50 protein-coding genes and 1 riboswitch are annotated in these 46,405 nt (G+C 50.0%); of the genes, 34 read left to right on the top strand and 16 right to left on the bottom strand.

Translation table 11 applies throughout. The features are described from left to right. Nucleotides 1-287 precede the first annotated feature (287 nt). Nucleotides 288-1,406 (top strand): glycoside hydrolase family 5 protein, encoded by a 1,119-nt coding sequence (locus tag F566_RS0107075; protein ID WP_020406291.1) that lies wholly within the window; start codon nt 288-290, stop codon nt 1,404-1,406. 3 nt (nt 1,407-1,409) lie between these two features. On the opposite strand, the gene F566_RS34800 is transcribed toward F566_RS0107075, so the two are convergent. Together F566_RS34800 and F566_RS35300 are read right to left on the bottom strand one after the other, a co-directional pair. Further along, nucleotides 1,410-1,943, bottom strand: a complete 534-nt coding sequence (locus F566_RS34800; RefSeq protein ID WP_051085281.1) for a substrate-binding periplasmic protein — start codon at nt 1,941-1,943, stop codon at nt 1,410-1,412. Further along, the gene (locus tag F566_RS35300; RefSeq protein ID WP_051085279.1) at nt 1,937-2,299 is read right to left on the bottom strand and encodes a hypothetical protein; all 363 of its coding nucleotides are present in this window, start codon (nt 2,297-2,299) and stop codon (nt 1,937-1,939) included. The genes F566_RS34800 and F566_RS35300 overlap by 7 nt, the downstream gene beginning before the upstream one ends. A gap of 599 nt (nt 2,300-2,898) precedes the next feature. Here F566_RS35300 and F566_RS0107065 point away from each other — a divergent pair. From F566_RS0107065 to F566_RS32180, 4 genes are all read left to right on the top strand, one after another. Continuing rightward, entirely contained in the window at nt 2,899-4,011 is a 1,113-nt protein-coding gene (locus F566_RS0107065) for a hypothetical protein (protein ID WP_020406289.1), read from the top strand. Further along, nucleotides 4,008-4,772 carry a PI-PLC domain-containing protein gene (locus F566_RS0107060; protein WP_020406288.1) on the top strand — a complete coding sequence of 255 codons (765 nt, stop codon included), beginning with the start codon at nt 4,008-4,010 and terminating at the stop codon, nt 4,770-4,772. Before F566_RS0107065 ends, F566_RS0107060 begins: the two co-directional genes overlap by 4 nt. 228 nt (nt 4,773-5,000) lie before the next feature. Beyond that, complete coding sequence (locus F566_RS0107055) at nt 5,001-5,729, top strand: S1 family peptidase (RefSeq protein ID WP_020406287.1); 729 nt, start codon at nt 5,001-5,003, stop codon at nt 5,727-5,729. A 72-nt stretch (nt 5,730-5,801) separates the two neighbouring features. Beyond that, a complete protein-coding gene (locus F566_RS32180; RefSeq protein ID WP_157496697.1) occupies nt 5,802-6,242 on the top strand; it encodes a hypothetical protein in 441 nt (146 codons plus the stop codon). Nucleotides 6,243-6,312: 70 nt separating this feature from the next. Here F566_RS32180 and F566_RS0107045 read toward each other — a convergent pair whose 3' ends face one another. From F566_RS0107045 to F566_RS36825, 4 genes are all read right to left on the bottom strand, one after another. Further along, complete coding sequence (locus tag F566_RS0107045; protein WP_020406285.1) at nt 6,313-6,654, bottom strand: DUF6488 family protein; 342 nt, start codon at nt 6,652-6,654, stop codon at nt 6,313-6,315. A gap of 100 nt (nt 6,655-6,754) precedes the next feature. Beyond that, complete coding sequence (locus tag F566_RS0107040; RefSeq protein WP_020406284.1) at nt 6,755-7,348, bottom strand: hypothetical protein; 594 nt, start codon at nt 7,346-7,348, stop codon at nt 6,755-6,757. 10 nt (nt 7,349-7,358) lie between these two features. Then, nucleotides 7,359-8,114 (bottom strand): HupE/UreJ family protein, encoded by a 756-nt coding sequence (locus F566_RS0107035; protein ID WP_020406283.1) that lies wholly within the window; start codon nt 8,112-8,114, stop codon nt 7,359-7,361. Nucleotides 8,115-8,198: 84 nt separating this feature from the next. After that, nucleotides 8,199-8,585, bottom strand: a complete 387-nt coding sequence (locus F566_RS36825; protein WP_157496696.1) for a hypothetical protein — start codon at nt 8,583-8,585, stop codon at nt 8,199-8,201. Nucleotides 8,586-8,926: 341 nt separating this feature from the next. On the opposite strand from F566_RS36825, the gene F566_RS0107025 reads away from it, so the two are divergent. The 23 genes from F566_RS0107025 (at nt 8,927) to F566_RS0106910 (ending at nt 32,610) form a co-directional block, all read left to right on the top strand. Beyond that, nucleotides 8,927-9,244 (top strand): hypothetical protein, encoded by a 318-nt coding sequence (locus F566_RS0107025; protein ID WP_020406282.1) that lies wholly within the window; start codon nt 8,927-8,929, stop codon nt 9,242-9,244. Between the two features lie 143 nt (nt 9,245-9,387). Further along, a riboswitch (cobalamin riboswitch) is annotated at nt 9,388-9,596 on the top strand. A gap of 35 nt (nt 9,597-9,631) precedes the next feature. Beyond that, on the top strand, nt 9,632-9,817 hold the full coding sequence (locus F566_RS0107015; RefSeq protein WP_020406280.1) for a CbtB domain-containing protein: 186 nt from the start codon (nt 9,632-9,634) through the stop codon (nt 9,815-9,817). Nucleotides 9,818-9,987: 170 nt separating this feature from the next. Further along, nucleotides 9,988-10,863 (top strand): CbtA family protein, encoded by an 876-nt coding sequence (locus F566_RS0107010; RefSeq protein ID WP_020406279.1) that lies wholly within the window; start codon nt 9,988-9,990, stop codon nt 10,861-10,863. Continuing rightward, the gene (locus tag F566_RS0107005) at nt 10,844-12,622 is read left to right on the top strand and encodes an AAA family ATPase (RefSeq protein WP_020406278.1); all 1,779 of its coding nucleotides are present in this window, start codon (nt 10,844-10,846) and stop codon (nt 12,620-12,622) included. Before F566_RS0107010 ends, F566_RS0107005 begins: the two co-directional genes overlap by 20 nt. A gap of 51 nt (nt 12,623-12,673) precedes the next feature. Further along, nucleotides 12,674-13,267 (top strand): cob(I)yrinic acid a,c-diamide adenosyltransferase, encoded by a 594-nt coding sequence (gene cobO / locus F566_RS0107000; RefSeq protein ID WP_020406277.1) that lies wholly within the window; start codon nt 12,674-12,676, stop codon nt 13,265-13,267. After that, on the top strand, nt 13,267-14,748 hold the full coding sequence (locus tag F566_RS0106995) for a cobyrinic acid a,c-diamide synthase CobB (protein WP_020406276.1): 1,482 nt from the start codon (nt 13,267-13,269) through the stop codon (nt 14,746-14,748). The genes cobO and F566_RS0106995 overlap by 1 nt, the downstream gene beginning before the upstream one ends. Further along, nucleotides 14,738-15,388 carry an urease accessory protein UreH domain-containing protein gene (locus tag F566_RS0106990; protein WP_020406275.1) on the top strand — a complete coding sequence of 217 codons (651 nt, stop codon included), beginning with the start codon at nt 14,738-14,740 and terminating at the stop codon, nt 15,386-15,388. Before F566_RS0106995 ends, F566_RS0106990 begins: the two co-directional genes overlap by 11 nt. Before the next feature lie 25 nt (nt 15,389-15,413). Continuing rightward, a complete protein-coding gene (locus F566_RS0106985) occupies nt 15,414-16,571 on the top strand; it encodes a cobalt-precorrin-5B (C(1))-methyltransferase (protein WP_020406274.1) in 1,158 nt (385 codons plus the stop codon). Further along, nucleotides 16,568-17,368, top strand: a complete 801-nt coding sequence (locus tag F566_RS0106980) for a precorrin-6A/cobalt-precorrin-6A reductase (RefSeq protein ID WP_020406273.1) — start codon at nt 16,568-16,570, stop codon at nt 17,366-17,368. Before F566_RS0106985 ends, F566_RS0106980 begins: the two co-directional genes overlap by 4 nt. A 10-nt stretch (nt 17,369-17,378) precedes the next feature. Further along, entirely contained in the window at nt 17,379-18,380 is a 1,002-nt protein-coding gene (locus tag F566_RS0106975; RefSeq protein WP_020406272.1) for a sirohydrochlorin chelatase, read from the top strand. Between the two features lie 46 nt (nt 18,381-18,426). Then, nucleotides 18,427-19,068: a precorrin-8X methylmutase gene (locus tag F566_RS0106970; protein WP_020406271.1), complete on the top strand. Its 642-nt coding sequence runs from the start codon at nt 18,427-18,429 to the stop codon at nt 19,066-19,068. Next, the gene (gene cbiE, locus F566_RS0106965) at nt 19,065-20,450 is read left to right on the top strand and encodes a precorrin-6y C5,15-methyltransferase (decarboxylating) subunit CbiE (RefSeq protein WP_020406270.1); all 1,386 of its coding nucleotides are present in this window, start codon (nt 19,065-19,067) and stop codon (nt 20,448-20,450) included. Before F566_RS0106970 ends, cbiE begins: the two co-directional genes overlap by 4 nt. A 2-nt stretch (nt 20,451-20,452) precedes the next feature. Then, entirely contained in the window at nt 20,453-21,205 is a 753-nt protein-coding gene (gene cobI / locus F566_RS0106960) for a precorrin-2 C(20)-methyltransferase (protein WP_020406269.1), read from the top strand. Next, on the top strand, nt 21,202-22,038 hold the full coding sequence (locus F566_RS0106955) for a cobalt-precorrin 5A hydrolase (protein WP_020406268.1): 837 nt from the start codon (nt 21,202-21,204) through the stop codon (nt 22,036-22,038). Before cobI ends, F566_RS0106955 begins: the two co-directional genes overlap by 4 nt. Further along, a complete protein-coding gene (gene cobJ, locus F566_RS0106950) occupies nt 22,031-22,834 on the top strand; it encodes a precorrin-3B C(17)-methyltransferase (RefSeq protein WP_020406267.1) in 804 nt (267 codons plus the stop codon). Before F566_RS0106955 ends, cobJ begins: the two co-directional genes overlap by 8 nt. Further along, a complete protein-coding gene (gene cobM / locus F566_RS0106945; RefSeq protein ID WP_020406266.1) occupies nt 22,831-23,619 on the top strand; it encodes a precorrin-4 C(11)-methyltransferase in 789 nt (262 codons plus the stop codon). Before cobJ ends, cobM begins: the two co-directional genes overlap by 4 nt. A gap of 74 nt (nt 23,620-23,693) precedes the next feature. Then, on the top strand, nt 23,694-24,812 hold the full coding sequence (gene cobW / locus F566_RS0106940; RefSeq protein ID WP_020406265.1) for a cobalamin biosynthesis protein CobW: 1,119 nt from the start codon (nt 23,694-23,696) through the stop codon (nt 24,810-24,812). Beyond that, the gene (cobN, locus tag F566_RS0106935) at nt 24,812-28,735 is read left to right on the top strand and encodes a cobaltochelatase subunit CobN (protein WP_020406264.1); all 3,924 of its coding nucleotides are present in this window, start codon (nt 24,812-24,814) and stop codon (nt 28,733-28,735) included. Before cobW ends, cobN begins: the two co-directional genes overlap by 1 nt. Beyond that, nucleotides 28,732-29,670, top strand: coding sequence for an adenosylcobinamide-phosphate synthase CbiB (cbiB, locus tag F566_RS0106930; protein ID WP_020406263.1), 939 nt, complete (start codon nt 28,732-28,734; stop codon nt 29,668-29,670). Before cobN ends, cbiB begins: the two co-directional genes overlap by 4 nt. Next, the gene (locus F566_RS32175) at nt 29,667-30,842 is read left to right on the top strand and encodes an aminotransferase class I/II-fold pyridoxal phosphate-dependent enzyme (RefSeq protein ID WP_020406262.1); all 1,176 of its coding nucleotides are present in this window, start codon (nt 29,667-29,669) and stop codon (nt 30,840-30,842) included. The genes cbiB and F566_RS32175 overlap by 4 nt, the downstream gene beginning before the upstream one ends. Before the next feature lies 1 nt (nt 30,843). After that, nucleotides 30,844-31,602: a 5,6-dimethylbenzimidazole synthase gene (gene bluB, locus F566_RS0106920; protein WP_020406261.1), complete on the top strand. Its 759-nt coding sequence runs from the start codon at nt 30,844-30,846 to the stop codon at nt 31,600-31,602. 264 nt (nt 31,603-31,866) lie between these two features. After that, a complete protein-coding gene (locus F566_RS0106915) occupies nt 31,867-32,190 on the top strand; it encodes a DUF5992 family protein (RefSeq protein ID WP_020406260.1) in 324 nt (107 codons plus the stop codon). A 183-nt stretch (nt 32,191-32,373) separates the two neighbouring features. Further along, nucleotides 32,374-32,610, top strand: a complete 237-nt coding sequence (locus tag F566_RS0106910; RefSeq protein WP_026179823.1) for a hypothetical protein — start codon at nt 32,374-32,376, stop codon at nt 32,608-32,610. Here F566_RS0106910 and F566_RS0106905 read toward each other — a convergent pair. Continuing rightward, nucleotides 32,600-33,052 carry a hypothetical protein gene (locus F566_RS0106905; RefSeq protein WP_020406258.1) on the bottom strand — a complete coding sequence of 151 codons (453 nt, stop codon included), beginning with the start codon at nt 33,050-33,052 and terminating at the stop codon, nt 32,600-32,602. The two genes, F566_RS0106910 and F566_RS0106905, sit on opposite strands and share 11 nt — an antisense overlap. A 211-nt stretch (nt 33,053-33,263) precedes the next feature. Between F566_RS0106905 and F566_RS34795 the strand changes: the two genes are divergently transcribed. Beyond that, on the top strand, nt 33,264-34,007 hold the full coding sequence (locus F566_RS34795; protein ID WP_020406257.1) for a substrate-binding periplasmic protein: 744 nt from the start codon (nt 33,264-33,266) through the stop codon (nt 34,005-34,007). A 132-nt stretch (nt 34,008-34,139) separates the two neighbouring features. Here the strand turns inward: F566_RS34795 and F566_RS0106895 are convergent, their stop codons facing one another. The 3 genes from F566_RS0106895 to F566_RS0106885 all read right to left on the bottom strand — a co-directional run bounded on the left by F566_RS0106895 (nt 34,140) and on the right by F566_RS0106885 (nt 36,740). Continuing rightward, complete coding sequence (locus F566_RS0106895; protein ID WP_020406256.1) at nt 34,140-34,955, bottom strand: substrate-binding periplasmic protein; 816 nt, start codon at nt 34,953-34,955, stop codon at nt 34,140-34,142. Nucleotides 34,956-35,208: 253 nt separating this feature from the next. After that, on the bottom strand, nt 35,209-36,006 hold the full coding sequence (locus tag F566_RS0106890; protein WP_245555173.1) for a substrate-binding periplasmic protein: 798 nt from the start codon (nt 36,004-36,006) through the stop codon (nt 35,209-35,211). 176 nt (nt 36,007-36,182) lie between these two features. Then, on the bottom strand, nt 36,183-36,740 hold the full coding sequence (locus F566_RS0106885; RefSeq protein ID WP_020406254.1) for a response regulator: 558 nt from the start codon (nt 36,738-36,740) through the stop codon (nt 36,183-36,185). A 183-nt stretch (nt 36,741-36,923) separates the two neighbouring features. Between F566_RS0106885 and F566_RS0106880 the strand changes: the two genes are divergently transcribed. Beyond that, nucleotides 36,924-37,697 carry a substrate-binding periplasmic protein gene (locus tag F566_RS0106880; protein ID WP_020406253.1) on the top strand — a complete coding sequence of 258 codons (774 nt, stop codon included), beginning with the start codon at nt 36,924-36,926 and terminating at the stop codon, nt 37,695-37,697. Nucleotides 37,698-37,755: 58 nt separating this feature from the next. Here F566_RS0106880 and F566_RS37635 read toward each other — a convergent pair whose 3' ends face one another. From F566_RS37635 to F566_RS0106870, 3 genes are all read right to left on the bottom strand, one after another. Beyond that, nucleotides 37,756-38,493, bottom strand: coding sequence for a PPC domain-containing protein (locus tag F566_RS37635; protein ID WP_245555171.1), 738 nt, complete (start codon nt 38,491-38,493; stop codon nt 37,756-37,758). Then, the gene (locus tag F566_RS37630) at nt 38,388-39,239 is read right to left on the bottom strand and encodes a serine protease (protein WP_051085277.1); all 852 of its coding nucleotides are present in this window, start codon (nt 39,237-39,239) and stop codon (nt 38,388-38,390) included. Before F566_RS37630 ends, F566_RS37635 begins: the two co-directional genes overlap by 106 nt. Nucleotides 39,240-39,593: 354 nt before the next feature. Next, a complete protein-coding gene (locus tag F566_RS0106870; protein ID WP_020406251.1) occupies nt 39,594-40,358 on the bottom strand; it encodes an SDR family NAD(P)-dependent oxidoreductase in 765 nt (254 codons plus the stop codon). Between the two features lie 187 nt (nt 40,359-40,545). On the opposite strand from F566_RS0106870, the gene F566_RS0106865 reads away from it, so the two are divergent. Next, nucleotides 40,546-40,887, top strand: coding sequence for a winged helix-turn-helix transcriptional regulator (locus F566_RS0106865; RefSeq protein WP_020406250.1), 342 nt, complete (start codon nt 40,546-40,548; stop codon nt 40,885-40,887). A 1-nt stretch (nt 40,888) separates the two neighbouring features. On the opposite strand, the gene F566_RS0106860 is transcribed toward F566_RS0106865, so the two are convergent. Further along, complete coding sequence (locus F566_RS0106860) at nt 40,889-41,746, bottom strand: substrate-binding periplasmic protein (protein WP_020406249.1); 858 nt, start codon at nt 41,744-41,746, stop codon at nt 40,889-40,891. Between the two features lie 257 nt (nt 41,747-42,003). Between F566_RS0106860 and F566_RS0106855 the strand changes: the two genes are divergently transcribed. Further along, nucleotides 42,004-43,401 (top strand): hypothetical protein, encoded by a 1,398-nt coding sequence (locus F566_RS0106855; protein WP_020406248.1) that lies wholly within the window; start codon nt 42,004-42,006, stop codon nt 43,399-43,401. Nucleotides 43,402-43,460: 59 nt separating this feature from the next. Here F566_RS0106855 and F566_RS0106850 read toward each other — a convergent pair whose 3' ends face one another. Next, a complete protein-coding gene (locus F566_RS0106850) occupies nt 43,461-44,207 on the bottom strand; it encodes a flavodoxin family protein (protein WP_020406247.1) in 747 nt (248 codons plus the stop codon). A gap of 469 nt (nt 44,208-44,676) precedes the next feature. Here F566_RS0106850 and F566_RS0106840 point away from each other — a divergent pair, with 469 nt between their 5' ends. After that, nucleotides 44,677-45,207 carry a hypothetical protein gene (locus F566_RS0106840; protein WP_020406245.1) on the top strand — a complete coding sequence of 177 codons (531 nt, stop codon included), beginning with the start codon at nt 44,677-44,679 and terminating at the stop codon, nt 45,205-45,207. Nucleotides 45,208-45,589: 382 nt separating this feature from the next. On the opposite strand, the gene F566_RS37620 is transcribed toward F566_RS0106840, so the two are convergent. Next, nucleotides 45,590-45,805, bottom strand: a complete 216-nt coding sequence (locus F566_RS37620) for a phage integrase N-terminal SAM-like domain-containing protein (protein ID WP_051085276.1) — start codon at nt 45,803-45,805, stop codon at nt 45,590-45,592. Between the two features lie 267 nt (nt 45,806-46,072). On the opposite strand from F566_RS37620, the gene F566_RS0106830 reads away from it, so the two are divergent. Continuing rightward, a partial coding sequence (locus tag F566_RS0106830; RefSeq protein WP_020406243.1) for an IS110 family transposase occupies nt 46,073-46,405 on the top strand: 333 nt, incomplete at its 3' end.

The raw sequence follows: 46,405 nt of genomic DNA, 5'->3' as shown, positions 1-46,405 counted from the left end.
CAGTATGGGTGCTTGGCGCACCTGACTGCGACGATGACGACATCGCCAAGCATTTAACCCTTCAAATCGCACCCAGAAAAGGAAAGGTGTATTGGGAGCATCCAGAAGACATGAACAAGCGACTGATTGAACTGGATGATAACCACTGCTGAGGCATTTACGCAGAAAGTTGCGGTTTCGCCATCACAAACCAACCTCAAACCGTAATTTCCCGTAGAAAAATCACCTGCAAAAAAAGTTGGCGGTTATCGCAGCTACCCGGTCACTACCCCATTCAGGCGCAACAGATGGTGTTCTGGAATAGTCCTCAGCATGGGGCGAACAGTTTCAACCGTTTGCCCCCCTCCCAGAAGTACTTTGACGATCTTGCCGGCTATGGCGCAACCTGGGTCAGGCTGTCATACGATAAATGGCCAACTCAAAACCGGGATTTCCTATTGGGTGATGCTGACCATTATCAGGCCCTGACAGGAGATGACCTGAAAGTCCTGAAAGCCACTCTGGACCGTGCCCATAAAGCCAACCTGAAGGTGGTCATAACACCCCTGTCACTGCCTTATATGCGTTGGGCTCAAAACAATAACGGAGTGTTCGACGACCGTATCTGGTCTGACAAAAAATACTGGACAGATGCCAACCGCTTTTGGCGGGACCTGGCTTCGGCATTACGAGGGCATCCTGCCATTGCGGCTTTTAATCTGGTCAACGAACCAGCACCGGAAAAGAAGGGCGGCCTTGAGGAGCATGCGTTACCAGATCAGATGAAACACTGGTATCAGAAGCATCAGGGTGGTTCAAGGGATCTCAGACAGTTTTACCAGACACTGATAAAAACGATCCGGGGGGTGAATCCTGATGTCCCGCTTATGCTGGACGCAGGATGGTATGCCGCTGCAGACAGCTTCTCATACTGGCCCGTAGGTATTGAGGATGAAAACCTGTTGTATGCCTTTCACATGTACGAACCGTACGATTATACCAGTGGACCCAATATGAAGCGGGAAAAGCCGCTCTCTTATCCCGGTAAGTTGCCTTTTGCCTCAGAGTCTTCAGTATGGACAACTTGGGACGGCGAGCGAGTCAAGAAATATCTATCCGGCCCCTCGGAATGGGCCAGCAATGTCGGCGTACCACAGAACAGATTGGTACTGGGAGAGTTTGGTTGTGGCAGATTGCTGCCGGGCTGTGATCAATATCTGAAAGATGTACTCAGTGCCGCAGAATCATTGAATCTGCACTGGGCATTTTATGCCTTCCGGGAAGATAGCTGGGACAAAATGGACTATGAACTCGGTGCCACCGACAAGGTTCATTGGAAGTATTGGGATGCGATGGAGAAAGGAGAACCGGACCCGGTCGAAAGAAAATCAAGCCCCTTATTTGAGATCATCAGAGAAAAACTATGATGATCAATCCTGGGCCTTTTCAACTTTGGGAAGGCTCAGGTCTTCTTCATATTTGCTCATGATGCTGTCGTAAGTACCGTTTTCCCGAATGGTGCGCAAACCCTCATTGAAGTCATCCCGCACCTGCTCTGAAAGAAAGGCAAACCGGTATTCGGAGGGCGAAAATATATTGTGATAGACCACAGGTTGCCGGAGATCGCTGCGGCTGACGATATACTCATCGTTTAGAATACTGGCCCGGTCATAGAGCCATCTGCGAAAATACTGAAAGATCCTCTTCTCCAGAATAATCACATCCGTTCGGTTTCTGAACAGTTGTTTGATCTGCAAGGACTGGTCAGCTACTTCGTTATAGTCATTATTATATTGAACGGTGCGGGCGAAATCCTCGCCCAGGATAAAGGTCGCACGCTGAAATGCCACGATACTCAGTTGTGAAAGATCCTCCATACGCTTGATCTTCAGGCCTCTGTCTTTGAGGCTTACGGCATGATTGTGAAAGGTGATCACCACATCGCTGTAGTAACCATCTACCATGCTTTTTTGACGTTGATGACGCCATCCAGACTACCATCTTCAAAATTTATGAATGTCCGGGCAAGAGGCAGGTAGGAAGGCAAAATGGAGTAACCTTTGACGGCAAAGCTTTCCCGCAGAATCTCAAGTTCCAGGCCACTGTTTTCCTCCGTGATCACGTAGGGGGGAATGGAAAAACTGATTCCGATGATCAGTTTTTTGGCTTGATCCGTTTCTTGCTGGTCAAACGTTTTTTCCTCATGAAGGTTTCTTTCCGGGTTAGAAGTCGTTTCTTCAGGGGTTACCCTGTCTTCTGCCCAGCTAAAAGAAACGGCTGAGAGTAATACTGTGATCAGAACTGTCTTGATGTGATTCATGTTGTTTCTTATGCGGTAAATCGACTCAACCGGACTAAAGTGTGATGGCTCAACCATAGACTGACCTGTGACCAGGCATTCACGTCCCCCTTTATGCAATATAGCTTGAAATCCGGATTTCGGGAGATGAACTCAAGAAACATCATTTTGAAAACGTTTATTTGTTGCTTAAGAGCCGACACAAATTAATCTTTCAATATTCGTTAAAAAGGTGGTCCAGTCAGGTTGCGAAGCGGGCTGATTTGATCTAAACCTGTAGATACGACTTATGGTAAGAAGTCCGTCATTGCAGTTCATGCCACGGAAAGGAATAAGGAAGAGGACTGTCATGCGCCACTCTGGAAGGAATCAGTTGCACTCTTATCACTATCATGCCAGAGAACGGCTCTGGTGCACCTATTTTTCGTTCTGCCAGTTATCTCCAACTGCTCCGGCCTCTGAATTCCCCATCCTTGGTTACGAAAGTTGTGATCCTCAGTCTGACCGTTTGACTATCCTGTTGAATCATTATCCGTGACAGGACTGTATCCCGCATTTTATTGACGTTCAAAACTCTTCAACAACATACGCATCATTAACCGTTGTCAGGAAGCACGCAAATGAGAAATGTCGCCATTGGATTTTCCCAGACTTATGGGAAAGGTATCTATCCCAGTATTGCTACGAACAAGAGTGAGTTTGTCATCGATGTACACCAATCGCAGGTCACGGAAACGCTGTGGTATCAGGTTGGCGAGCTGATAGGAGGGTATACGGATTTTGGAGAAAGCAGAGAGTACGATACTGGTCGTTATCCCAGCGTGGCGTTGGATAATAATGGCCTGGTGGTGGAGGTTCATGAGTCTGATGGACTTTCAAATAATATGTGGTACCACGTTGGCCAGCTGGATCAGGCAAATAAAACCATCAATTGGGGAGGCAGTAAGAAGTACGACACCGGAAAGTTTCCGAGGGTGGCGATGAATTCAGCCGGAACCGTGGTAGAGGTACATGAATCTGACGGCATCTCCAGCAACATGTGGTATCACGTCGGCAGGGTCAATGCCGGCAACAAGACTATTGAGTGGGGTAGCAGCCACAACTACGACACTGGGCAAACACCCTCGGTGGCGATCAACAGTCACGGTGTCGTAGTCGAGGTCCATCAATCCGAAGGGCTTTCTACAGATCTTTGGTATCACGTTGGCAGAGTTAATGCGGACAGTAAGACGATCGAGTGGGGAGAGAGTCAAAAGTATGACTCCGGCTCTCATCCCTCTATTGTACTGACAGACGATTATTGGGTCATAGAAGTTCACCAGTCACAGACATTCAATACTCTGTGGAAACGCATCGGACGCGTCAATCTGGGCAATAACACGATTGAATGGCGTGGCGGTAGTGAAAAATATGGCGATCAGGGAAGTATTCCTTCAATCGCTTATAACGGTACCCAGTTAGTGGAAACCCATACGGATGGATCAGATCTGATGACATCGGCTTCCCTGTTCATCGACCGTAGCGACTGGATGAAAAACAGCCTCCAGGTCATTGGTCAGAAAACCCTGAAGAACGTTATTTTGCCCGCGGCGCATGATGCCTCCATGTACGAGGTCAACAACTGTACGTCACTCGGACCCTTTGGTGCCAACAGTTGCAATACACAGACCCAGACGTCCTCCTACCTTGGGCAGTTAACAGCGGCATACGCTACTTTGACGTGCGGCCGGTGATCTACAAAGAAACGTTGTCCACCGGCCACTTTAATACCGATCCTCTTCTGGGGTGTAACGGGCCGGATCTGGCGACGGCATTGGCTGACGTAAAAATATTCATGACCCGATCCTCTGAGCTGGCGATTCTCAAGTTCTCCCATTACATGAATCGGGACAAGGATGGTGCTGGTTTCACGGAAGAGGAAATGGACCGCCTGTGTACAGAGGTGATCTCAGCCCTGGATGAATACCTCTATACCGGACCGCTTCCTCTGGCAGAAACGCCGCTCAGTACTATGACTGCCCAAGGGGGAAGGGTGATTGCTGTCTTTGACAATCTCAGTAGCGCACTGCACCAGAAATATGCCGGCAAAGGAATCTACAGCTATCTGGATTATCCGACGTCAGATACCGCAGACCTCACTGTGTTCGATCACTATTCCGATACTTCAGACTTGAATGCCATGGTCAGTGACCAATTGCAGAAACTTGCTAATCCGGAAAGTCATGGAGGAGACCTGTTTCTTCTGTCCTGGACACTGACTCAGAATACCGAGCAGGCCGTTGCCTGCGGCGCGGGTATCGGTGTTCCCATTCTGCGCATGGCGGCCTCCGCCAACGGTGTCCTATGGGAATACATGCAACAAAAATTTCGAGCGGGTGCCATTGGCAGCGACTCCCTCCCGAATCTTCTCTACCACGATGCCGCGCAGGGTTTCGCTACAGATGTGGCCCTCTGGCTCAACAACGGTGGTAGTTTCAATGGGATTAACAGGTAACGGCATGAGTGATTATCAAGGGGGAATCCGATAATTAATTGAAGCTCTTCCGCACCAACTGATACAGTTTGAACCACGTCAGGCTGTGTCAGTTGGCTTTTTTATGAATTTGCCCATCAGAAATTGCCAAACACAGTCCGGGCAACCGCAATTCTGCCAGCCATACGCATTCAGATTCTTTTCATGGAAGCCTGGATATCTCTATGAAAATGCCCACAGGAAGATTCTATGATTGATAATATTCTGCTGACCGCCACCTGTGTATACACCTACAACCAGGACACACTAATTTCGAATGCGAGTGGCTTCTTTTTTGAAAGGCATAAAAGGCTATATCTTGTCACCAGTCGTCATGTCTTAATTGATGAAGAGAGTCATCATCATCCTGACAGGATATCGATCGAGCTGCATACAGAAGCCGATAATCTGGTCCAGTGTATCGGATTCTCAATACTGCTTTATAAAGAAGGAAAGGCTATATGGGTGCAGGGAGAAGATGGCGGTGGCGATGTTGATGTGGCGGTGATTGAAATTGACCGCAACTCACTTCCGGAATCCGCCGTATACAAGGCCTTCACGGAAGAACATCTGCAGTATAGTCAGGACCAGGTACCGGTTGGCAGCCCTCTGGCAGTGGTCGGATTTCCGCTTGGGTTTCATGATACTTTGCACCACTTTCCGGTGGTGCGCCATGCAATAGTGGCTTCTTCCTACGGCTTAAGGTTTCAGGGGAAGGGATACTTTCTCACCGATGGGCGTATGCACCGGGGATCAAGTGGTGCACCAGTCGCTATGCGGGTAAATGATCTGAAAGGCAAGGCTGCCGATATTCCATGGCTATTACTGGGCATACATTCCGGCAGAATGGACATGCAAACAAGAGATGTTGAGCAGGATGAATTTCTGGGCCTGAACTGTACCTGGTATGCAGATATATTGTTGACTTTGACGGAATGAATACTCAATGCCAGTCATTTAAAAGATCAAATGCTGGAAAATCGATCGTAAGAACATCATAAGAAAGGTCACTTGACGAAGCTTCACAAAGATATGTCTCTGGAGCAGTTTGAACAGAGCTATTTTTATGCCAATGAACTAAAAGACTTCGCCAAAACGCTCGGTTTGAAAGTCGGCTTTCTGAGAAAGAATGAAGTTGAACAGCATATCAAGGCTGTGTTGTCTGGAGACAATGTCGGAGATTTACCCAGGAGTGCTCCAAACCGAGCCCAGAAGGGAAGCAGAGATATGTTGCGGCCAGATGCGCTGGTCGTCAATTATGTCAGCGATAAAGAGACCAAATCTTTTTTGAAAGAGGAGATTGCCAAAATTGATCCGGATGCCAAAGCTAAATCCGGGCAGTGGTACTGGCTTAACGACTGGCGTAAGGAGCAGTTGAGAAACGATTGCAATATTACCTATCAGGATCTGGTCAATCGTTTGTATGAACTCATGACTATAAACAGGCCATAGAGGCGTCCTGAAATACAGCGGGACATCACCGGATGCCCGCTGTTTAAGGCTATGCTTTAATGCCGAAACCCTAAATTTCGCCCGTGTGGTTTGCGGCCAGAACATTGCCGAGTTCATCAATGATCACGTATAGAGATCTGGCGGCCGGATCGCTTGCTGCCGGGTTGTTATATTGCACCACCCAAAGTTTCCCGGCTTCAACCTCTTTCAAGCTGACAGCGCCATTGCCCGCTTCATTCCAGGAAGCTTCGACCTGCTGATTGTCCACCAGGTATTGTTTTACAGCATCTGCCTGTTCCGAGGCTTGAGCTTCTGTAATAGGTGCTGCAGCACCGTGATCAGAATGGGCGCTGACAGGGCTCGCCAGAGTCAGAGCAAAAAGGGTTGCTATGATAAAACGCGCAATCATCATAATAAGAAATCCTTGTTTAGTATTTGGGTCGATAAGGAAAGGTTGTTGCTGGCCTTAGACCGGTCGCTGACAACGCGATTTTTACTGTCATGGAAGAAAGTCACGGAAGGTAAAGGGCTTCATAGAAACCGCTCGTCGTTACCTGGACCTTGACCGTTTTTGAGCCACCGTTGTGCCAGTACCAGCCATGGGTGCCGTCAAAAGGGGCCTCAAATGATCCACTGGCATCAGTCTGGTGACGTCCCAGCCAATAACTGGTAAATTCTTCACCAGCGTTGATTTCTTCACCGTGCATGTCGAAGTTGACGGGACCTTCTGCCATCCAGGTAAAGACAAATCGTTCACCGGTCAACATACGAGCTTTAATTTCCGCTCCTTGTCCAGGCTCCAGTGTGACTGACAATGTGTCCGTCCGATGGGCGTTCTTGCCTTTCCAGACAGGACTCAGGCCTGCGGCAAGATTAAGCTTGGGCGGCGGGGCTGTAGCCACTTCTTTCACCGGTGCTGCTGCCGCTGAATTCAGCATCATTAACCCCAGTTTTTCTCCCAGGCCTGTCGGATCAATACCGTACTCGGCAGGAAGCACGGTGGTGATCAGCAATGCGGTTCCGAGGATCAACGCCAGGCCGGTGGCTTTCAGTAAGCTCTTGCTGGAAGGTAGTCCCTCCCGGTCCATATTCGATATATCCTGCATTAGACTCTCCTCAGGAAATAGTTAAGTAGCCAGTGATCTGGTAGCCCATCAGCATAAACCCTGCAGTCATCAGTAACACGTTGGCCGCGTACGCCTGTCGGACAAATGACGCTGACCGGCGCCAATAATTCATGGCGATTAAAATGGCGCCGAGGGCAACCAGTTGACCCACTTCCACTCCGACATTGAATGCCAGAATATTCGCGATCAGCCCCTCTTCGGATAGGGTAAAATCCTGAAGCTTGGTCGCCAGACCAAGGCCATGGAAAAATCCGAAAATAAGTACGGCTGCTTTGGCATTTGGCTGAACCCCGAACCATCGACGGAACGCCCCCAGGTTATCCAGTGCCTTATAGACCACGGATAAACCGATAATGGCGTCCACGATATAGGGATTAACATGGGCTCCGCTGAGCACACCATAAAGCAGGGTGACGCTGTGCCCTACGGCAAACAGGGTGACGTAGATGCCTATGTCCTTCATCCGGTAGAGGAAGAAAATTACCCCCACCAGAAACAACAGGTGGTCGTACCCTGTCACCATGTGTTTGGCGCCCAGATAGATAAATGGCATCAGTTGAACGCCTGCGGCCTGCTCGATGAACAGCGCGTCGCCCTCGGCAACGCCGTGAGCCGTGGCCAGTGTTGACCAGCCAAGCAACAGCAGACTCAGGGCAAAAGTCAATCCTGATGCGGCGATAATGAGAAGCAGGCGCACATCCTCGGCGCCGGTTCTCTTTCGCAAAGAAGTTGCGATCAATAACATCCGGTGATTCTCCGAATACAAAAAATGAATACATACAAACAGGTGCCAGAACTCCGGCACTGCTTTTGCGTATTTTGTTTAAGATCAGGAAATACGAGAGAACTTCGGCGGTCGATAGAGGGTGTAGGGGAGTGGTGTTAATGGGGATAGAGTTGGTGACACTGCAACCTGTCCCGGTACCAGGCTGGGCAGGGGGGGATTGAGTGACAGTGAAGACTGGTTTTCCATTGATTCCAGTAGATGCAGCAACAAATGGTCCTGGTCTGTTATTGTCGTTGGACCGCCGTGAAAATGATCAAGTACTGGGGAGTGAGAATGGTCGTGGAACTGAACGAAAGTGTCGAGATCCAGATTCGGCGAGTTGCTGTGTAAATATTGCTCGGCTGCCAGAACGCCACGGGAACATATCATCACCAGAAGCGAGATGATAAGGAGTACCAAAATATACCGTGACCTTAGTGATATTTGCATGACATGCCAGGGTCCTCAGGACCACCCAAAGAGGGATTTCTCATAACCAATGATGGCTGGATGTTAGCTAACGAACGGCGCAAACTCAACTGATGATCTCTACTTTGAAACGATGGCGAAATGGTGGTTAATTGTCATTAAATGGTGGTTAGCTATCATTAATAGTTGCAAGGTAACGTCGGAAAAACGCAATGTGGTCAGTGCTGCCTTGATGTTGAGTGGATGGAGCTTGTTGGATAACCTGCATGGCTCTGGTCTATGGTGCTGGCAAGCAAAGTGGAAGACTTAAAAAACTGTAATTAGAAAGGAGCGAAAATAATCGCCCAGGTCAGAGAAGAAAAATGAATGCAGGTGACGTAAATGAGCTGATTCTGAATTTATTCAGACAAATTCTGCAGGCGGAGTCTAGCATTATTCAAAGAATTGAAGGCTTCAATGGTGATGTGAATCTGGGGGAGAAAGGCTGTCTTCTGGTGTTTACTTTGCCTGGTCTCTATCAGTTTTTAGAGTCGGAAGTGTGTACCCCATACCTGGCGTTTCGCCAAAGAATATTCCAAGGAACCCTTAACGCTGACCTTCAGAGGATTGGAGGACAGGTTGTCATTATTTCTTCTACAGGAAAGGTGGACACCAATCAATACGGCTTCAGAAATCTATAGAATCAGCAAGATGCCTTATCCGGTGAGGTCATTCAGAGAGCATTCGATCGCTCTTGAATTATCCTGGCCTCCTTTGCAGCTCCTAGTACCTTTTGCCAGCTTCGCCGCTTTTTGCTTGATAATACATTCCATTGCCTTTAGCATTATTCGCTCACGAACAGGTGCCCTGATGTCATGGGATAATCGGGAAGTATGGTAAGCCATCTGGCGGATTCCATCGCTGCCCCCGCATCGGTAAAAAAGAGTAGTTTACGAATGCCACTGGCTCTCAGGACTGAGATGGCCGGGAAGGTGTAAACGAAGGCTGTAACCCTCTTTGAGCCCGAAGACCGGCCTGTATTGTTCATCTCTACTTAGCAGGTACGGTGGGTGCCAGAGGTAATCAGTATGTCGACACAATCAGTCTCCAGGGCGCAGTCCGTCTCCCGGCCTGTATCCTCCACATTTCTACAAACTTCCAGTGCTTTGATCTTTGGTGCAGTGATTCTGTATGCCGTTGGCTTTCTGCCAATGGATGCGGCCCATAACGCTGCCCATGATACCCGTCACTCATTGGCATTTCCCTGCCACTGATACTCCAGATTACAGCTTGATTACTTCAGGCCAGGTGCCTGTGGGGCGTCATTCTGCCTAAAGCCGGTATTGCCACCGTAACTGAAGTGTTATGCGGCAACAGGTCTTATCGTCCTGTGCCAGGGCAATGTCGGAGGAACACGATAAAGAGCATTGGGAAACAGACAACAATGATATTTCGGAGAATTATTTTAAACGCCCTTTTTGTGGGTTTGCTGGCGGGATTGTTTCTGTCAGCGGCCCAGATGGTGGGAGTTGCCCCCATTATTTTCGCTGCGGAGGAATATGAATTACCAGAGGGCGCACCTGTGGCAGATTCATCGCAATTGGCAGCCCACTCTCAGGAAGCAACTGGCGATTCAGTTCATTCCAGTCAAAGTCACCAGGTGTCAACTGAGAATCATCATGGTGCTGAAAGCCACTCTCATGAGAACGATCATCACTCCAGCTCCCATGGGCACAGCCATGGCGAAGATGCCTGGGCTCCGGAAGATGGCGCTGAGCGGACCTCTTATACACTGGTCTCCAATATCATGGCCAGCATCGGATTCGCCGCGGTATTACTGGCCCTGATGGCACAGTTCCAAAGCTTGGGAATCACCAGGATCAACCCAGTGAAAGGACTGTATTGGGGAGTGGCCGGATTCCTGGCTTTTTTCGCTGCCCCCGGTATCGGTTTACCGCCGGAGATCCCTGGCATTGAAGCTGCGCCTCTGTCATTTCGTCAGGAATGGTGGATATTGACCGTTATAGCGACAGGCGTCGGATTGGCGGTTCTCGCATTTACCCCCATCAAATGGAAAGCACTGGGACTGGTTGCGATTGTAGTGCCGTTTATCATCGGTGCACCACATAACGATGGACCGGAGTTTTCTCATCCTGATGCCGGGGCCGTGGAGGCGCTGAGTGGTCTGCATCACGACTTCATTATCGCCAGTAGCTTGGCCAATCTGCTTTTCTGGGTAGCATTGGGATTGTTGAGTGCCTGGGTTCTGAATCGCCGGGTATTGAAAGACTCCAATAACAATGTCGCCGCAAGTGCCTGATTACCCGTTTTCGGCAGTGGCCGGACAAGCGCCCTTTAAACGAGCACTGATCCTGGCCGCCGTTAATCCCAGAATTGGTGGTGTTCTTATCAGCGGTCCACGGGGGTGTGCCAAATCGACCCTGGCCCGGGGGCTGGCAGATGTTTTGCCTGATCAGCCGGCATTCGTCACGCTGCCTCTCGGGGCAACCGAAGAAATGGTCACCGGTACCATGAATCTGCAGCAAGTGCTCCACGAACGGGAAGTTATGTTCAACCCCGGTATACTGGCCAAGGCCCATAAGGGGGTTCTGTATGTGGATGAGGTTAATCTGCTGGCGGACCCGTTGGTCGATCTTTTATTGGATGTTGCGGCCAGTGGGGTCAATCGGGTCGAACGGGACGGCATCAGTCATTCCCATGCATCCGATTTTTTGCTGGTGGGTACGATGAATCCGGATGAAGGAGAGTTGCGCCCACAACTCAGTGACCGTTTCGGTTTGATGGTTGAACTGGACAGTCAATACAACCTTGAAGAGCGAATCGAAATCGTCCGTAGACGTGAAGCCTTCGACCAGAATCCCGCCGATTTCTGCGAGTCATATCATCGTGAGCAGAAGACCCTCAGGGAAAATATCCTTCGCGCCAGAGAACACCTGGGAAAAGTTCATTGTAGCGATGAACTGAGAGTCGAGATAGCCCGCCGTTGTGAGGCTGCCTGTGTCGATGGTCTGCGGGCGGATATCGTGTGGTATCGGGCAGCCGTGGCGAATGCCGCCTGGCGCCAGAATGATTTTGTATCCCTTGAGGACATCGATGCGGTTGAGTCGCTAGTACTGGCGCATCGCAGAAGAAGCCGGCAACCTCCCAGGCCACCTGAAAACCCGCGTCCACCATTCTCCAGACCGCCTACCTCAATTAACCAGAATGAGTCCATTGCTGCAGAACCGAATACAGCGGATTCCGACACTGAGCAGGTAGAAGCTGAGGCTGGACAGTGGGGAGCGATGCCGCCCCAGTCTCAGGAGATGGATAATGAAAAAGCGGGCGATTTTCTCAGCACATCTGCACCGACATCAAGCCAGTCGACTGGATATAACAGGTCTCATTTATCGATCAAGTCACCCAATGCGCGACGGCTCGCCGGTACCAGAGCCGGAACGGGCAATGCCAAAAGACAGAAAAAGAGTCTTCCCGACTGGTTTCGGACCCTGCTGACAAACGGAGCGAACTGGCCGCCGGAAAAAATCAGCTTCAAAAAGGGCCGGAGTGGGTGTCCGGTATTGCACCTTGTGTTACTGGATGCTTCGGCGTCCACTTTGAGAAACAGTCACTTTGGTAAAGCCAAGGGAATTGTTTCCCGCATCGCTGAACAGGCATATCTGGAACGACACCAGTTGCAGATTATCGGGTTTGGTAATGAGCAGGTACAGAACCTGCTCGCCAGACAAATGAGATCACCGAAGGATATACGTCATCTGATGAACAGTCTGGAGGCCGGTGGAGGAACGCCGGTGCGGGACGTATTACTGAAAGCCCATGCTTATCTGAAGAAACTTTCTAAGCAGGAACCCGATATTCAATTATTCACTTATCTACTGACCGATGGTCTTACCCGACAAACGATTACAGATATTGCTTTGCCTGGGGAATGCACGGTGATTGATATTGAACAGTCAAGGGTGAAACGGGGAAGAGCGGCAGCCCTTGCCGAGCAACTTGGTGCCGTTTATCTGACTTTGACCGGCATCAATAACGCAGCAGGTACTGGACCGGCCTGATAGACAATCATTCATTTTATCGCGGGATCAAACAGAGGAGTCTCAGGATTAATGACCGAAGACAAGCATCGACAGAAAATGGCGGCCAAAAAAGCCGTGATGGATGCCAAGATTGCCCAGGCGTCAGAAGAGCGCGGCATCCTGATTCTTCTGAAAGGAAATGGCAAGGGTAAGAGCAGTTCTGCCTTTGGCACTATGCTCAGGTCAGTCGGCCACGGCAAGCGCTGTGCGGTGATCCAATTTATCAAAGGGCGAACTGAAACCGGTGAACATCTGTTCTTTAAGGACCACCCGCAAGTCGACTGGCACGTCATGGGGCACGGATTTACCTGGGAAACCCAGGATCGGGAACAGGATATCGCAGCCGCCCAAAAGGCCTGGGAGCTTGCCAAAAAGCTACTCGCCGACGAAAGCTACGACATGCTGGTCTTCGATGAAATGAGTTACATGTTCAAATATGGCTACCTGGATGTAGAGCCGGTGGTGGAGGCGCTTAAACAAAGGCCGCCCATGCAGAATGTTATCATTACCGGCCGCACTATGGCGCGGCCGCTACTGGACATCGGAGACACTATCAGTGTCGTGCAGGAGGAGCGTCACGCCTTCCGGCTCGGTGTCAAAGCCCAGGCAGGAATCGAATTCTAATGTCGGTTGCAATCCCGGATCAGGTTGAGACATCAGTTTGTTGTCCAGCATACTTTCTGGCGGCTCCAGCCTCTGGCCAGGGTAAAACGACGGTCACTGCCGCGCTTGCCCGTTATCTGCGCAATCAGGGGATCAGGGTGAGAGTCTTCAAGACCGGCCCGGATTATCTGGACCCCCAAATACTGGAGCAGGCATCAGGTCACCCGGTAGAACAACTTGATCTTTGGATGGCCGGTGAGGACTACTGTCGTCAGGCCTTACACCAGGCAGCACAAGACGCGGACCTGATTCTTGTCGAAGGTGCTATGGGGATTTTTGATGGAGAACCTTCCAGTGCCGATTTAGCGGCTTGTTTCGGCATTCCGGTCATACTGGTGATGGATGTAAAGGGGATGGCCCAGACAGCGGCTGCTATTGCAGCGGGTTTGGCCGGGTTTCGCCAGGACATTAACCTGGTCGGGGTGATCGCCAATCACTGCGGATCAGAGCGCCATGCTCAATTGATTCGGGATAACTTACCGGAATCGCTTCCTCTTATTGCCACAATGCCAAGAAATCCGGAGCTGGCGTTACCGGAAAGACACCTCGGGTTGGTACAGGCCAGTGAAGTCAGGCAAGAGCTGGAGGAACGATTTGAAGCCGGAGCCAAGGCGCTGGCTGCCGGGGGGATTGAGGCTTCAGAGTTGTTTGCGCTTAAAACCTCATTGGATACAGGCCTAATTAAAAAAATAGGGCTCGATGAGAAAAATGGGTCAAGTGAGAACAGTCGACCAGGTAAGACAAACGAAACAAAGGGTGTGCTTTTTCAAGCACCGGTTGCAGCAAGGGAAGGAGGTTTAGGTAGACCGCTACAGGGCCTGCGTGTGGGGATTGCCAAAGATGAGGCGTTCAGTTTTATCTATGCTGCAAATCTGCGCCTGCTCAATGAGCTTGGCGCCCAATTTGAATTCTTTTCCCCACTGCATGACAGCGAGCCAGGATCGGTTGATGCAATCTGGTTGCCCGGGGGTTATCCGGAACTTTATGCCGAAGTGCTTTCTGCCAATGAGCCTATGAAAGAGGCGATCAGGCAACACTTCATTCAGCAGCGTCCTATTCTGGCGGAATGTGGTGGCTTCCTGTATTGCCTGGAAACTCTGACGGACCTGGATGAAAACACCTTTAACATGCTGGGACTGATTCCCGGTAAAGGCATGATGCGTGGAAAAAGAGGGTGCCAGGGAATGCAGACCGCTGTGCTCCCGGAAGGTGAAGTCCAGGCCCATGCTCATCACCGTTCACGTAGTTTTGATACCCCGGAGCCTATCGGGTATGGTCGCCGGCAGCGTCATTCTGCCCCTGGAGAGCCCATCTTTCGATTACAGGGCCTTACGGCGACCTATCTCCACCTTTTCTTTCCATCCAACCCTGAGGCGGTGGCCGCCCTGTTTTACCGAAAAGCGACCATTTCAGGGGATCAGGAGATAAGTTGTGTTGTCTAGTTCTATCGCACTGATCGGTGCAGGATTTTCTTTGGGATTTGTCCATGCACTGGACCCGGATCATGTTATGGCCGTTTCTGCACTCAGCAGTGAAAAAACCGGTATTCGCCGCACGCTGCTGTATTGCGCCAGCTGGGCTCTTGGGCATGGCGGTGTGTTATTGGCCTGCGGTCTGCTGTTGTTCGGACTGGGGTTTCGTTTACCTGAGGCGTTACAGATTTCAGCGGAAGCAAGTGTGGGAATTCTGCTCATCGCTATCGGGATAATGTGTTTCTGGCGCTATCGCTCGCGGTCGGGTGAAGGCTCTGAATTGGAAAAAAACCGATTACTAAAAACACGCGGGCAGACCGGGAAGCCAAGGGCGCCATTAATGGTGGGTATGCTGCATGGTCTTGCGGGCAGTGCCTCGGCATTGGCATTGGTACCCGTGATTACACAGGGCCAGTTAGTGATTGCCGTGGCTTATATCCTGGTCTTTTCCCTTGGCGTTCTGCTGTCCATGTTGTGCTTCGGTCTTGGGCTTGGGACGGTCCAGCTTAAACTCCAGCGTTTCAGCGAGCGCTGGTTTCGCTGGAACCAATATCTGATTGCTTCTGTCTCCGTGGTGCTTGGCAGCTATTGGCTGAGTCAGGTTGTTTGATTGATGTTGCAGTCAGGTGTCCCCGATGTGGCCGGAAAGTAGTGAGCAGCCTCAAAAGCTGAGGACCGGTTTGACCACTGGCACTTGTGCGACGGCTTGTTGCGTTGCCGCCGCCCAGCGTCTGCTGAATGGCAATAATGCTCATGCCTGTTCTGATCTGAAAGAGCGGGATTTACCACAGCGGGATTTACCACAAGAAGTCTCCGTGAAGTTACCTCGGGGGAAACTCGTTAGGTTGCAAATCAGTGACCTTCAGCGAGTTGACGAACAGCAAGTGATGGCGTCAACGATTAAGAATGCCGGCGACGATCCGGACGTGACTCACGGCGCCAGGGTCTTCGTTCGTTTACGTCTGCGGTCGCAACCCGGAGTGATGTTTAAAGCCGCCGAAGGCGTTGGTACTGTCACCCGGGACGGGCTGAGTCTGGGGGTAGGGGAGCCGTCTATTAATCCGGTTCCCCGTCAAATGATCCGGGATCATCTTGAACAGGCAGCTGAGCAGTTTGGCTACCTGGGCGGTTTTGAAGTGGCTGTCGGTGTGGAAAACGGGCATGAACTGGCCCTGAAAACCATGAACCCACGTCTGGGAATCGTAGGAGGACTGTCCATATTGGGAACGACTGGCATAGTCAGGCCGTTTTCTTGCTCTGCCTATATTGCCTCGATTCATCAGGGGATCGATGTGGCCCATGCCAACGGTATTGACCATATTGCCGCCACCACTGGCAGCAGTAGTGAGGCAGCCATACGAGACCTTTACGGCCTGACGGATATGGCTCTCATCGAGATGGGGGATTTTGCCGGTGCGGTATTGAAATATCTCCGCCGGGTCAGGATCAAAAAAGTCAGTCTCTGTGGCGGCTTCGGCAAGATGACCAAGCTGGCTAACGGCCATCTGGACCTGCACAGCCGAGCCTCGTCGATTGATTTTAAGCAACTGGCAGAAATGGCTGGAAACCTGGGCGCTGATAATGACCTGATTCATCAGGTTTTACAGGCCAACACCACCATAGAAGTGCTGAAACTTTGTGTTAGCAAAGAGATACCTCTTGCGGATGAGGTTTGTCGACAGGCGCTTGCCAAGGCAAGAAGTATGGTTCCCCTGGATGTAGAACTCGAAGTCTGGGCAGTGGACCGGAAGGGCCGATTTGTTGGGAGTGCGTTTGAGGGGTTGCAAGGATGAAAGGCACTCTTTTGCTACTGGGCGGAACGGCAGATGGAAGGCGACTGGCCGAAAGCCTCAGCAGACAGGGAGTTCAACTTATTTACAGCATTGCAGGTTTGGTCAGAACCCCTAACGTCTCTTGTGAGGTGTTCAGTGGTGGCTATACCCAGGTGGGAGGTTTGGACCGTTTCCTTTGTGAGCAGAATATCAGTGCCATTTTGGATGTAACTCATCCTTACGCCAGGAAAATGAGCGAAACGGCGAGGGAAAGCGCGGCTTTCACGGGCATACCTTACTGGCGCTTTCAGCGTCCGGCCTGGCGGCCACAGAAAGAAGACAACTGGAGCCGTTTTTCGGACTGGTTTGAATTGTTGGATTCGGTTAGTACCAAAAAGTCGCTTTTTCTGACAGCCGGGCAGCCGGATCAGGGCATTCTGGAGAGGCTGGCTGAATACCAGCAGCAGGGACAGCGACAGTTGTTGCGAACGGCAGTAGAGCCCAGGTTTCCCTTACCCGGTGATATGGAATGGGTCAAAGCCATCGGCCCGTTTGAAGTGGCGAATGAACGGAACCTGATGCGTCAACATGGCATTGATGCCGTCATCAGCAAGAACAGTGGGGGCGATGCCACGGTTGCCAAATTGCAGGCCGCGCGGGAACTGAACATCCCGGTATACATGCTGGAACGGCCGGAGCTGACTCCGGTTGATGATGAGTTTAACAATATTGCTGCCATGGAATCCTTTGTGCTCGAGCAGTTTAAGACGCTGAGCGCTACAGGTCGATTTTCCAGAGCAGTGACAAATAGAGAGTAGAGGTCTAGTCATGACAACTTCACCCGATAAACCTGCGATTTTGTTCGTAGGGCATGGGTCCCGCGACGTCGAAGCCGTGGAAGAATTTTATCAGTTGGCGGAACACTTCCGGGAACGTTTCCCTGATCGACTGGTGGAGACCGGGTTCCTTGAATTCGTGCGTCCGATTATCGCCCAGGGGGTGGAAAATCTGGTATCCAAAGGCGCCACTCACATCCAGGCCATTCCCGGTATGTTAATGGCTGGCGGGCATGCCAAAAACGACATCCCCAGTGAACTGAATGCGCTTCAATTGGAGTATGGAATCAAGATAGATTATGGCGCTGAGCTGGGAGTAAACCCCAAAATGCTCCAGGCCGCCCAGGCGCGTATAGAACAGGCAGAGGAAGAACTGAAAGCTCAGGTGGGATCTGGCTACCAGCGCAAGGATACTTTGTTGGTCGTGGTCGGCAGAGGCGCCTCAGACGCAGACGCCAACTCCAATATTTGTAAGATTACCCGGTTTCTTGAAGAAGGCATGGGCTTTGGTTGGGCGACAACCTGTTACAGCGGAGTGACGACCCCATTGGTACCGGACTGTCTGGAGCGTGCCCACGGACTGGGTTTCAAACAAGTCATTGTGTTTCCGTATTTCCTGTTTACCGGAAGACTGGTCAAGAAGATCTACGCCTGGGTGGATGAATACGCGGAGGCGCATCCAGAAGTGGCGGTGGTAAAAGCTTCCTATCTGAACGACCACGCCAAGGTGATCGATACTTTCGTGGAAAAGCTGGGGGAAATTGAGGCGGGCAACCCGAATATGAACTGCCAGCTGTGTCAGTACCGGGTGCAGATCGTCGGCGCTGAACACAAAGTGGGTCGTCCCCAGGAAAGCCATCACCATCATGTGCAGGGTATCGGCACCGATGCTGATCACGGTCATCATCACCATCACCATCATCACCACCATGATCACGGCCATGATCAGGGTCACGATAAGATCGAGCATGAACGCAGCAAAGAACCACAATAGGTTCTGGCTAAAAACCGTCTCTATTGAAGAAAAATAAGCTGATCAGATGACATTCGACTACGAAACCAGTCCCCAACAGATCGAGCAGGAAAGCTTCAGGCAAATTCGGGCGCTGACAGACCTCAACGGACTGACTCCGGCGCAGGCGCAAGTCGTAATGCGGATCGTTCACAGTATCGGAATGCCGGAAGTGGCCTCGCAGGTACGCTTCAGTGCCAAGGCTTGCGAAAGGGGGCTGGAAGCATTGTCTGAATGTTGCCCGATACTCTGCGACGCCGAAATGGTAAAGCAGGGGCTCACTAAACGAATGCTGGCATCTGAACCGTTCTGCTTTCTCAATGATCCAAGAGTACCGGCACTGGCTGCGCAGAAGCAGGAAACGCGCTCCATGGCAGCGCTTAAACTCTGGCCTCCATTACTTGAAAACAGTGTTGTGATCATCGGGAACGCGCCCACGGCATTATTTCGCTTACTTGAAATGTTGGAATCTGGGAGTCCCAGACCCGCACTGATCATCGGTATGCCGGTGGGCTTTGTCGGGGCAGCAGAGTCCAAACAGGCTTTATGGGACCTCCACTACTCACTCGGAGTTGAATGCATCACGCTGTTAGGGCGCCAGGGTGGAAGTGCTGTGTCTTCTGCCACCTGCAACGCGCTACTGCGCTGCCTGAAAGGAGAGTGGTATTGAACTCAATCCATGTGATCGGACTTGGCGTGACGGAAACACCGGAGCTCAGCCAGAAAGCGCTGCAGGCTCTAGAGAACGCCGATCGGGTGATTGGCTCCGCCCGCCAGCTCAAGGTGGTGGAAACGCTTCTGCAGCAGCAACAGACCCTGGAGCTGCCCCCGCTGTCAGAGTTGGCTTTGTATCTGGAATCAGCGCTCAGCCAGGAGTCGAACAGAGGCCACACTGTGATACTGGCTTCCGGCGATCCCTTGTATTACGGCATTGGGAGATGGCTGAGTCGCCATATTCCGCCGGAGCAGTTGTTTTTCTATCCTGCCGTGTCCAGCATCCAGGCAGCCTGTCATGCCCTCGGTCTTTCTCTTCAGGATGTAGAAGTAATTAGCCTCCATGGACGCCCCATGGAGCGTATCCGGACGGTTCTCAAACATCGCCATACATTGGTGGTGCTCACTGACAAATACAGTACGCCACAAGTACTGGCGAGGGAATGCGTGGCTGCCGGGTTTGAGCAGTCCAAACTCGTCGTATGCGAATCCATGGGCTATGAAAATCAGAGGCTGAGCCACTTTGATGCGTCAGAGCTCGCCCAATCAGTTCAATTATTCGACCCCTTGCATATCACGGTCATAGAAACCCGTGGTGATGGTGGGGTGCTACCGGAATTCCCCGGTATCCCCGATGACCATTTTGAGACAGGGACCGAACCAGGAAAGGGAATGATCACCAAAAGAGAGGTCCGGCTCAATATCCTGTCCCTGCTGCAGCCGTCCAATGATGACGTTATCTGGGACATTGGAGCCGGCTGTGGTTCGGTGGCGATTGAGCTTGCTTATTGGAATGAGTGTTGTCAGGTCATTGCGATTGAGCAACATACTGAACGACTGAAACACCTGGAAAAAAACCGGCGCCGCTTTGGAGTCGTCAGTAACCTGAGCGTCCAGCCGGGGCGGGCGCCAGAAATACTGGAAGGGCTTTCACATCCGAACAAAGTGTTTATTGGCGGCAGTGACGGGCGACTGCCTGAACTTTTGGCTCAGACCTGGGAAATGCTTCCTCCAGGTGGGGTATTGGTGGCCTCAGCAGTGACTGAAAACACCCGACATCAGTTTATGACGTTTCTGACGCAGCGGAATCTGGCAGCAGACGCTAAACCTGAGACCTGTCAGATCGCTGTCAGTAAAGGGGGCTTCCTGTCTGATCAGTTGATCTACCGTCCGGTTTTGCCTGTCACCTTGTTCCGCTTTATCAAGCGGCTCGCCAATTCACCGGATAAGCAATCTACCGCCCAACTTCCGGACGAGACATCGATAGACGGCCAGGAACGCTATGAAGAAATCTCAGATGTGTTCGTAGCAGGAAGGGACAGGGCAGGAAGGGGATAGGTATGAACAATTCGAAGTCAGAGACAGGATGTTTTTACGGTGTTGGGGTCGGCCCGGGCGATCCGGAATTGTTAACGCTGAAAGCTGCGCGATTGATCAGGGAAGCCGATGTGGTGGCTTATCTGTGCAATGATCAAGGTCATTCCCAGGCCCGACAGATTGCGGCTCAGGTCCTGAAAGAGGCCGATCCCTCGCAAACCGAAATGCCGATAGAGCTGCCTATGTGCGAAGACCGGCGAATTGCGAACGCCGTCTATGATGAGGCGGCAATATTGATCAGAGAGCATGTGTCTGCCGGACTAACCGTGGTGTTTCTTTGTGAGGGGGATCCGCTGTTTTTTGGGTCGTTTGCTTACCTGCTGAATCGCCTGCAATCGGATTGCCGATGTATGGTGGTGCCGGGAATATCGTCACCTCAGGCGGCATCCGCCGCACTCAGCCTGCCTCTCACATTACTGAAAGAGTCTTATTCTGTGATCAGCGGGCGGCATTCTGATGCCTCGATTCTAAACACACTCGGCAGCTATGACAGCGTTGTGATCATGAAAGCCGGGAAGTCCCGCCAGCGCATTCTCAAATTATTGGCGGAGAGCGGACGACTGGCGCAGGCGTCCTACCTGGAGTATATCGGTCGCGACAACGAACGCATTGTGAACGATGTCACCACGCTGGACCGGGAAGCTCCGGGACAGGCTGGCCCCTATTTTTCGCTGTTTGTAATTACGCCACAACGTCGAACGGAGGATCTCGGGTGATTCGTGTCCTGGCGTTAACGGAAGCTGGCAGAAAGTTGGGTAACTTCCTGACGTCGCAACTGACTGGCAGTGAGCTTTGGTACAAACCACAGCCCTTTACCGAGCGGGTACAACAGGCATTCACTAACGGGGATCGACTGATTCTGATTTGTGCCACTGGCATTGTCGTCAGAACTCTGGCGCCGGTGATCCGATCGAAACAGGAAGATCCCCCGGTATTGGTATTGGATGAAGCAGGACAATTCGTTATTCCGTTGCTTTCCGGTCATGAGGGAGGCGCCAACCAGTGGGGAAAGGAAATCGCTCAGTTGCTTGAGGCGCAGCTTGTGGTCACAACCGCCAGCCGCTATCTGGACCCGATATATACCGTCGGGATGGGGTGCGAACGCGATTGTTCCAAGGATGAACTCCAGGAATTGCTGCAGCACTGCCTGGACGATGCAGGACTCTCAATCACCCAGATCCAGTCGATCAACAGTATCGATATCAAGGCCGATGAGCAGGGATTAATCGCTCTGGCAGAAAACCTGGATAGACCCTTTCATACCTGGAGTAAGGCCAGCTTGAGTACCATGGAGGGGTTATTAAGCACCCGATCTGAGTATGTTTATAACACGGTGGGGGTTTATGGAGTGGCGGAATCCGCCGCGTTATATGCCGCCGGAAACGCGACAGGAGAACAGGCTGAGCTGGTTCTGAACAAACAAAAGAGCCGGAGAGCCACCTGTGCCATTGCCAGAAGCTATCCACCTGCGCCTATCGAACAAAACTCTTCTGCCGACAAACAAAACTCCTTTAAACACAAACTAAATGCTGAATTGAAAAATGGGTAAATTATTCGTTATCGGGTCAGGTCCCGGTGATCCTGAACTGGTCACCCCAAAAGCCCGTAAGGCCATTGAATCATCCACTGATCTGGTGGCCTATGGTCTTTATCTTAATCTGTTGGGGGCGATATGTTCCGGTAAATCCCACCATGACCTTCCCCTTGGCGAGGAAACCGGCAGAGCTCGGTTGGCCCTTGATCTGGCCGCCTCGGGAAAGACGGTGTCACTGATCTCCAGCGGTGATATCGGTATCTACGCCATGGCAACGTTGGTGTTCGAGTTGCTGGATCAGCAGTTACAGGGTCTGGAGCATCATCCGGAATGGCTGAATGTGGAAATAGAAGTGATTCCCGGAATCTCGGCCATGCAGGCGGGAGCCGGCCGGGTGGGAGCTCTTTTGGGGCATGATTTCTGTACGATTTCACTGTCCGATCTCCTGACGCCATGGGACACCATCGTTAACCGTATCGAACATGCGGGAGCCGGTGATTTTGTCATTTCTTTCTACAACCCGGTATCCAAAAAGCGTCACTGGCAGTTAAACCATGCCAGGGACATTCTGCTTAAACACCGGCCTTCAGAAACGCCGGTATTCATCGGCCGCCAGCTGACCCGGGAAGACGAATCGATTGCCATTATCACCCTGGCAGAACTCGATGCAGGCGACGTAGACATGTTTACGCTGGTGTCTGTTGGCAACAGCGAATCCAGGCACATTATCAACGGAACGAAAGAATGGGTATACACCCCCCGAGGCTATAGAAAATTGTGGTCTCCCACACAACACAAGGAGTCGGCATGAAAGTCTATTTCATCGGCGCCGGCCCGGGAGATCCGGAGTTGATCACTGTCAAAGGGCAGCGGCTCATCGCGCAATGTCCGGTGGTTCTTTATGCAGGTTCATTGGTGCCCAGAGAAATTCTCGAAATAGCTGAAGGCCGCGCTAAACAAATTATTGATACCGCCTCTCTGGATCTTGAGGAGATAATCGAACATATACAGAACGCATGTGAACAGGGCCAGGATGTGGCACGAGTACACTCTGGCGACCCCTCGGTCTACGGTGCGATCGGCGAGCAGATCCGGCGGCTGGAGTCTCTTGGCATCGACTATGAAGTCATCCCCGGTGTTACCGCTACCTCAGCATCTGCTGCATGGCTGGGGAAAGAACTGACCCTGTCAGGGGTTTCTCAAACCATCATCATGACCCGATTTGAAGGCAAGACGCCGTTTCCAGAACGTGAGCGTCTCCCGGAACTGGCCAGAAGCGGTGCAACACTGGCAATACACCTGGGGGTTACTCGCATCCATAAAGTTGTTGAGGAACTGATTCCCCATTACGGTGAGGACTGCCCGGTGGCGGTTTGCTATCGCACTTCCTGGCCTGATCAGGACAAAGTAACGGGCACACTCGGTGACATTGTAGAGAAAGTGCGGGCCAAAAAATTCACTCGCACTTCATTGATATTGGTAGGCCGGGTATTGAATACGGATGCGTTCAGCGATTCCTACCTCTATGACCAGAACCAGGCACACATATACCGGCCCAGGGTGAAACCATCCGAGCCCCGGACCGTCAAACGATAGCGATGAACCCTGAACCTTGAACCTCGAACAACGCTACAACCGCCAAAGACAACTTCGATCGGACAGGAATGACTATGCAACTGAATAAAATCCCCGCGACCATTGTGACTGGATTTCTCGGCAGCGGAAAAACCACGCTGTTGTCCAATATCTTAAAGCAGGCGGCCGGTAAACGAATTGCCGTCATCGTCAATGAATTCGGAGAATTGGATATTGACGCGGATCTTCTGCGCAGCTGCCCGTTGGATTGTGAAGAAGAGGGAGCAGGCGCCACCGGACCAAATGAGTCAGGGGCTGGCAATGGGATATACGAACTGGCCAACGGCTGTATCTGTTGCACTGTGGAGGAAGAGTTTCTTCCCGTCATGCAGCAACTGGTCGCGCGTCGGGAGGATATCGACCACATCCTGATTGAAACCAGCGGACTGGCACTGCCCAAGCCTTTGGTACAAGCCTTCAACTGGCCTGACATTAAGCAGCATTGTACGGTCGATGCGGTCATTACCCTGATCGACGGTCCGGCCGTGGCCGCGGGTCGCTTCGCCAATGATGAGGAAAAAGTTCAGGCGCAAAGGCTGGCTGATGAAAACCTGGACCATGATCCCACCTTGCAGGAGCTGCTGGACGACCAGTTGAGTGCGGCTGATATGGTATTGGTGGGTAAAAACGATCTGCTCAGTGAAAATGAGCGCGAGTTGGTAAGAGGCATCGTGTCGAGAAAAGTGCCGGCGTCGGTGAAAACGGTATACATCAGTCACGGTGATTTCATCAACGATCAATTACCGCTGGAGATGCTGTTGGGCATCGAGGCGGAAAGCGAATCCCGGATCAATGATGTTCATAATCATCATGACCACCACCACGAACACGGCGAACACCATGAGCACGCTCACGATCACTTTGATTCCTGCGTGATCACTCTGGGGGAGGTCGATGCAGACAAACTGCGGAGTCAATTGCAGAATCTGTTGAAAGAGCATGCTATTTATCGGGCCAAGGGCTTTGCCGCGGTACCGGGCAAACCCATGCGGCAGGTGATGCAGGCCGTCGGCGAACGTCTCGACGTCCATTTTGACCGGTTGTGGCGTGAGGGAGAGCCCCGCCACACCCGTTTGGTCGTAATTGGCAAAGAGCTGGATACCGCGGGGCTGACCGATGCATTAAAGCGGGCAGAGCTGGAAACCGTCAGCTGATGCATCTATTTGCGGCCAGACCCGGCGGATTTGTCGATGACGAAGGTATCATCGATCTGAATCAGTCGCCGGCAGATATTGTGATTCTGTCGGCTGCTGACAGCAGCCTGTCGGCTCTGGCTCATGCGGCGGAAAATCTGCCAGACGATTATCCGACCATACGTCTGGCCAACTGGACCCATCTGATGAAGCCGGCAGCGTTCGACCTATATCAGGACAAGGTGCTGGACCGGGCGAGGGTCATTGTTCTTTCTCTTCTTGGCGGGCAGGGATACTGGGAATATGGCTTCGAAAGGCTCCGGGAGTGGTCCGGGAATGGGGAAACGTGTTGTCGCCGGTTGATTGTCGTCCCCGGCGACGATGCTCCTGACGAGGCGTTAACAGAGGCGTCAACAGTTGCTGCCAGCGAATCCTGCAGGGTTTGGCGTTATCTGCGTGAAAGCGGGGTTCATAACGCTCGTCAGTTATTTAATTTTATAGCCGCAACCTATTTCGATCTCCCGGTGTCCTGGCTTGAACCAAGGCCATTGCCCAATTGCTTGATCTACGTTCCTAAGAGTGGCCGACAGCCATCACGTTCTTTCTCACTGGCGGAAGGGCAACATTGGTGGGAGCAGAGATGGCAGGATCTACAGCGAGATCGTGGTAGGACAGTCGTCGGTGGCAGTTTTCTCAACAATAACGAGCCCCTGGGGACCATTGTTCTCCTTCTGTTCTACCGCAGCCACCTGCAAAGCGCTGACACTCAGATGTTCGATGAACTGATCGAGCAAACTGAAAATCAGGGATTGAATCCTTTGCCGGTATCAGTGGCGTCGTTAAAAGATGCGGATACCCTGAAGCAACTGAACGTACTGATCGCTGAAACCCAGGCCAAATTGGTCCTGAACACCACCGGGTTTGCCATCAACCGGGTTGCCAGTTCGGATCTTTCCTCGCAACCGACAGAATTTGATTCGCCCTTTGACGAGTCTCTGCCGGTGATGCAATTGATCCTGTCGAGCACAGCAGAAGAAGATTGGGAGCAATATACCCAAGGGCTGCGTAGCCGGGACATAGCCATGCATGTGGTACTGCCGGAAATGGACGGTAGAATCATCACGCGGGCCGTCAGCTTTAAAGCAGAGAACTATTATAGCGATCGTTGTCAGGCGTCCGTTGTCCGTTACGCACTGCATCAGGAACGGGCGGCATTCGTCAGTGAGTTGGCCAGACGCTATTGTCAGTTGGCGTCTAAATCCAATGAGGAAAAACGCATCGCCCTGATACTGGCTAACTATCCCACTAAAGACGGTCGTATTGGCAATGGAGTCGGCCTGGATACTCCGGCATCGGTGGTCAATATTCTGCGGGCATTTAAGGATGCGGGTTATCCAGTAGGTTCTGCCGGAGAGATTCCCGCAACGGGCACAGAACTGATTCAAGCCTTGCTCACATCCGTGACCAATAATCCCAACACGCTGCATTTTCTACCTTGCTGGCAAAGCCTGGCGCTGGAGGATTACCAAAAATACTTTTCCCAGTTGCCCGCATCCTGCCAGCAGGCAGTCATCGACCAATGGGGTGGCCCGGAACAGGATCCAAAATACCGGCAGGGCAGGTTGATGCTGTCGGGTATCCGGTTAGGGGAGACCTTTATCGGAATTCAACCGGCGCGAGGTTTCGATCGGGATCTGGCGGCCAATTACCATGACCCTGATCTGATTCCTCCTCACAGCTATCTGGCGTTCTATTTCTGGCTGCGTTTTTGCTATCAGGTGGATGCGATTGTGCATGTAGGCAAGCACGGGAATCTGGAGTGGCTGCCCGGAAAGGGAACCGCGCTATCCTCCTGTTGCTGGCCGGATATTGCTCTGGGGCCAATGCCGCATTTCTATCCGTTTATCGTCAATGATCCCGGCGAAGGCGCTCAAGCCAAGCGCCGTGCCCAGGCAGTGATTATCGATCATCTGATGCCACCGATGACGCGCGCGGAAACCTATGGTGAGCTAGCGGAGCTTGAAGGACTGGTCGATGAATTCTATCAGGCCAGCGGTCTGGATAAACGCCGGGAAAACTGGCTGCGTGAAACCATTCTGGAACTGGTCCGATCAACAGGCGTGATTCATGAGTTGGGAATGACGGAAGAAATGGTCGCTTCCGATGATGAAACGCTTCTGAATGAGCTCGATACTTACTTGTGTGACATCAAGGAAGCCCAGATCCGACATGGACTTCACATTCTTGGGGAGTTGCCTGACGACGAAAAGCTTTGTGATACGCTCGTAGCCTTATTGCGACTTCCTCGCGGAGACACGCCAGAAAGCCGGGGGATATTGCACAATATTGCCATTGACCTGGAACTTTATCAGAACGAAGACATTTTTGATCCTCTCGCGGCCGGTAGCACAATCTGGACCGGTCCCAAGCCCTCGATATTAGATCAATTATCAGACCAACCATGGCGTACCGAGTCTGATACCCGTGAGCGCCTGGAGCTGCTTGCGAGTCAGTGGATGCGGAAACATGTACTTGATTCCGAGGATACAAGCCAGATCAGGCACGAGTTCCCTGCCACCTTCGCATTGCTGGAATACACCAGAGAACGAATTGTATTTGCCTTGCACCAGAGCGCTTCGCTGGAAATTGACTCTTTAATGAACGGGTTGAGCGGCCGATTTGTCCCGCCTGGTCCCAGTGGAGCTCCCACTCGCGGGCGACTGGATACACTACCGACCGGTCGAAATTTCTATTCGGTCGATTCCCGCGCCATACCTTCGCCGACTGCCTGGGCGATTGGCGAACGTTCTGCTCAAGCCTTGATTGAACGCCATTTGCAGGAACACGGCGATTACCCAAAAGAACTGGGTCTGTCAGTCTGGGGAACGGCGACAATGAGGACCGGTGGTGACGATATTGCTCAGGCATTCGCCTTGATGGGGCTAAAGCCTATCTGGGCGCAAGGATCTCATCGGGTGGTTGACTTTGAAATCGTGCCTACCATGTTGCTTAAGCGGCCAAGAGTCGATGTGACTTTGCGCGTTTCCGGCTTCTTCAGAGATGCTTTTCCCAATGTGATTCGCTTATACGACGCAGCGGTTCAGGCCATTGCCAAGTTGGAAGAGCCGGGCGATGAAAATTTTATACTGCAACATATCCAAGAACGCCAACAGGTGCTCATAGAGCAGGGAATGAGTGCCGAAGATGCGCACCGGCAAGCCAGTTTTCGTGTTTTCGGCAGTAAACCCGGTGCCTATGGGGCAGGACTGCAGGGGCTGATCGATGAGCGATGCTGGGAGAATAAAGGCGATCTCGCTGAAGCCTACGTGAATTGGGGTGGCTATGCCTATGGCCAGATCCATGGGGATGGTATCCAGGTCAGAGAAGAATTTCAGCATCGGTTATCCCAACTCGAAGTGGTGGTCCAAAACCAGGACAACCGTGAACACGATGTGCTGGACTCGGACGATTACTATCAGTTCCAGGGGGGCATGTCCAACGCGGTGAACGTTTTTCGGGGCACAATGCCAGCGATATACCACGGAGATCACTCCAACCCGGCGGCGCCCAAAATCCGCACCCTGAAAGAAGAGCTCAACCGAGTGATTCGTAGCCGGGTGTTAAACCCCAAATGGTTGTCTGCCATGCGGGAGCACGGCTACAAGGGGGCGTTTGAAATGTCGGCGACCATCGACTATCTCTTCGCCTACGACGCTACAACGGATCTGATTGACGACTACCAGTACGCCCAGGTTGCCGATACTCTGGTGCTGGATCAGGACAATCGTGAATTTCTGCAGGCGCACAGTCCATCAGCACTGGAAGAGATGGCTGAACGACTACTGGAAGCTACGCAGCGGGGGATGTGGCGAGACGCGGAAGATCACGCGAAAGCACTACAGAATCTCCTGTTGGACATTGATGAGGGACGGGAAACTCCATGACCTTGTTCCTGTCGGTGATGGTGGCACTTATTCTGGATCGCGTATTTGCCGAACCCAGGCGGTGGCACCCGTTAGTCGGTTTCGGCAAGTTGGCGGATTGGCTTGAGAAGATATTGAAGCCTCGTTGTGAAGGCTACATCGCCGGAGTGATCGCACTGGCATTGGCGATAGCCCCATTCACTTTTCTGGCCTGGTGGTTTGAGTCACAGTGGTCTCTCGATAGCGAACCATCTTCAGTTAACTACCCTTATGCACTGTCAGCCGGTGTCGTACTTTATCTGGCCATTGGATGGCAGAGCCTGCTGAGTCATGCCCGTGCTGTGTCAGAACCGCTGAAGATTGGCGATATGGATCAGGCTCGTTACGCTGTATCAATGATTGTCAGTCGTGATACAGACGGACTGAATGAGCAGGGCATCGCCGTGGCTGCGACCGAATCGGTACTTGAAAATGGCGCAGACGCTATTTTTTCTGCCTTGTTCTGGTTTATTGTCGGCGGGATTCCCGGGGTGGTGATGTATCGTTTAAGCAATACATTGGACGCCATGTGGGGGTATAGAAATACCCGGTTTATCAAGTTTGGCTGGGCCGCCGCACGATTTGATGATCTGCTCAACCTGATCCCGGCACGGCTGACAGCTTTCACTTACGCTGTAAGCGGCAAAACACTCTGCGCCTTTCATTGCTGGCGACTGCAGGCCAATACCTGGAAAAGTCCTAACGCAGGTCCTGTGATGGCTTCCGGTGCCGGAGCGCTCAATGTCAGCCTGGGAGGCGGGGCAATATACCATGGCCAGTGGCAGGATCGCCCCTCGTTAGGGCCAGAGTTCGGCAGTCCGGCGAATGCAGACACCATCAAACAAGCCTGCGGGCTGGTCAACCGCTCCCTGTTGCTCTGGGGAGGATTATTATTCTGTTATGGGCTTTGGATATGAATCAGGACATCCATCTCTATCCCTCAATGACTTATGCCGGTTCCGATATAGGCGAAAGCTCTTTTAACTCTGGCGAGAGTGCCGTTGCTCGTGATGAAACATCTAAGCTTTGTGATGAGAGTTCCGTCATCCACGGCGGTGACCTCTATTCTGCCAGTCGCCATTACGGTATTCCGTTGGATTACTGGATCGATCTTTCAACCGGTATCAATCCCGATCCTTATCCGGTCGCAGATCCAGACCCTATTGCATTCCAGCGCTTGCCTTATCTGTCGCCTCTGTTACTGGAAAGGGCGTCCGGCTATTACGGAAACGCTCAGTTGCTGCCGATCTCCGGTACTCAGACCGCAATTCAGTCATTGCCTGGCTGTCTGACATCCTTTCCCCTGCTGGTACCCAGAATTGGCTACCAGGAACATGCATTGCAATGGTCAAAGTCAGGGGCTGAAATCATCAGTTATCCATCCTTCGACCAAGAAGAAGCCTCCGATTTTATCGACCGGTATCTGCAAAAAAACAGGTGCTGCCACCTGCTGGTCATCAATCCGAATAATCCGACAGGTATGAGATTTCCGCCGGAAAAACTCCGGGAGTGGGCGGATCGTTTGGATGAAGGTTGCTATTTGATCGTTGACGAAGCCTTTATGGATCTGACCCCAGACGAAAGTGTCCTCACGCATCACTTTACGGGCAATATGGTGGTCCTCAGATCATTCGGTAAGTTTTTTGGGCTTGCCGGCATCAGGCTGGGGTTTATGTTCGGTAACCCGACCATTCGCAACCGGGTACAGCAAGTTGCCGGTGTCTGGAATGTAAATGGCCCGGCACAATCCATCGCCATCGATGCTTTCGCCAATCATCTCTGGCATCGTAAGGCTCGCTATCGTATACAGACTTCTGCGACCTACACCGAAACGCTTTTCCGGGGCATGATGGAGGTTCTGAACCCTCTGCAGAGCACTCATCAGGGATTGTTCTCCAGCTATCTGATCAAGACAGATCTTGCCCGAGAAGCGCAGTCGTTCCTGGCGGAGCGAGGCATTCTGGTGCGGGTGATCAATGTCAACGGCAAATACAGCCTCCTTAGAACCGGATTGGTCAATCCGGCAGATACCGCCTCCTGCAAACGTATTGAACAGGCCGTAACCTCCTATTTCTTGAAGAGGAAATAACGTGAAACCCCATTCCAGGACCTCGATAAAGGACGTTGAATTCACAGACAGGGACCGGGAAAGTTTATACAAGACTATTTTCAACCGACGGGATGTTCGCGGCCAGTTCCTACCAAACGACATTCCTGACGACAAAGTAGCCCGAATTTTACAAGCTGCTCATCATGCGCCCTCCGTCGGCTTCATGCAGCCGTGGAATTTTATCGTTATCCGGTCAAACACCATCAGAGAGCGTATCTTTCAATCCTTTCTCGAAGCCAATGAGGAAGCGGCGAAGATGTTCGCCAAAGAAAAACAGGAAAACTACCGGTCATTAAAGCTCGAAGGTATTCTGGATGCCCCCCTGAACATCTGCGTCACCTGTGACCGTTCCAGATCCGGCCCCGTCGTCTTGGGTCGCACCCATATCAAAACCGTGGATCTCTACAGCACCGTCTGCGCCGTGCAGAATCTCTGGCTCGCCGCAAGAGCAGAAGGCTTGGGAGTGGGGTGGGTCAGCATCATCAAAGAACAGGCTTTGCACGAGATTCTGAATATTCCTGAGGACATTGTTCCTATTGCTTATCTCTGCGTTGGCAAAGTCTCCCACTTTAATGCCACCCCCGACCTTGAGAAAGCGGGATGGCGCAAGCGTTTGCCCTTGGAAGATTTGGTGTTTTTTGATCAATGGAAGGAGCAGAGGGCTGATGGAAGCGATAGTCTGATTGACGAAATACGGAATGCAGGTAACGACATAGGAAAATATAAATTCACTTCCTGAAAAGAGGGAAGTTGGGCGGGATAGAAATATGTTACGACAGCCGTTGCATCTGAGCTACCGTTAGCCGGATTCTAAGACCCATACATTGGCCAGCCCATAACGTAGGCGTTTAGGCCAGTAGATTAGTAGATAATGATTAAATCAAAGTAGATTTTTGTTTGTGTTTCTCTATTGCTCTTTTTGGTGTTTGATAGTTAAAACCGGTACCTCCAAAACTGCAACATACAACGGCATTAGCATAATGAATAATTTGAGGAGTTTTTTATGAAGAAAATAATTCTGAGTTTGTTATTTGTATCAGTTTCTGCTCAGGCTGATTGGTTAGTTAAAGACGCAGATATTATTGAAATATCGAATACTGCTGGTAATGCTGAACTTTTCTATATCCATGTGTCTGGTGGGGAAGGGCTATGTGCAAATAAGCAAATTAGATTTCCTCTAAGTGCTGCTGGTTCTGAAAAAGTATACGACCGAGCATTTTCAATAGCTCTTGCAGCCTATTTAGCAAACCAAAAAGTTAAGGTTTATGACTATGACGAGGGAAATGAAGATTGTAAGGGGGCGGAATCAATTAGGTTGAGCCGGTAACTATAGGTGTAAGCTAACAAGGTAGTTATGTGTGACCTCCGTTTTGTTGGCGTCATACAAGGGAACGGAGATCCCGGACACCCAGGAAATGGTTGTGATCGAGGCATGGATATAGGCTTCTCTGAGACAATCGAGTGTTTAATGCTTTGCCCAAAGTTCTTAATTCGCGTGGATAGTAATTTAATGGAAGCTCTGGTCAGAAAGAGCGGTGCAAAAATTTATTTGACGCCAGATATTACTGTTAATAGCGAAGGTATCGTGACTGATGTTGGTGGTGCCCAGCCTGAGGGTAGGACCGGAGGTATCACCTATACACCGTTTTCCAATCCTTTAGGCTCAGAGAGGCAGAAACAGCTGGCTGTAAAGGTTTTGGGGCAGGTTATTCATGAGCTTGATATGACCGTGCCTTTTAGACTCTGAATTTCCCGACAGAATATAGATATTCAGCTCGATATCTGTTGAATAGAGGCAGTGCGTGTTTTTTGGCTTCGCTCTCTGCATCATCATGCCATTCGAAGAGGTCTTCGGCTATGTATAACGGTTGAAGCTCCTCCCTCGCTAAAGCCAGATCAAAAAGTAGGCGGCTAATGGCCTTATACAAAGCTAGATTGCCGTCAAAGTAGTCATTAGCAGCTTCGCCTGCCAGAAACTTTTGATCGGGTTCCCCGTAGACATGAAATGCGTCGCTGATGAGTCCCAATATTTCTGCGACATCGGATGCTAACGATAGTTTCTCAATGAAAGGATCTATGCCTTCATCCGAATACTGTGAACAGGCCCACTGGATAGCTTGCTCGTGAGACATCTTATTTGTCTTCAAGAGATAGCTTAAAATATTGTAGTCGGCTGCAGTTAACTTCATTCCGGCTTCTGAGTGTGTCGAGATAAGGAAATCCCCATTAATCTTTAAGAGCCACCAAATTGAAATCCATACCAATCATTTTCCCGTAAGTGAATAGGCATCACCAGCCAGACATTCGGTAGAGGTTGTCTTGTGAGTTCACGCTCTGTGGGAGTTTGTCCTTGCATGATGCTGGAGATCGAAATCTCAGATGAATCTTCAGGGGATCCATATGAAAATCTTTATCTTCGTTGCAGTTCTGCTAGCCGGGTTGTCAGGAGTTGCCAATGCTCAGTCAGTGACGCTTTTGATGGAGGAAGCCTATCCTCCTTATAGCTATGCAGAAAATGGCAAGCCCAAGGGTATTTATGTCGATATTATCATGGAAGCGGCGAAGTTAACTCCGTCCTACCAGATCACCTTAAAGCCTTTACCCTGGAAACGTGGTTTGGCGCTGATGGAGAGCGCCGAGGCGTTTGCTCTTTTTCCGCCTTATTACAGGCCTGAAGACCGACCGTGGATGGATTATTCAATACCGCTGCTAACGGAAACGGTGACCATGTTCGTCACTAAAGCCACGGCTGACAAAAAGCCGCTGGGCAAATGGCCTGATGATTTCAAAGGAATGCGGGTGGGGTTACAAAGCGGGTATGCAACTTTGTCAGAAGAGCAGCAGTCTTTATTCTCTATGAGTCAGGCTCCTGATATCGTATCAAACCTGAAAAAAATGGCGGCAGGCCGTATAGATGGACACCCAAACGATAAGGTATCAGTACTCTGGACCCTGGAAAATAACCGATCTGATAACGCATTGAAGGATCTTTCAATCGTCCCTGCCGCAACCATCAACGAAGAAGTTGCTTACTTGGCTTTCTCGAATGGGAATAACGCGAAATATCCCTACCGAGAAGACTTTATAGCCAAAATGAAAAGCGCTATTGAAAACTGCAAAGTAATGGAAAAGTTCAGGAGATAGTGGATAAGTGGACTAAATAGCTTAGAAGGCCAATGTGAGTTCTTCGTTTGTCCATGGAGTGCGTGGGAGTGTCATCAAGCGTGTGAGCGATAAAAGACCTCGTACTCCGTTTTTGTAACAGAAAATACAATACTACCTGTAACGATCAAAAATCTTTTGATTAATCTTCCTCAACTCGCCACTTGTTGCCAAAGTACCCAGAAGGTCGTTCAGCATTGGCAGTATGATTGTGTAAGGGGATTTTTTACTGATACACAGATGCCATTTGGTGGTATCCAATTGGGCTGGCATTTCCAGAATTTCGTCTTTGTAGCCTAAGATTTTCATCTGGTAATGCATAAGCGGTCGTTGCTCAATGTAGACGTCAGCCCTGTTAAATTCGAGCAGCTTGAGAATCTTTTTAGAGTCCTGTTCAATCCATTTGTTTTCCACATCTCCCAAGTTTTCGCCATGCCATCCTCCACCCAGGATATAAGAGTGAGTCAGGTATGAGTGTGTTTTGAGCTCCGCCAATGTTGTGATTTCTTTCAGAACCGGAATGTTGGGGTTATTTTTCCCTGTATACATATAATAATCAGAGGCAAATAATGGCCAAAGGCTGACCTCTGTATAGGTGAGTCTATCGCTGTTTGGAATAGTAAAAAAAGCATCAACCAGACCTTCTCTGACCAGCTGCTGCCCTCTGGCCCAGGGGTAAGTGTCATAACTCACGGATAGCCCCAAACGGTCCTCAAGCACTTCATGAAGAATGTCTTTCAATATGCCTTTGACCTCATGTTTGCCTTCAGACCAGCTAAAAGGTGGGTAATTCTCAGCAAAGGCAATGGTCATATGCCTGGATGGGAGATCCGGTAGATCCCGCGAATCAAAGGTAGGATCGTGCTCTTCCCCGTATGCGGGGAAGACAATCAGGCAAGAAAAAAAGACAATTAGGAACTGTAACTTCATACCCATGGCTCCGGAAAGTCTTTCATCAAATACTGATCTCAAGACTTCATAGGGTCAAAATCCCGATGGATTATTCCATCATTGAATACCTTCATCACTCCTGGAACAGGAGCCCATCTCCAGAGCCCCCAGGAAGGCGGTGCAGATCGTATCTTTTGATCGAACCTTCTTTTCACACCGTCTTTACACACAAATGTTACTTACTAAGCCTAGACAAGATTCAAGCTTCGACAAAGTTTACACGCCTACAATGTTAATGCAGGTAGACTTGTTGAATATCTTCAACTGCACCGGTCCTCAATAAACTTTCCAGGGCCCGTGTAAAATCCTCCCGTTTCTCGCGAAACTTTGATTTCTTTGAAATGGCGAAGTACAGATTGACGCTATTGCCAGGCCGGTATTCTGCTTTCTCGAAGAAACCTTTGAAAGGCGATTGGGCAATCTCATAATCAGCCTGGCAGTCTGTGCCGATAATAGCGGGTATCCTTTCTTTGCCGAGCATTTGAATGAGTTGCTTCTCAGTACTGACGCTGACCTTTGAAATGTTAGGGTCTTTGTCGAATGGCTGGAAATAGGCAGAGCCTGCGACAATTCCGACGTTAAGCTGATAGAGATCACGGTAGCGGTGAATGCGATGGCCTTGTCCCTTTTTTACATAGAACACGGTGGAACACTGGTAATACGCCGGTGGTAGATACTCCATATAGACGGCCCGGTCTTCTCGTAAAGCCAACCCGCTCATGGCATCAACGTCGCCGTTCTCCATCATTTTTAGGCAGCGCACCCAGGGACAACGGACAAACTCCAGGGTAAGCCCAAGTTCATCGGCCAGACGTGTCCAGAGTTCGAAGTCAATTCCCCGGTATTCATCTTCTTCGAGAATACGGAATGGTGGCCAGGCATCAATGGCCACCAGAAGCTTGTTGTTAGTACTATTGCGTAGAGTCAGATCAATAGATTCAGCAGCGGCGGTGGCGATGAAAATAACGCTCCAGACACTGAAAGCGCACAGCAGGAATATCTTTGCTCGTATCATCGAAGGGCGTTTCATTGATAAACAACCTCAAAGCGCCTGAGACTGACTACCGGCCTCCTTTCAATGAAATCAATCCTTTGATCTCAGGTAGATATATTCAGTATAGACCAGCATATGCTGGCCCATGGGTGGCATTTTAGTTTGCGAATACAACAGAAGGCATAAAACCCAGTGTCCAGAAGTCGATGGAGTTATCCGAGTAACCGTTTAACTTCAGACAAAAGCTTCTCATTACTGAAAGGCTTTGCCAGGGCGCCATGCGCTCCAAGCGCCAGAGCTTCCTGGAGACGGTCATCCGTTTCTCCTGAAACCACCAGTATTTTGGTGGAGAACGGGAATGTTTGATTTTGCAGGAACCGGAGTACGCCCAGCCCGTCAATCCCCGGCATCCGGATATCCAGCGTTAATAGCCCGGGTTTGAAAGTATGAAGCAGCGATCCGGCCAGAAAGCCGTCGTTTGCTACAACTGTTTCGTAGTCGGATTTACGAAGAACCCGTTCAATGGCTCTGGCCATATTTGGCTCATCTTCGGCGATAAGAATTCGTCGGGGCAGGGCCTGCCAGTCGTCAGGAAAGGGGATTTGGTGCTGATCCATGAATTTTGCCAGATCGGCCCGTGGTATTCGGTGGTCACCACGACCAGGCAGTTTATAGGCGCCTAATTCGCCTCGCTCAATCCAGCGTATAACTGTCCGAAAGCTCACTCCGCAGAGGTTGGCGACTTCCGTTGTAGTGAAAACTTCTTTCATGATTGCATTGCTTAATGCCTATCCTGAATAAAAAATAGTTCCGTTTGTTAGGTTAGTCAATATGAGGTATGTCTCTCTATAGATTGTTTTTGCATATAGGCGATATTTTCTCATTTATGATCCACTATTAATGGTATTCAACGTATAAAGCCGAACGCCTTTTTAATTTTGTAGTAGGTCGATATGCGAAGATTGATTGCTCTGGCACTTTTTCTTTTGGTTGTATCCCTGTCAGGTCAGGCTGATACAGTTCGTATTACAAACGGGGAGTGGCCACCCTATTTGTCGCAACATTACAATCATTTCGGCGTCGCCTCTCACATCGTGCCCGAAGCGTTGAAACTGGAAAATTTCCAGGTTGAATACGGATTCTTTCCATGGGTGCGATCGTTGGAATTTGCCGAAGACGGTATTTGGGACGCCAGCATTGTCTGGACTTTCAGCAGAGAGAGGGAAACCCGGTTTCTATATAGTGAGCCTGTCATCAAGTTGAGGTCGGTATTTTTTCATCGGAGAGATAAGGTTTTTGAGTGGGAAGCGCTTGAGGACCTGAAGGGATACAGAATCGGTGGCACGATTGGGTATTATTACGGTCCCGAGCTATCAAAACTGGAAAAAAGCGGCAAACTGAATATCTCACGTGTACGTTCAGATGCGCAGAATCTGAAGTTGATTCTGGCAGACCGTCTTGATCTTTTTCCAATTGAGCTTGAGGTGGGTTACGAAGTACTCCATAGAAACTTTCCGTCGCAGCAAATCAATCTCATTACCACTACAAGACCTTTTCGGGAAACCTCTTACTATATGATCGTGTCTCGAAAGTCGCCGAAGGCGAATAGTATCTTGAAAGCCTTCAACCAAGGTCTGGTGAAGCTGAAAGAGTCTGGTCGATTCGACGAGATGATAGATTCTGCTGCCGTCGGTGGATATCACCCCGTATCAGAGCTTCCAAAATAATAACGGGCAGCAGGAAACCCATGGCCCTGCTGCCCGCTGATTGTAAACGCTGGGATAATTATTCTGAAATCCACTCCAGGGTAACATCTCTGAAGTCACTGTAGCCTTTCAGGCTCATGAACCATTCGCCGGCTGTTGGACTTTCAATAGTGCAGGACTCGTTGCTGCCGTTTTGATAGGGACGGCATTCGAATTCGCTCTCAGTAGGCTGGCTGCCCTGACGGACATACAAGTCTGCATCACCACGGCTTTCGCTGGATATAGTGATTGTCAGCGTCTTGACACCTTCCGGGATACGGTCACTGAAGTGGAGCCACTCTCCCATAGAGGCAGAAAGATCCGTTTCCGTACCATTGCCGTTTTTGCCGTCATCACCATCATCACCGTCTCCTCCAGTGTAAGATCCGGTGAGAGATACGTCACTGTAGCTGCGGTATCCGTGCAACATGACGTAATACTTTCCTGGAACAATTTCCATATCGGCACAGCTTTCATTGTTTCCGTTCTTATAGGGTCGACAATCAAAATCCGACTCAGTGGGTTCGCCGCCGGCTTTTACATACATGTCGGCATCACCTGTACCACCGGAAATCTCGAAAGACAGCCCTGAGGCTCCGGCAGGTACATCCAGCACAAAGTAATTCATGCTGCCAGACTCACCACTTAAACCGGTTGCCGGGCTACCGTTGGTCAGGGGAGTGGCTTTGCCATTATCATCACCGCCGTCATCACCTCCATCGGCTCCCCCGTCATCATTACCGGTATAAGATGTAATCCAGTCGATAAAGCCCGGCACAGAGGTATACACCCCGTACTTACCGGGTCTGGCACAACCTCCCCCCAACTGACAACACCTAACTGTCTGAACTCACCGGCCTGGTTAAAGAACAATGGTCCGCCAGAATCGCCCTGACAGGAGTCTTTACCACCTTCCTGTAAACCGGCGCAGATATTGTTCTCATGAACTGAATTGCCATACGCAGAACGGCATTCTTCAAGTGACACCACCGGGACGTCAACTTTCTGCAGGGTGTCGGATCCGCTTCCGCCTTCTTGCAGATTTCCCCAGCCAATTACGGTAGTGGACATGCCGTCATAGACATCATTTTCGTTACCGAGAGAAATTCGGGTGTATTGATCATCAGCTTTATCCGCCAACTTCAGCAGGGCAATGTCATAACTGGGATGATTGATGATTTCAGCAACCTGGATTGACTGGGTGCTGCTGGTATCGTTTTGGTTATGCATACCGATAATGACTTCCAGCTGCTGCGCAGATTCGCCTTCAGTACAGTGCGACGCTGTCAGTGCGTAGTAATCATCAATCAGAGATGCGCCACAGAAGTGTCCAAACCCCTTATATTGCAGGGAGACCATAAATGGGAATTCGCCAGGGGCGGCTTCTTCTCCACCCACAATTTTGTGGAGTACACTTCTTGAGCTGCTGATAGCTTCCGGATCATTTGAGTCAGCATGAACTGCGCCGGCAGAGAGAACTCCCGCCAAAGCGCCAAGCATTATATTTCTTGTATACAGTTTCATTCTAAATCCCCTTTCCATGAGATTGTATTTGGGAGGTGAGGGGGCTCTACTATTGAGAAATCACCCCATGAAGAATGAACACCAACGAGGGAGAAACTGCTTACCCGGCGGTGAAAAAGTATTGGTGTTCAATCACATAACATTGTTCAGCAATATTCCTTGACTGAAAATCACCCGTACTCACTATGAAGTTGGGTTTAGATACTATGACCTTGGGTCTATGTAGAATTTAGACTGCTATAACGTGAATTATTAGTGGCCTTGGGAGGGGGCTTTACACATTTCCTTGGTTCGAAGTAATGGGAGCATACGTCTAGGCACTTCCTTGTGCCACTGTATTAACCTACCAAAATACTAATTTCTACCGGCCATAACACCGCCATCCACATCCCATACCGCACCAGTTACCCAGGAAGATTCATCGCTGAGGAGAAACATAATCGTATTCGCTACATCCAGGGGTGTTCCAATACGCCCTGCAGGATGAAATCCATCAAATGTCGTCAGCGTCTCGTCCAGATCTGCCGGATCAATGAAGGCTTCATAGATCGGTGTTTTGACCACAGCAGGAGAAACAGCATTGACCCGGATGTTGTGATCAGCCAGTTCCATAGCCATATGTTGAGTCAGGGAATGCAAGCCAGCCTTGGCCATTGAGTAGGCTGAAGACGGAGTGGCTTTAATGGCCTGTTTAGCCCACATGGAACCAATGTGCACGATTGACCCGCCGCCATTGGCGGCCATGTTTTTGGCAACAGCTTGTGAGATAAAAAAAGTGGCTCGATTGAGGTTTAGATAAGTGTCATAGTCCTGCGCTGAGTGGTCAAGAAAACTGGTCGGCTTGAATTTCCCGGCAGCATTGACCAGGTATTTTATCCATCCCTGGTTTTCAATAGAATCCACCAGGCGCTGAACGTCTTCTGCCTCATAGAGATTGGCCTGGAGCACACTGACACTGCCTTCAGAGGCTAAGGCTTTTTTGGCTGAATCGAGTTTTTCGGCGGAACTTCCAACGATGGTCGTCTCTATGCCTCGCGCCAAAAGCTGCCGGGCGGACTCCAGCCCCATGCCGCTGGAACCGCCCACGATGAGTGCTTTAGGTTGTGTAGAATTTGTCATGTGATTACCTTCTTGGATTATCAATTGGTTCAATGATTGACAGGTTTGGTTATTAGCTGGACCGGCTATCGAAATATTTGGCTGGTTACTGGATTGCTTGTCAGCTATGGACGAAGCATAAATAACCCTGTAGCTTATTGAAAAGTAAGCACAAAATGGTTATGTAGGTACTTTTTGGTATACATTGATGAAAACACAGGAAAAAAAATATTCTCGCAAGTCTCCGCCTGAACGAAGCGCTCGTATGGTCGAGACGATCTATGGCTGCAAATGGTCACTGACAGTGTTTCAGTTGCTTTCGAATGGTATTAATCGTCCGGGGGAAATGGTTCGTAATGTTGAGGGGTTGACGACGAAAGTGCTCAATGAGTGTCTTCGCAAGAACACTCAGTTTGGCATTCTTGAGCGGGTCAGTTACAACGAGGTGCCACCTCGGGTGGAATACCGCGTGACTCCTTTTGGAACGAAATTTATTCGTATTCTTGATGAGCTCGAGAAGCTACAGGAAGACATTGAAGCATCAGGCTGATCTATAGCTGAGAGTCCTTCATGAACTCACGAATAATCTGATTGACTCTGTCCTGTTGCTTCAACTTGGCAAGCCCCCGATTAAATCGTTTCAATACCTCCAGGTTTTCCGTATTTGCTTTGGTAAGCAAGAGGTGCAAGGAGCGTTCATTTTCAGGTGTAAGGCTTTTGGGGTGATGAGTTATTAATTGCCGTTCGGCACTGCTAAAGTGTTTTTTCAGGATGAAATAACCCACTTCAGTCGTGATGGGGAACACATCGATGTAGCCAGCCAGCAACATTTTAAAATTCACTTCGTCAGAGTTGGATCGACTGATGTGATATTGCTGAGACTTTTCGGCTTTGGTGTAGTCATCGTTGTATCCATAGCCGATGGTGCCGCCGATATTCAATGATTTCAGTTCTGTAAATCTATCCCAATCAAAATCAAAAGACTTGAGATGAAAAAATACAGCCTGACTTTTAATGATGGTATCACTGAAGAAGAAGTTCTTTTCAAAGTCTCTTTTGTGTCGCCACACAGCTGTGCCATCGAGTTTGCCGTCTTTGGCCATCACCATCCCCCGTTTCCATGGAAGAAAATGGTATTTAACCTGAATTCCTTCAAGGAGAAAGGCCTCTGTAATGATCTGGGAAGCAATGCCAAAATGCTCAAGGCTCTGGGAATGATAGGGGGGCCATTCACCGTTCGCGAGGTTTACTATCTTCTCTAGACCTATTCTTGCGCGCACATTTGGATGATTACCTGTATCGGCTTCCGCACGCACTGTTTGGGCAATGCTCAGGCATAAGATGATCCGCAAAAGTAAAGCGAGCTTTTTGTGATAAAACTTGTCTTTGGAAAGTGATATCAAAAGCATTAATACATCACCTGCATTTTTCATGACTCCCGAAAATAGAAATCAGTCATGATTACAGTGTAGCAGCGCTCTGTAATATCGAGAGGAATGGGGTTGTCGCCTGTCTTTGTTTCCTACCGTGTTTCCTTTCGTGCGGTTTTTCTGATTGGTTTAGGAAACACTTCTAGTTAAAACCCTGTCGGCTTGGATTGTTGGCGACCGATGAGATCTTGTTAAATGAAAAACTAATAACATTAAATATTACTGGCCTATTCCATATGGCTGTACTGATTCATAAAGGTGTTTGCTATGATTTTTTGATAACAACTCAACAAGGAAAGCAAAATCATGCTCAAGGAAATAGTCTATACGGCAGGGCTCAGCTTGCTGGCAATTCACTCACTAACTCACGCCGATCGTTTGAATTCTCAGATTCCACCAGGTCAGACACTTTTGCCGCGGGAAAGCTCTCGGAGGATGGAAACTATGCAGTTGCCTGGCATAGTTGGCGGGGGGCTGAGGGCTGGATTGTCGATGATCTCGGTAAACAATATAGAAGTATCCAAACCAATCAGCAGAGCGAGGATTTACGACCAAGCCAGATCTTTTCGCTGGAAGATGATCAGTTTGTCATTATATATAACAAAATAGGCAGGGGGAGTACCGGAGGCTTTGGCCAAGTATATGACAGTAACGGTGTGATGCTTGGGGAAACAGTCAAACTAACGGACAATATTGGAGAATATGTTTACTCGCATTCTGATGTGTGGGCAGCCAAGTTGGCAAACGGCAATATCGTGGTAGCCTGGACAGAAGTATTAATGGATATGATTGACGACGACTTGCCCGACAGCTCCCCTGGGGAGTCCAATATTTACGCCAGAATCTTTAGTCCGAGCCTGCAGCAAATCGGGGAAACGATTAGGGTAGACACTGAATACTCCTATGGATATACCAATCGATTTAAAGACGACGTGCGGATTACAGCTTTCGATAATGGAGAGTTTGTGGTCATGTTTGAGCGAAGCGAGCGAAAAGCTGAGAGGGTATTTGGTCGACGCTTTGATGAATATGGTCAGCCAAAGAGAGATAGAGAGTTCAATATTGGCTTCAAAGCCGAGACAGACCACGAACCCAAGATTTTAACGCTTTCCAACCATCGATATATTGTCGCCTGGACGATATGGGATGGTGATGATCCCTATGCAGATAAGAAAACTTTTATTCAGGTAATGAGCGGGACAGATAAAAGATTGGGGGAGCCTTATGTGTTAAGTCACGAGGGGGATACGAATCTAGAGATCGAAGGGCTAACCAAGCGTTCGGCTCTCAATTTCTGGGTGTCTTACGGGTATGAAGATGGCTTGGATTACAACCTGGCCACTCAGGCATTCACTCTAGGGCCAGACAATACGCTCACATCTTTGATGGAAGGCAACGGCCTGACGTTAGCCACGGATGTTACCACTCATGATGACGAAGAATATAACTCTGTGCCGGAACGCGCCGGAATTCTGCTTAACTTCCGTGCTAACCGATACGTCAGCATCAGCAGCATTGCTTGGGGCGGGTTGTATGGAAGTCAGTTCAGAGCAGGGGATTGCAATGGATCTCCTGGTGATTGGACGCAGCTGTGCTCATTGCCCGCCCCTGAAAGTGAAGATGAACTGAGATAGGATCGTCAAGACTTTAAAGCCGACACTGTATGTGTCGGCTTTATTGGCCAGTCTGCTATTTAGCGGTAATCTGGATTGGGGTAATCAAAACGGCAACCCGCATCCCATTGGGAGCGTTGGTTGCCATGAGCTGGGATTCCTCCGGCATCCTTTATCATTCTCGCCAAATGCAGGAGATTCCAGGTCATAAATGTGGTATTGCGATTAGTGAAGTCGTTCTCAGGGCCACCAGAACCTTCATCCAGATAGGAAGGGCCAGGACCAGCCTCTCCAAGCCAGGCAGCGTCTGCCTGCGGAGGTATGGCATATCCAAGATGCTGCAATGAATAAAGGATATTCATGGAGCAGTGCTTGGCGCCGTCCTCATTGCCGGTGATCAAGCAGCCACCGACACCCCCATAGTACGCATATTGACCGTTATCATTCAGCTCACCGGAATTTGAATACAAACGCTCAATGGTCAGTGTGCACACCGAGGATTTTTCTCCCAGCCAGATTGGAGAGCCTATGACCAATATATTGGCTGCTTTGACTTTCTGGTAAAGCTCCGGCCACTGATCCTGTGTCCAACCGTATTTGGTCATGTCGGGGTAGACACCATAGGCCAACCGATAATCTACTGGCCTGACCACCTCGACCTTTACACCGTTTTTCTCCATGATGGCTTTCGAAATGTCGATCAGGCCTTGAGTGTGGGATCTTTCCGGACTCCTTTTCAGGGTGCAGTTAAGAAACAGCGCCGAAAGGTCAGAAAAGTCCCAGCGACTTTGTTCGCACATTGCCTCTTGTTTGTCATTAAGCGTCATTAGAGTTCTCTCCATGCAGTGATTCTGGCTGTCTTTCAGAAGCATATACGACCGAAGCTTATATCAGCCGACTGCGGCAGGCTCATTCGTTGGCCTGACTGGAAGCGACGCTATGTTCTGTTCATTGTCATCCTGTTAATGCTCATTATAGCTTTCTCGTTGTTCTGTACGTTTGGTATGGGGATTTTATTTGCTGTATAGGGACTTTATTTGTTTAAAAACCATCAGGGGTATCAGGCATCAAGCAAATGAAGATCGCGCCAATTCCGAAGTGGCCAAAGCCGGTCGTCTTCAGGTCCTGTGGGATGAACTCTATTTTGCCATTTATGGTTTTGAATCCAGGCGGGAAATTCCTGAAAAAGGGGTGGTCACGGCTATCTGTTTCTATTCGAGCAAGCCGGTCCGGCCGCTGAGCCTTTGTTCAGCCTGCATTAATTTGAGTGCCGTATGATTCTTCATATGGAGGACGATGAAGATGAAATATTGCGCCGTTGTATGCCTTGTGCTGTTTCTTGCCGGTTGCAAGGTAACAGTGAAAGATACTGATGATCGAATCAGCATTAAGAGCTTCAGTATGGAGGATAGTTATGGTCATTGGTACGACCTGTATGATCAGGATGTGGTGAAGGATATCTCTCCGGCGATTCACGGTGGTCGGTTCGATGTGGAATGGCATACCCATTCAAGAGATCGAGAGCATTATGCAACACTGAGACTCAGCCATGATCGATACGGCCATGATTCTATAAGGATCTGGGACGATATCTGCGGTGTGGATGGTAGTGAGTGCAGTAGAAATACAGAAGATCTTTCTTGTCACTTTACCATGGATCTCTATATGTCGTGTGGAATCATCGGAGATCCGTTTCCGAATCATCCGGAAGTATATGTCGGGAACATGCTGCCTTACCTGCCGAAGCAGCTCTATCTGGTGCTAGAAACCTGTGATAAGAGTGCGAAGCACTGTGATTCGGAGTATCATGCGATAGAACTGCTGTGATCAGTTTACAGAACGCAGCCAACTGACGACCACTACAGGTGGTCGTTATTCTGAAATGCCCGTTCCACGCCATGAAATAACCCTTCAACTCTTGCCTTCGGTCGCTGAGTATTAATGTGTCTTTCTGTTATTTAAATGCTACATTTAATTGCGGTCTTTGCCAAAACAATAACACGCAATCTAAGGCATTCCGTTACGCGCAACCCACTACCGTAAAGGATCTCAATAATCAGCCTATTTCGCCCTTCAAGCTGACTGATAATACTAGCGACTTCCTTCGGTGTTAGTACAGTTGGTAGAGAGCGCTGTTTTCTTGCCAACGAAAAACCAAGCTCTCCCAAAGGTTGCGTCAACACCTTGTTATATAGAAATATCAGTGCATTCAAAGCGACTTTCTGAGTGTTGACGGCGGCCTGCTGGCAACAGCCAACATGGATAAGAATGCTTTGACTTCAGCAGCCCCAACGTCTTTCGGATGGCGTTTCTCAATAAAATAGATATAGCGCCGAATCCAGAAAAAATTGCTCTTCTCGGTCCGGATACTGTATTCCCTAAGACGGATTTCTCTGCGAATAGATTCTAAAAAAGGGCTGGCCATATACTCACACTCCTTGTGATATTTTTCTGTATAAAAAAAGTATGTCGCTAAGGAGTCAAGATACTCGCACGCTTTGTCGTATCGAATGGCTCGGTTTTCCGATGATGGTGTTCTGAAAAGTGCTTCGATTCAATAACTTGGGGTCTGGCTTTTTGTGATAACGAGAACCCCAAGAAAGTGTATATGCGCACGCACGGTTTCTCTAAAATGAGATAGATTTACTCTTCGGTTTTTTACACTGGAATCAGTGAGCTGGAGGGAGATATTATGAAAAGTATATCCGTTATTGGTATTGATTTGGCCAAGAATATTTTTCAGATCCATGCCTCTGATCGAGATGGTAATTGCCTTCTGAATAAGGCTATTCGTCGCCATAATCTTAAATCATTCTTTCGCAATCTAGAGCCTTGTTTGATTGGCATGGAAGCCTGCGGAAGTGCTCATTATTGGGCGAGAGAATTACGTTCCTTAGGTCATGATGTTCGTCTGATGCCTCCCCAATATGTCAAACCCTATGTGAAGACTAATAAGAGCGATGTTGCCGATGCAGAAGCCATTTGTGAGGCTGTCGTTCGTCCTAACATGCGCTTCGTCGACATT

Source organism: Hahella ganghwensis DSM 17046, assembly GCF_000376785.1.
Classification (GTDB): Bacteria; Pseudomonadota; Gammaproteobacteria; order Pseudomonadales; family Oleiphilaceae; genus Hahella; species Hahella ganghwensis.
This window is presented reverse-complemented; position numbering and strand designations above follow the sequence as displayed.

Coding starts and splice junctions, on each gene's coding strand:
- F566_RS0107075 (WP_020406291.1), top strand. CDS start 288: ATGGTGTTCTGGAATAGTCCTCAGCATGGGGCGAACAGTTTCAACCGT.
- F566_RS34800 (WP_051085281.1), bottom strand. CDS start 1,943: ATGGTAGATGGTTACTACAGCGATGTGGTGATCACCTTTCACAATCAT.
- F566_RS35300 (WP_051085279.1), bottom strand. CDS start 2,299: ATGAATCACATCAAGACAGTTCTGATCACAGTATTACTCTCAGCCGTT.
- F566_RS0107065 (WP_020406289.1), top strand. CDS start 2,899: ATGAGAAATGTCGCCATTGGATTTTCCCAGACTTATGGGAAAGGTATC.
- F566_RS0107055 (WP_020406287.1), top strand. CDS start 5,001: ATGATTGATAATATTCTGCTGACCGCCACCTGTGTATACACCTACAAC.
- F566_RS0107045 (WP_020406285.1), bottom strand. CDS start 6,654: ATGATGATTGCGCGTTTTATCATAGCAACCCTTTTTGCTCTGACTCTG.
- F566_RS0107040 (WP_020406284.1), bottom strand. CDS start 7,348: ATGCAGGATATATCGAATATGGACCGGGAGGGACTACCTTCCAGCAAG.
- F566_RS0107035 (WP_020406283.1), bottom strand. CDS start 8,114: ATGTTATTGATCGCAACTTCTTTGCGAAAGAGAACCGGCGCCGAGGAT.
- F566_RS36825 (WP_157496696.1), bottom strand. CDS start 8,585: ATGCAAATATCACTAAGGTCACGGTATATTTTGGTACTCCTTATCATC.
- F566_RS0107025 (WP_020406282.1), top strand. CDS start 8,927: ATGAATGCAGGTGACGTAAATGAGCTGATTCTGAATTTATTCAGACAA.
- F566_RS0107015 (WP_020406280.1), top strand. CDS start 9,632: ATGTCGACACAATCAGTCTCCAGGGCGCAGTCCGTCTCCCGGCCTGTA.
- F566_RS0107010 (WP_020406279.1), top strand. CDS start 9,988: ATGATATTTCGGAGAATTATTTTAAACGCCCTTTTTGTGGGTTTGCTG.
- F566_RS0107005 (WP_020406278.1), top strand. CDS start 10,844: ATGTCGCCGCAAGTGCCTGATTACCCGTTTTCGGCAGTGGCCGGACAA.
- cobO (WP_020406277.1), top strand. CDS start 12,674: ATGACCGAAGACAAGCATCGACAGAAAATGGCGGCCAAAAAAGCCGTG.
- F566_RS0106995 (WP_020406276.1), top strand. CDS start 13,267: ATGTCGGTTGCAATCCCGGATCAGGTTGAGACATCAGTTTGTTGTCCA.
- F566_RS0106985 (WP_020406274.1), top strand. CDS start 15,414: ATGTGGCCGGAAAGTAGTGAGCAGCCTCAAAAGCTGAGGACCGGTTTG.
- F566_RS0106980 (WP_020406273.1), top strand. CDS start 16,568: ATGAAAGGCACTCTTTTGCTACTGGGCGGAACGGCAGATGGAAGGCGA.
- F566_RS0106975 (WP_020406272.1), top strand. CDS start 17,379: ATGACAACTTCACCCGATAAACCTGCGATTTTGTTCGTAGGGCATGGG.
- F566_RS0106970 (WP_020406271.1), top strand. CDS start 18,427: ATGACATTCGACTACGAAACCAGTCCCCAACAGATCGAGCAGGAAAGC.
- cobI (WP_020406269.1), top strand. CDS start 20,453: ATGAACAATTCGAAGTCAGAGACAGGATGTTTTTACGGTGTTGGGGTC.
- cobJ (WP_020406267.1), top strand. CDS start 22,031: ATGGGTAAATTATTCGTTATCGGGTCAGGTCCCGGTGATCCTGAACTG.
- cobM (WP_020406266.1), top strand. CDS start 22,831: ATGAAAGTCTATTTCATCGGCGCCGGCCCGGGAGATCCGGAGTTGATC.
- cobW (WP_020406265.1), top strand. CDS start 23,694: ATGCAACTGAATAAAATCCCCGCGACCATTGTGACTGGATTTCTCGGC.
- cobN (WP_020406264.1), top strand. CDS start 24,812: ATGCATCTATTTGCGGCCAGACCCGGCGGATTTGTCGATGACGAAGGT.
- cbiB (WP_020406263.1), top strand. CDS start 28,732: ATGACCTTGTTCCTGTCGGTGATGGTGGCACTTATTCTGGATCGCGTA.
- F566_RS32175 (WP_020406262.1), top strand. CDS start 29,667: ATGAATCAGGACATCCATCTCTATCCCTCAATGACTTATGCCGGTTCC.
- F566_RS0106915 (WP_020406260.1), top strand. CDS start 31,867: ATGAAGAAAATAATTCTGAGTTTGTTATTTGTATCAGTTTCTGCTCAG.
- F566_RS0106910 (WP_026179823.1), top strand. CDS start 32,374: ATGGAAGCTCTGGTCAGAAAGAGCGGTGCAAAAATTTATTTGACGCCA.
- F566_RS0106905 (WP_020406258.1), bottom strand. CDS start 33,052: ATGAAGTTAACTGCAGCCGACTACAATATTTTAAGCTATCTCTTGAAG.
- F566_RS34795 (WP_020406257.1), top strand. CDS start 33,264: ATGAAAATCTTTATCTTCGTTGCAGTTCTGCTAGCCGGGTTGTCAGGA.
- F566_RS0106895 (WP_020406256.1), bottom strand. CDS start 34,955: ATGAAGTTACAGTTCCTAATTGTCTTTTTTTCTTGCCTGATTGTCTTC.
- F566_RS0106890 (WP_245555173.1), bottom strand. CDS start 36,006: ATGAAACGCCCTTCGATGATACGAGCAAAGATATTCCTGCTGTGCGCT.
- F566_RS0106885 (WP_020406254.1), bottom strand. CDS start 36,740: ATGAAAGAAGTTTTCACTACAACGGAAGTCGCCAACCTCTGCGGAGTG.
- F566_RS0106880 (WP_020406253.1), top strand. CDS start 36,924: ATGCGAAGATTGATTGCTCTGGCACTTTTTCTTTTGGTTGTATCCCTG.
- F566_RS37630 (WP_051085277.1), bottom strand. CDS start 39,239: ATGAAACTGTATACAAGAAATATAATGCTTGGCGCTTTGGCGGGAGTT.
- F566_RS0106870 (WP_020406251.1), bottom strand. CDS start 40,358: ATGACAAATTCTACACAACCTAAAGCACTCATCGTGGGCGGTTCCAGC.
- F566_RS0106865 (WP_020406250.1), top strand. CDS start 40,546: ATGAAAACACAGGAAAAAAAATATTCTCGCAAGTCTCCGCCTGAACGA.
- F566_RS0106860 (WP_020406249.1), bottom strand. CDS start 41,746: ATGCTTTTGATATCACTTTCCAAAGACAAGTTTTATCACAAAAAGCTC.
- F566_RS0106855 (WP_020406248.1), top strand. CDS start 42,004: ATGGCTGTACTGATTCATAAAGGTGTTTGCTATGATTTTTTGATAACA.
- F566_RS0106850 (WP_020406247.1), bottom strand. CDS start 44,207: ATGACGCTTAATGACAAACAAGAGGCAATGTGCGAACAAAGTCGCTGG.
- F566_RS0106840 (WP_020406245.1), top strand. CDS start 44,677: ATGAAGATGAAATATTGCGCCGTTGTATGCCTTGTGCTGTTTCTTGCC.
- F566_RS37620 (WP_051085276.1), bottom strand. CDS start 45,805: ATGGCCAGCCCTTTTTTAGAATCTATTCGCAGAGAAATCCGTCTTAGG.